This is a genomic window from Acholeplasma sp. ORD1043 (genome assembly GCF_057808485.1).
This window is the reverse complement of record NZ_JAQLOJ010000003.1, coordinates 57,672-109,571: the sequence shown is the minus strand read 5'-3', so window position 1 is coordinate 109,571 and position 51,900 is coordinate 57,672. Positions and strand designations below refer to the sequence as shown.

General features: G+C 32.1%; 42 protein-coding genes and 2 pseudogenes (1 of these 44 cut by a window edge). 6 read left to right on the top strand and 38 right to left on the bottom strand.

All coding sequences use genetic code 11. From position 1 onward, the window contains the following. Positions 1-53 precede the first annotated feature (53 nt). The 15 genes from PG914_RS02150 to PG914_RS02080 form a co-directional block, all read right to left on the bottom strand. A complete protein-coding gene (locus PG914_RS02150) occupies positions 54-1,475 on the bottom strand; it encodes a CotH kinase family protein (RefSeq protein WP_488822036.1) in 1,422 nt (473 codons plus the stop codon). A 666-nt stretch (positions 1,476-2,141) separates the two neighbouring features. Continuing rightward, complete coding sequence (pgmB, locus tag PG914_RS02145) at positions 2,142-2,783, bottom strand: beta-phosphoglucomutase (RefSeq protein ID WP_488822035.1); 642 nt, start codon at positions 2,781-2,783, stop codon at positions 2,142-2,144. Next, positions 2,783-3,757, bottom strand: a complete 975-nt coding sequence (locus tag PG914_RS02140) for a hypothetical protein (RefSeq protein ID WP_488822034.1) — start codon at positions 3,755-3,757, stop codon at positions 2,783-2,785. Before PG914_RS02140 ends, pgmB begins: the two co-directional genes overlap by 1 nt. A gap of 9 nt (positions 3,758-3,766) precedes the next feature. Further along, positions 3,767-4,615: a carbohydrate ABC transporter permease gene (locus tag PG914_RS02135; protein WP_488822033.1), complete on the bottom strand. Its 849-nt coding sequence runs from the start codon at positions 4,613-4,615 to the stop codon at positions 3,767-3,769. Then, the gene (locus PG914_RS02130) at positions 4,615-5,514 is read right to left on the bottom strand and encodes a carbohydrate ABC transporter permease (RefSeq protein ID WP_488822032.1); all 900 of its coding nucleotides are present in this window, start codon (positions 5,512-5,514) and stop codon (positions 4,615-4,617) included. The genes PG914_RS02135 and PG914_RS02130 overlap by 1 nt, the downstream gene beginning before the upstream one ends. A gap of 1 nt (position 5,515) precedes the next feature. Beyond that, positions 5,516-7,006: an ABC transporter substrate-binding protein gene (locus PG914_RS02125; RefSeq protein WP_488822031.1), complete on the bottom strand. Its 1,491-nt coding sequence runs from the start codon at positions 7,004-7,006 to the stop codon at positions 5,516-5,518. Positions 7,007-7,022: 16 nt separating this feature from the next. Further along, the gene (locus PG914_RS02120; RefSeq protein WP_488822030.1) at positions 7,023-9,284 is read right to left on the bottom strand and encodes a glycoside hydrolase family 65 protein; all 2,262 of its coding nucleotides are present in this window, start codon (positions 9,282-9,284) and stop codon (positions 7,023-7,025) included. Beyond that, positions 9,285-10,319 (bottom strand): SGNH/GDSL hydrolase family protein, encoded by a 1,035-nt coding sequence (locus PG914_RS02115; RefSeq protein ID WP_488822029.1) that lies wholly within the window; start codon positions 10,317-10,319, stop codon positions 9,285-9,287. Positions 10,320-10,427: 108 nt separating this feature from the next. Then, a complete protein-coding gene (locus tag PG914_RS02110; RefSeq protein WP_488822028.1) occupies positions 10,428-12,830 on the bottom strand; it encodes a hypothetical protein in 2,403 nt (800 codons plus the stop codon). A 9-nt stretch (positions 12,831-12,839) separates the two neighbouring features. Continuing rightward, the gene (locus PG914_RS02105; protein ID WP_488822027.1) at positions 12,840-13,754 is read right to left on the bottom strand and encodes a hypothetical protein; all 915 of its coding nucleotides are present in this window, start codon (positions 13,752-13,754) and stop codon (positions 12,840-12,842) included. 12 nt (positions 13,755-13,766) lie between these two features. Then, a complete protein-coding gene (locus PG914_RS02100; protein ID WP_488822026.1) occupies positions 13,767-14,765 on the bottom strand; it encodes a hypothetical protein in 999 nt (332 codons plus the stop codon). Beyond that, complete coding sequence (gene rhaD, locus PG914_RS02095; RefSeq protein WP_488822025.1) at positions 14,752-15,567, bottom strand: rhamnulose-1-phosphate aldolase; 816 nt, start codon at positions 15,565-15,567, stop codon at positions 14,752-14,754. Before rhaD ends, PG914_RS02100 begins: the two co-directional genes overlap by 14 nt. A 2-nt stretch (positions 15,568-15,569) precedes the next feature. Further along, the gene (locus PG914_RS02090; protein ID WP_488822024.1) at positions 15,570-16,820 is read right to left on the bottom strand and encodes an L-rhamnose isomerase; all 1,251 of its coding nucleotides are present in this window, start codon (positions 16,818-16,820) and stop codon (positions 15,570-15,572) included. Beyond that, a complete protein-coding gene (locus PG914_RS02085; protein WP_488822023.1) occupies positions 16,804-18,261 on the bottom strand; it encodes a rhamnulokinase in 1,458 nt (485 codons plus the stop codon). The genes PG914_RS02090 and PG914_RS02085 overlap by 17 nt, the downstream gene beginning before the upstream one ends. Beyond that, positions 18,251-19,468 carry a Gfo/Idh/MocA family protein gene (locus PG914_RS02080; RefSeq protein ID WP_488822022.1) on the bottom strand — a complete coding sequence of 406 codons (1,218 nt, stop codon included), beginning with the start codon at positions 19,466-19,468 and terminating at the stop codon, positions 18,251-18,253. Before PG914_RS02080 ends, PG914_RS02085 begins: the two co-directional genes overlap by 11 nt. A 153-nt stretch (positions 19,469-19,621) precedes the next feature. On the opposite strand from PG914_RS02080, the gene PG914_RS02075 reads away from it, so the two are divergent. After that, positions 19,622-20,383, top strand: a complete 762-nt coding sequence (locus PG914_RS02075; RefSeq protein WP_488822021.1) for a DeoR/GlpR family DNA-binding transcription regulator — start codon at positions 19,622-19,624, stop codon at positions 20,381-20,383. An 84-nt stretch (positions 20,384-20,467) separates the two neighbouring features. On the opposite strand, the gene PG914_RS02070 is transcribed toward PG914_RS02075, so the two are convergent. The 6 genes from PG914_RS02070 to PG914_RS02045 all read right to left on the bottom strand — a co-directional run bounded on the left by PG914_RS02070 (position 20,468) and on the right by PG914_RS02045 (position 24,430). Next, positions 20,468-21,037, bottom strand: a complete 570-nt coding sequence (locus PG914_RS02070) for a hypothetical protein (RefSeq protein WP_488822020.1) — start codon at positions 21,035-21,037, stop codon at positions 20,468-20,470. A 119-nt stretch (positions 21,038-21,156) separates the two neighbouring features. Continuing rightward, positions 21,157-21,921: a triose-phosphate isomerase gene (tpiA, locus tag PG914_RS02065; protein WP_488822019.1), complete on the bottom strand. Its 765-nt coding sequence runs from the start codon at positions 21,919-21,921 to the stop codon at positions 21,157-21,159. A 2-nt stretch (positions 21,922-21,923) separates the two neighbouring features. Next, positions 21,924-22,169 carry an HPr family phosphocarrier protein gene (locus PG914_RS02060; RefSeq protein WP_205735507.1) on the bottom strand — a complete coding sequence of 82 codons (246 nt, stop codon included), beginning with the start codon at positions 22,167-22,169 and terminating at the stop codon, positions 21,924-21,926. Between the two features lie 15 nt (positions 22,170-22,184). Continuing rightward, positions 22,185-22,733, bottom strand: coding sequence for a helix-turn-helix domain-containing protein (locus PG914_RS02055; RefSeq protein ID WP_488822038.1), 549 nt, complete (start codon positions 22,731-22,733; stop codon positions 22,185-22,187). A gap of 5 nt (positions 22,734-22,738) precedes the next feature. After that, positions 22,739-23,938 (bottom strand): phosphoglycerate kinase, encoded by a 1,200-nt coding sequence (locus PG914_RS02050; RefSeq protein ID WP_488822018.1) that lies wholly within the window; start codon positions 23,936-23,938, stop codon positions 22,739-22,741. A 93-nt stretch (positions 23,939-24,031) separates the two neighbouring features. Beyond that, positions 24,032-24,430 carry a competence protein ComK gene (locus tag PG914_RS02045; RefSeq protein ID WP_488822017.1) on the bottom strand — a complete coding sequence of 133 codons (399 nt, stop codon included), beginning with the start codon at positions 24,428-24,430 and terminating at the stop codon, positions 24,032-24,034. Between the two features lie 75 nt (positions 24,431-24,505). On the opposite strand from PG914_RS02045, the gene PG914_RS02040 reads away from it, so the two are divergent. Continuing rightward, positions 24,506-25,210, top strand: coding sequence for a hypothetical protein (locus tag PG914_RS02040; RefSeq protein WP_488822016.1), 705 nt, complete (start codon positions 24,506-24,508; stop codon positions 25,208-25,210). An 18-nt stretch (positions 25,211-25,228) separates the two neighbouring features. On the opposite strand, the gene thpR is transcribed toward PG914_RS02040, so the two are convergent. The 6 genes from thpR to sufC all read right to left on the bottom strand — a co-directional run bounded on the left by thpR (position 25,229) and on the right by sufC (position 30,510). Then, positions 25,229-25,753, bottom strand: coding sequence for an RNA 2',3'-cyclic phosphodiesterase (gene thpR, locus PG914_RS02035; protein WP_488822014.1), 525 nt, complete (start codon positions 25,751-25,753; stop codon positions 25,229-25,231). Positions 25,754-25,814: 61 nt separating this feature from the next. After that, positions 25,815-27,224, bottom strand: coding sequence for a Fe-S cluster assembly protein SufB (sufB, locus tag PG914_RS02030; protein ID WP_488822013.1), 1,410 nt, complete (start codon positions 27,222-27,224; stop codon positions 25,815-25,817). Between the two features lie 3 nt (positions 27,225-27,227). After that, the gene (gene sufU / locus PG914_RS02025) at positions 27,228-27,662 is read right to left on the bottom strand and encodes a Fe-S cluster assembly sulfur transfer protein SufU (protein ID WP_488822012.1); all 435 of its coding nucleotides are present in this window, start codon (positions 27,660-27,662) and stop codon (positions 27,228-27,230) included. A gap of 10 nt (positions 27,663-27,672) precedes the next feature. Further along, positions 27,673-28,875: an aminotransferase class V-fold PLP-dependent enzyme gene (locus PG914_RS02020; protein WP_488822011.1), complete on the bottom strand. Its 1,203-nt coding sequence runs from the start codon at positions 28,873-28,875 to the stop codon at positions 27,673-27,675. Continuing rightward, a complete protein-coding gene (locus tag PG914_RS02015; RefSeq protein WP_488822010.1) occupies positions 28,875-29,741 on the bottom strand; it encodes a SufD family Fe-S cluster assembly protein in 867 nt (288 codons plus the stop codon). The genes PG914_RS02020 and PG914_RS02015 overlap by 1 nt, the downstream gene beginning before the upstream one ends. A gap of 1 nt (position 29,742) precedes the next feature. Beyond that, positions 29,743-30,510, bottom strand: a complete 768-nt coding sequence (sufC, locus tag PG914_RS02010) for a Fe-S cluster assembly ATPase SufC (protein ID WP_488822009.1) — start codon at positions 30,508-30,510, stop codon at positions 29,743-29,745. Positions 30,511-30,729: 219 nt separating this feature from the next. Between sufC and PG914_RS02005 the strand changes: the two genes are divergently transcribed. Then, positions 30,730-31,659: a hypothetical protein gene (locus PG914_RS02005; RefSeq protein WP_488822008.1), complete on the top strand. Its 930-nt coding sequence runs from the start codon at positions 30,730-30,732 to the stop codon at positions 31,657-31,659. Positions 31,660-31,690: 31 nt separating this feature from the next. On the opposite strand, the gene PG914_RS02000 is transcribed toward PG914_RS02005, so the two are convergent. The 9 genes and pseudogenes from PG914_RS02000 to PG914_RS01960 all read right to left on the bottom strand — a co-directional run bounded on the left by PG914_RS02000 (position 31,691) and on the right by PG914_RS01960 (position 44,639). Next, a complete protein-coding gene (locus tag PG914_RS02000) occupies positions 31,691-32,422 on the bottom strand; it encodes a hypothetical protein (RefSeq protein WP_488822007.1) in 732 nt (243 codons plus the stop codon). Next, the gene (locus tag PG914_RS01995) at positions 32,419-32,802 is read right to left on the bottom strand and encodes a hypothetical protein (protein ID WP_488822006.1); all 384 of its coding nucleotides are present in this window, start codon (positions 32,800-32,802) and stop codon (positions 32,419-32,421) included. Before PG914_RS01995 ends, PG914_RS02000 begins: the two co-directional genes overlap by 4 nt. Further along, positions 32,802-33,533, bottom strand: a pseudogene (locus tag PG914_RS01990) (ATP-binding cassette domain-containing protein); the annotation flags it as partial. The pseudogene PG914_RS01990 and the gene PG914_RS01995, both read right to left, overlap by 1 nt. A gap of 408 nt (positions 33,534-33,941) precedes the next feature. After that, positions 33,942-34,229: pseudogene (locus tag PG914_RS01985) on the bottom strand (ATP-binding cassette domain-containing protein); the annotation flags it as partial. 5 nt (positions 34,230-34,234) lie between these two features. Then, a complete protein-coding gene (locus PG914_RS01980) occupies positions 34,235-35,719 on the bottom strand; it encodes an oligopeptide/dipeptide ABC transporter ATP-binding protein (RefSeq protein WP_488822005.1) in 1,485 nt (494 codons plus the stop codon). After that, entirely contained in the window at positions 35,719-37,620 is a 1,902-nt protein-coding gene (locus PG914_RS01975; RefSeq protein WP_488822004.1) for an ABC transporter permease, read from the bottom strand. The genes PG914_RS01980 and PG914_RS01975 overlap by 1 nt, the downstream gene beginning before the upstream one ends. Continuing rightward, positions 37,620-38,717, bottom strand: coding sequence for an ABC transporter permease (locus PG914_RS01970; protein WP_488822003.1), 1,098 nt, complete (start codon positions 38,715-38,717; stop codon positions 37,620-37,622). Before PG914_RS01970 ends, PG914_RS01975 begins: the two co-directional genes overlap by 1 nt. A gap of 256 nt (positions 38,718-38,973) precedes the next feature. Further along, entirely contained in the window at positions 38,974-41,814 is a 2,841-nt protein-coding gene (locus PG914_RS01965) for an ABC transporter substrate-binding protein (protein ID WP_488822002.1), read from the bottom strand. A gap of 212 nt (positions 41,815-42,026) precedes the next feature. Continuing rightward, complete coding sequence (locus tag PG914_RS01960) at positions 42,027-44,639, bottom strand: InlB B-repeat-containing protein (protein ID WP_488822001.1); 2,613 nt, start codon at positions 44,637-44,639, stop codon at positions 42,027-42,029. A gap of 239 nt (positions 44,640-44,878) precedes the next feature. Here PG914_RS01960 and PG914_RS01955 point away from each other — a divergent pair, with 239 nt between their 5' ends. Continuing rightward, on the top strand, positions 44,879-45,469 hold the full coding sequence (locus PG914_RS01955) for a TetR/AcrR family transcriptional regulator (protein ID WP_488822000.1): 591 nt from the start codon (positions 44,879-44,881) through the stop codon (positions 45,467-45,469). A gap of 30 nt (positions 45,470-45,499) precedes the next feature. On the opposite strand, the gene PG914_RS01950 is transcribed toward PG914_RS01955, so the two are convergent. Together PG914_RS01950 and PG914_RS01945 are read right to left on the bottom strand one after the other, a co-directional pair. After that, the gene (locus tag PG914_RS01950; protein WP_488821999.1) at positions 45,500-46,348 is read right to left on the bottom strand and encodes a Gfo/Idh/MocA family oxidoreductase; all 849 of its coding nucleotides are present in this window, start codon (positions 46,346-46,348) and stop codon (positions 45,500-45,502) included. A 45-nt stretch (positions 46,349-46,393) separates the two neighbouring features. After that, positions 46,394-47,581, bottom strand: a complete 1,188-nt coding sequence (locus PG914_RS01945; protein WP_488821998.1) for a hypothetical protein — start codon at positions 47,579-47,581, stop codon at positions 46,394-46,396. 94 nt (positions 47,582-47,675) lie between these two features. Between PG914_RS01945 and PG914_RS01940 the strand changes: the two genes are divergently transcribed. Both PG914_RS01940 and PG914_RS01935 read left to right on the top strand, forming a co-directional pair. Beyond that, entirely contained in the window at positions 47,676-49,886 is a 2,211-nt protein-coding gene (locus PG914_RS01940) for an ABC transporter ATP-binding protein/permease (protein ID WP_488821997.1), read from the top strand. Positions 49,887-50,011: 125 nt separating this feature from the next. After that, positions 50,012-51,900: the 5' portion of an InlB B-repeat-containing protein gene (locus PG914_RS01935; protein ID WP_488821996.1), read on the top strand. Its footprint extends 469 nt past the window's final position; only the first 1,889 of its 2,358 coding nucleotides appear in the window; its start codon is at positions 50,012-50,014; its stop codon lies off the right edge, out of view.

Here is a 51,900-nt window from a genome sequence, read left to right as displayed (position 1 = left end):
CCTCGGAGGTTAATACCTCCATCTATTTTAAAGGGCCTTTTTTATGCTTTCTACTAAATTGTATCAATGTTTTCTTCTAACCAAGTTAGTCTTTGATCAAACCAAGTAAATAAATAGGTATATTGTTTGAGATGTGTATTCGCTTGAACCATCTCTGGTGGGTTTGGCCAATCATAATTGCCTAAACTTTGCCATCTAATAAAATTCTCATTTGCAGCATCACTAATTAAGAAATACATCTTAGTTAAGTTTTCTTTGAAAGTTTCACCATAGTTTGAAATAACCTCTTTCATCCTTTGGATATATCTTGTTCTAAAAGCTTCCGAATCTAACAACTTATTTAAGAATATATTCTCAGTTGCTTTATATCCGTATGATTGATATGGATAGTAATCACCATTACCCATTGATATATCAAAATCCCACAGTGGACCCATTTTAAGCTTTCCACCATCTGCTTTATACATATAAACAGAACTATAGTTTATATCAACATTTTTAGTAATTTCTTGAATGATGAAGTAATCAATGAAGTTATCAACATCGATATATTCATCGTAGTTTGGTTTATTCATTGATTGATAAGCTGAATTAATATAGGTTCTAATTTCTGCTATTTTTGTTTGTCTAGTATAGTAATCAAACTCCACAAGGTTTGGTTCTTTAATGCTAAATGGGCGACTAAACATCGTGATGTAATCAAAGAGTAATTGATCATCTTCATCTAAACGTTCAAAACTATCCATTTCAAGTAACCATGCATTCTTACCTTTAGATGTATCAATGTTTAATCTATTATCATCAAACTCTACTTGTTCAGTTAATAAATATACCCCATCATATCTTCCATTTAAATAAAGGTTTACAAAACGATACTCTAGTTTGTAGTCAATATTCAAATACTCAGACATCATATGTGCAACATAATTTCTTAATAAACTCTTATCACCATACTCAGCAAGTAACACATAGTCTCTAGCTTTTCTCATTCCAAGTAGGGAAGTTTTTTCATCAAACTTTATACGATATGGTTTTTTAGGATATACCCACCAAGATGAATTCCCACGTCCTTTGATTTGCATAGATCTTGAATTAATGTCAAAGTTGGTGGAATTTTCGATTGAGACAATTCCCTTTTTATACTCATCTTTTGAATAAATATCATTACCATCCAGCGTAGCAATGTATAAATCATTTACAGCCTTAGATTTCTTAAAAGTGACTTCTTTTAAGAAGGTCTTCGATGTGAAATTTGAATGTACACCTAATTTAATCGTATATTTAGTATCCTCTAATAAATATGGAAAATCTATTTTATAGTCTGTTATTTCAACATCATTTAAATAGTATCTTAAGTTATAATCTAAATGTTTTTCTTCTAAAACAAAATCACTATCAATTTCATCTGGAATAATTTCATCAACAAAATCCGGAATATCTGAAAAGAAACTACAAGATGCTAAAAAAATTATCATTATGAAATTGAGAAGAAAATATATTTTTTTCATTGTAGCTTATCCCCTTACAATCTGAATTCTTGTTTACTTACTAATAGTATCTTATCATCAAGGGTATTATTTTTTCCTCTATATATATATTTTATACTAATGTAAGTTATTATACCTCATCGTATCATAAATAGATTTAAACTTTGAAATTTTCATGTATATATCCTTATCATTAATACATCATCACATTAGGAAAAATAATCTAAAAAATATATATACTAATAACGGTGGTATAAACCCAATGAAATCATAAACAAACATTGTGATAAAAGTAAAGTTAAAAAAATCCAACAAGGTCAGATTAAACTGCCCCTTGTCAAGTAGACGCCGTAAATAAAATACTCAATTTCAACAAGTAACCAAAATGCAAGGATGATTAGAATAAAATATGTGGTTCAAAAATATTTTATATCCATTTGTTCACCACTTTTTAGTTCTTAAATTACATCAATTTTAATCTACTTATATTCAATTTTATGCAAATATACATTCAAACAAAAAATAAAACCTTGAAAATTTTTCAAGGTTTAAATGTTTTATTTGATGTATTTAACAAAGGTGGAAGTACCTTCTTTATTGTGAATGCTCTCAGAGATTATTATTTCCATCTATTTCAATGGGCATTTATTTTAATTAATTATTTAGAATTGTAATAAGTTCTTTTAAACGAGTAATTTTGAATTGTGATTTCTCGTATTGATTTGCAGGACCAATCCCAACTGTAATCATACCAGCATTATTTCCTGCATCAATACCCGCATCAGCATCTTCAATGACCATTGCATATTTTGGGTCAACACCTAAATTTGTACAAGCATTTAAGAAGACTTCTGGATTAGGTTTTCCATGTTTTATTTGATTACCATCAGAGATGAAGTCGAACATGTCGATAATTTCTAGTTTCTCTAAAATCTTTTTAGCGTTTTTACTCGCAGATCCAATGGCTATTAAATAATAGTTTTCTTTTAAGTATGTGAGAGTTTCAAAAACATCCATTAATAAATCTTGACGTGAGATGTGTTCAAGGAGCAATAAATAATCTCTATTTTTAGTTTCTAAGAGATGTTTTTTTTGACTCTCACTATACTCTTTAATTGAGCGTTCTAGAATAATTTCAAGGGAATCAGTTCTAGAAACGCCTCTCAATCTATGGTTAATTTGCTCATTGAAAAAAATACCTTCTTCATCAGCCATTTTTTTCCATGCTAAATAATGATAGTGGTCGGTTGATACAATGACACCATCAAGGTCAAATATAATTAGTTTAATGTTCATTATTTTAATACTGCCTCTACTGAAAAATTCTCTATAGTAACAGCAATATCAAATGTACCTGGAAGTTCAAACCCAATATTCATATTTGTTAAATATAGATCTTCAACACTTGAACTCATCATTTTTTGGAAAGTATGTGCAAGATTAATTGCTCGTTCAAAATATGGAATTAGGTTTATATTAATTGATTGTTTTTCACCCACAGGTAAGCCATTTGGAAGTAAATGTGAACCTTCCATTTGATAGATGAATTTGCCGGTATTTCCAGCAGTTCCAGCATCAATCATACCTGCTTCTGGTAAAGTTAAATATCTTGAATCAAGGAATGGAATACCAAACCACATAAATTCTCCAGCATCTTCTGCTTTATTTGATCTAACAACAATATACATTAAGAATTGTGCGGCATGTAAATCCTTATTGTATTCTTGATCTGTCATCATTCGATCTAACTTATCAAGTGTTAAATCCATTTTTAAAGTAATTGATTCAGTTTCACTCACTGATACAGTTCTAGAAAATCCTTGTTGTAAGAGTAAGTGTGGCCAAGCTTCTTTTGGCGCTCTTGGACTTAGATACTCTTTACTTGCATTCAGTTCCAATTTAATAATTGATTCATCAGGATTGACTTTAATGCTCTTAGATTCATCTTCAATGATATAGAAGTTATTTATATATTCGACTTCATCACCAAAAGCGTATCTATCAGCTAAACCAAAACGGTCACCAGCTTGTCCAACTAACCATGAAATATTACCAGTTGGCGTTCCGTATCTTAAGTTATACTCTAGTGGGAAACGGTTATCTGGTTGTGGTTCATTATCAGCAGGTGAAATTAAAAATCCATTTCTAAATGTTCTATCTTGTAGTAACTCGATAATTTTTGGTTCATCTTCTATCGTTTGTTTTTCTTCACAAGCGATTAAAAAGAATGCTAAACAAGCAAATATTAATAATAAAAATTTCTTTTTCATATCTCTCTCCTACATCTTAATTGATCCACTAGTTAACCCTTGAATAAACTGCTTACTTGCCACTAAGAATAGAATAACAAGCGGTAAACTTGAAATAATATAAGCTGCAAATGGGGCACCATATCCACCAGTTAAGTCGTAGTAACTATTGGTAAAGTTAACAAGCGCTAGTGGTAAAGTTTTCTTATCATCTTCAAGTAAGACTAAAGACGGCCATAGATAATCATTCCAACTGTTCATAAATGATGTAATAACTAAAGTCCATACAATCGGCTTAGAAAGTGGCATCATAATATGTCTAAATACTTGGAAATCAGATGCACCATCAATTTCGGCTGCATCCATCAAATCTTTTGAAACATTTTTAAACGACATATTTAATAAGAATAACGCAAACGGTATTGAACCAGCAATTGAAGGTAAGATAACACCCCAGATACTATTTACTAGTTTTATATTGTTAATGAGTTCATATTGGCTAGTTAAAGTAACAAGACCAGGAATCATCATTAATGAAATAATGCCGTAAAATATAACATTTTTATACGGGAAGTTATATCTTGTAAAAGGAAACGCTGTAATCGAACCTAATACAACAATACCAATGGTTTGAAATGCAGTAATCAAAATACTATTAATAAAATACGGTTTTATCACTAACCATGCATATTCATAGTTAACAAAACTCCATACTTTTGGTATACCAAATGGGTTTTGTTGATCATCTGAAATCTCTTTAAAACTTTTAAAGAATAACATGACTAATGGGTAGAATGACATGACTAAAAGAATAGAAAGGAAGATTAAGATTATGATTTCGACATAGTATTTTTTAATGAAAGTAAGTACTTTTTTCATCACTGTTCTCCTCCTTTAATCTTTTTCATGTTCAATATGGTTAACCCTAGAGTCATAGCAAAAATCACAATACCAATCGCACTGGCAAAGCCATAACGATCATAAGTAAAGGCAGCTTCATAAAGCATAAACGCAGGAACGTTTGTTGCATTGGTAGTTCCTGGTCCACTACCTGTAATTAAGACTTGCAAGTTGATATTTTGCAGTCCTCCAATAATCCCCATGACAACAAAGTACTTTAATTGACCACCAATTAATGGTAGGTCAACTTTGAAAATTCTTTGCATCATGTTGGCACCATCTAATCTTGATGCTTCAATTACATCATATGAAATATTTTGTAGTCCAGCTAAGTAGATTAAGAATGATGTACCTGCAACCCATGGGAATCCCGTAAGAATAATTGACATAGAAGCCATTGATGGATCAAAGTACCAATTGCTACTTTCAAGTCCTAAGAAACCTAGAATCATATTCGCAATCCCGTTATCACCACCGGCAAAAACGATAAAACGCCAAATTAGAATAACAACAACGCCAGGTACTAATATAGGAAGAATAAATAAGTATCTAAAGATACCTCTTAATCTTTCGGATTTTAAATTGAATAATAATTCTGCCAATAGAATTGTCATGAAGTTACCAACAATCATTCCGACGATAATGAACATGACAACATTCCTCATACTAATCCAAAAAACTTCACTCGTGAAGATTTCAATATAATTTTGGAAAGCGATAAACTCACCAACGCCCGTACCACGGGCATTGGTGAATGATAGCATGAGTGCTCTGATTGGAGGGTAATATGAGAACACTAATAAAAGAGTTAGTGCAGGAGCAAGCCAGATAAATGCTTTATATTGAGTTTTGTTTTTTGTTGCACCTTTTTGAGCCATTTTAATCCCACTTAGATTCGTCGTAATCGTATTCGATCTTTAATGCTTGTACAGTACTTCTTATGGTTTGAGCTAATGATAATGCGACTTGTTCAATTGTTTTAGTGCCATTATCAATATCTTGTAAACTCTTAATGAAGGCAGTATTATAAGCATAACCTAACATTCCCCAAGAGTTAACAGCAGCCCAGTAAACACGAGAATCTTCATTTATTGCTTTTTCTTTATCTTCATTGTATATATCTAATAATGGTTGTAGATAATCAGCAATTTCTGTTGATTCATCCGGATTTAAAGGAATACCACCTTTTAAATCTCCAATTAAACGGTTGTTATTTTGTGGTGCAGTTAAGAACATTAAGAAGTCAACTGCGCCTTCAACAGTACCTTTTTCCATAGCTGAGTTTGTAATAAACCATGGTGTAGCAAGACCAGCAACACCTCTAACTGAATTTCTTGATGCATATTGAGTAGTTTCAGTAGTTAAATCAGGGAAAGGCATAATGCCCCATTCGAAATTAATGTTTTTATTAATAGATAATTTTCTAATTTCAGCACCTGTAACTTCAACCATTGCAATATTTCCATTAACGAAGTTTGTATGTCCATCATAACTTTGCCAGTTGTTTGGATAATATTGAGTCTTCATCTTAGTTACCTTTAGGTATTCATAATAACGATTACCTTCAAGTGAAGTATTAGACCCAAGTGCATTTAAAGTTGGATCCCAAAGTTTTTTATCAAACGCTCTTACAAATTCCTCAGTATCAACTTTACCATTCACAGTTAAAACGTCTGCTAAAGGTAATAAATCTGAGAACATTGCAGTTTCTAAAGTAATATCATACCAAGTATAAGTTGTTGTATATGCTTCTTTACCAGATTGTTTAATTTTATCAAGAGCGACTAAAAATTCTGCATAAGTTTCTGGAATATCATTTACACCAGCTGCAGTTAGAATGTTCTTGTTGTACATAATTCCTACTGGAATTTTTTCTAAAGTGATTGCATATTGTTCGCCATCTGAAGCCATATTTTGTTCAAGTTCTTCTTTAACGTAAATATCACGCCATTGAAGATTGCCTTCAACATATGGATTAGGTTTATCTAAGTATTCATTTAATGCAACGTAGTAACCCTTACCTAAGTCCATATTAACAACTGTACCATTTTGATAAACAATATCTGGAGCAGTTTTATTGTTTAATTGAGGTACTAAAATTGAACGGTCTCCGCTTGCAGTTGTTTTATTAATTTGAATTTTATAACCTTTATTTAAAGCTTCCCATTCACGTGCTAATGTCTCAAGTGTATTATATGGGAATGGATTAGCATCCGATGGGGTCATCGTTGGCGTTGAAATAAAGTTACCAATATCTCCACCTGCATCGATAACGATGGTTTTAACATCACCATTAGTTTCATCACCACCACAAGCAACTAAGAATAAAGTTACCAGTAATAGCGTTACGATACTATATATTTTTTTCATCTATGATTGTCTCCTTTCAAAAATTGACAATTGTTAAATTTTCATGCTTTATGATTGATCCATTAAATTCTAAATTAAATGTTCCATTAGAATGAATTTCCAACGTACCTTTTTTTAGAATGGCTTTAACTTTGAAATCTTGATAGAAAAAGTTAATTTCAGTTTGTCCAAAGCGTTCGAAGTATTTTGGATCTAAACTTAAATACTCAAGTTTAGCTTTGAATCCAAATAAACCTCGGTAAATTGAATACCATGCTCCAGCCATACAAGCAGCATGCAAACCAGCATATGCTTCATTGTGTAGATCAATAATATCGATTGATGCACTCTTATACCAATATTGGTAGAACTTATCATATTCTTTATTATCAATTGCAGCAATCGCGTGGGCTGGATACGTTAGCGAAGATGATGCTTCACATTTTGCTTCATAGTATGCCCAATTCTTTTGATAATTCGCTTCTTTTGGTAAATCTAAATTGATATACGTAAATAGCATCATAACATCCGGTTGTTTAATTACCTGTGATTCATGATATAAACCCGATTCTTTCATTTGGAAGTTTTTAGCAGCACCATGTCCTGTAACTTCTAGTTCAGGGTTTAGATTGAAGTAACCATCAAATTGCGCTATATAGCCATCTTTAGTTACTTCAAATTTTAATTTATTGCTGATCTCTAAGAATTTTTCAAACAGTGATGCTTCATTCTTGGCATCACCTAGTAGTTTCCTAAATGAAACAGTTTCTTTTAATAATTCTTTAACCATAAGGTTGGTGTATGAATTATTGTTTATATATGGATGATGTTCATCCGTTCCAGTTACATTTAACAATTCATAAATATCTTCTTTTTGGTTATATGTAACTCTTGATACAAAATACTTAGATATTTCAACTAACATTTCATAACCATAGTCTCTAATGAAATCAAAGTCTTTGGTTGTGTGATAGTAATTTAAGATTGCATATGCAATATCTGAATTAATATGTATTTGAAGGAAAGGATGTCTTGCATAAGACCAAACTTTTTCATCCCCTTTAACTGATGAACAGAATGCAAATTTTGCACCTTCTAATCCTTCAAGTCTTGCATTCTTCTTTGACTCTTCTAATCTATCGTAACGATAAAGTAAAATGTTTTTAGCAGCTTTAGGGTTAGTCATTAAGTATATTGGGAATTGATAGATTTCTGCATCCCACCAAATAAACTGGTTGTATTTTTCTCCAGTTAAGTTTTTGGCAGTTACGCTATGTACTCTGTCGTAACGATCGAGCGAAATCAATGTTTGATAATTTGCATATCGTAATAGGGCATCATCTGATTCATTTTCAAGTTTAATTGCCATATTATCAATTTCAGCTTGGTAAACTTCTAAATGTTCATTGTAGTAAAAATCATAAGTTTTATTATTTTGTAGATGTTTTCTATTTTCAATTAAAAGATCAGTTGTTACTTTATAATCCATTGTGGCATTAGAGTAAACTATTTTCTCAACACCAACAACTTTTGAATTCGGTTTTCCTATAACCTCTTCAAAGTACATACCTTCTTTATGACTGAACTCAATTTGTTTTGTTTGACAGTTAATAAATGTATTTTTAATACCAACTGCGACTTCAAATTTATACTTTTTACCTACATTGAATAGATATTGTTGAATACCATTCTCATAATTTTGTTTAACCAGTTTAGATTTCTTTTGACCATTTGTTTTAATAAATGTATCGATACCTGATAAAACTTTAACATCTAAATCATGATTAATCTTTTCAACTTGAGCTTTTATAACAAAGACATGATTATCTTTGAATGAAGCAAATCTTTTAAAAGTAATTTTTGAGATATGATTATTTCCATCATCCCAAAGCACTTCACGTACTAACGAACCATCTTTAGTGTCTATATATCTTAACCAACTTAAGACTTTTCCATCCCATGGATAGAATGTTTTTCCACCAATTTCGAAACGAATTGTTAAGAAATCAGCAAAATTGATACAAGAATCTTGGTATTCAAATTTTTTAGCTTCGAGTTCATTAATGTAATACTTACGCATGTAAATATTATCAACAAAGATTTTAGGTACTTCGATGATTTCATCAATTAACCCTCGAATAAATGCACCTTGTACATTTATAGATCCAAACTCTTCAAATGAACCTCGAACACCATAATAACCATTACCGGTTGTATATAGTGCGGCATGTTGAGCTTCTTTTGCTATTTCATATTTATTTTCTACGAGTTCTAATATACTGCCATCATATGTAAGCATTTAATCACCTGTTATAACTGTCACTAATCCTTGTGCATATATTCTTACTAAGAAATCACTTGGATGGTTAATATTATTTGCTAGAACATCAACACCACGTTTTGTTTCAAACAACGTTTCACTGATTGATGTCATATCAAGTACTGCAACACCATAAGTTTCTTGTAAGTCTAAGATTGGATCAAGATAATCTTTCTGAATTTGATTTTGAATTGAAATTGGATTAGCTACCATTGTAGCAATCACTAAAATATCGGCGTTTGGGTTTCTCGCTTGAATTGACTTAATCATAAATTCAATATTGTTTTTATATTCTTGAGGAGAAACTCTAAATGTACCATCATTCATACCGTAACCGATGATCACTAAGTCAGGGTTATAAGCATTAACATTAGCATCAACACCTGTTTTCCCTTGAGCACTTGTTGTACCACCGACTGAGGTATTAATTAAATTAACTGTTGCTTGATATTTGTTTTGTAAATAATTTTGTAGTATGGTCGGGAAATCGTCTTGGAATGGCTTAATGCCTAATACACCAGATGAGTTTGCACCAGTTGAAATACTATCACCATTAACAACAATAGTTACTTCTTCTTTATTTTGAAGTTTAGCTAAAGTGTTTTCTAAATATTGTGGTTGATGGGCAGGAGTGATTCCTGCCCATTTCCCATTATGTTTATAAGTTACTGCTATTTGATGCATCACAATACCAATACCTTCAGTAAAAACAATTTCTGTCCCTACTTCTTTAGCTTGATATGTAGATAGACCATATCCATCAGGAAGATTTTTACCTGCTAATTGTTCAGTCGTAAAATAAGGCATTTTTGAATTCGCAGTTCTTACAATCTTATTACCTTTAACTTCATATTCTGTTTGATCATATGATTTCTCTAACGTATAATCTTTAACTGAAATGACTTCGGTTGGCTCAAAAAGTAACTTACCACTTATTTCAGTACCATCATCAACTAAGACTACTGTCTCATTATAGATTGTATTTCCATCCCATACTTTAGCTAAATTATTCATATTAAACGGGCTTTCCTCTTCTTTATTGTCACAAGCTATAAGTATCGCTGACATGAAAAATGTGATTAATGTTATGACAAATATTCGGATATGGTTTTTATTCATAAATTAAGCTCTTTTCTTTTTAATGATTAATACAGTAGCAACTGCGCCACCAACTAATACAAGACCACCAACAACAGCAGCAATGATAATACCTAAGTTGCCACCTTGTGCTGCATCGTCAATTGCAGGAGCGTCAGCAGCATTGACTTTTAGATTTAATGTTGAAGAACCAAATGCTGTTTCTAATTTAATTTCATGATCCCCAGCTTCAAGTGAGTTTAAGAAAGCACTCTTGAATGAAATTGAGTTGTTTGCATAAGTATAGTTAGCTTCATCAACTAGTGTGTCACCAACTTTAACTGTAAATGCTGCACCACGGTTGTAGAATTCAACTGCAAGTGCTGATGTTGAACCTAACTTATATTCTTTACTATCAACTGGTAAGAATGGAGCTGGTTCGTAAGGAATTGCTAATGATTCAGAAGTTGGATTTTTACCATTGATACTCTTAATAACAACGCTTGATGGAGATAATGAAGTTGCACTATCTGCAGCAATGTTTAAGTAACCTTGGTAATCATCTAATGCTGTACGCATTGAACGTACATTAATTTGGTCTGTTACAAATTTGTGACCACCGATGACAATCTTCATATATTCATCAGTTACATCTTGAGTTGTAATAAATTCAGTTCCAATTTCAATTTCAACTGTCTTAGTAATATCAATTTGGAATGTGCCAGTTCTTTGTGCATCAAAGAATCTGTTTGCATAAAGTGTCATTAAATAAGTTTCAACTCTAGCTTTGCCTTGACCTTCATTAACGATTAAGAAGAATAAACCTTTATTTTCTTGAACACTTGAATCTGTAGCATTAATAAATAATTCAGTTTTTTCCATAATACCGAATGTTAACCATGAACCTGTTACATTTGATAATGAAACGATATCTAATGACATCTTGAAATCTCTAACGTCTACTTTTTCTTCTGCAAAGAACATACCTTGGCGATTACCAACGAATGTTGCACTGATTGAATCAGCACCAGTGATGATATATGATTTAATTGTTGAATCCCAATGTTCTAAGCCTTCTGTTAATGCGTTAATCTTGTCAGATGCTACTTCAACTCTTGCTTCAAATGCAACTTTATCATCTTCTGCTAGCATGTTCATTAATTCTTGGCTTACGCTATCTTTCGCAACTAAAGCTTGGTTTAGTTTTTGAATAGTAGATAAGTCATTTGCAGCATTTTCTAAAGTTTCAACTGATGTTTGAACTAAATCAAATACTTTTTGATCAATGTCATCTTTTGCAGCATCACGTCTAGCTATTAATGAATCTAAACGTTCAAGATGATCTTCAGTGAAATCTTCAGTATTCATATTTGTGATTGTTGTATTTACTTCTGTTAAACGATCGAATGCTTGTTGAGCAGTTGTATGGTTCGTAATTAATAATACTCTAGCTTCAAGTGCTTCAACTTTACTTTCTAAATCATTTAAAAGTAAATCGCCACCAATTCTAGTTACAGCTTCATCTAAAGTAGCTTTAGCTGCTTGATATCTTGCATTAAAGAAGTTTTTATCATGAGTGTATAAAGTATCAATGTCTAACTTGTTATAGAAAACAAGTGCTCCACTTACTACATCAATATCTTCTAAATCACCTTCTAAAGCACTTTCTAATGAGATAAGGTTTTGTTTGAATGTTTCAAATACACCTTCTTCAGCATAGTATGCACGTCTTGCACCATCAAGTACATAGTTAGCAGTTACTGTTTGGATAGTTCCTTCTTTATTGATTGTACCAACTAAGAAATGAGCAGCTTTCTTATCATTAAAATCTTGATAGAATTTGCTTGATGCAACAACGAAATCACGACCATTAATCGTAACTGTTACATTATCACCTGATTCTAAAATCTTAACTGTAACAATATTATTTTCTGCTTCTAAAATATAACCTACCCATGCAGCATCATCATCCCATGCAGGTTGTCCTTCAGGAACAAATTCAGGCATAGATACGTTATGAGCTCCACCTGATGTAGTTTGAACTGCAACTAAATATTTATTAGGTACAGTTGAGTGTCTTAAGAATTCGATAGAAACATAAGACCCATTACCACTAATGTAAGATCCTTGTCCACCAAAGAATGTAGTGAGTACAACAGTTGGATCTAAATATGTTAAATCAAGTTGCATTTCGAAGTCTGTTGCATCGAATGCAGTTCTGAATCCAGCTCTTGCACCAAAGCCAGATGTCAATGCCATAATTACACCTTTGTCATTAAATCTCTTAGCCCCGAAAATATCTGGTTGCCAGTGGGAATAAAAGTCCGTATCGGTACTAACTTGACCAATGACCGGTGCATCTGTTGGATGTACTGCTGCATAAGCTTCATTCATATGCATGAATAGTACGCCAACAAATAATGTTAAAACTAGAAATATTTTTTTCATACTTTTCTCCTAGAAAATTTTTTTATTTTTTAAATACCCTTTAATACTCATATCTTTTATGTATGATTCCACATCATACATCCCTGGAATTTCCCATCCAAAGTTCATATAGCCAATTTGATAGTGTGCATGATCATGTTTTAATAAATAACCATTTTGTAACGCATAATCTTTTGCTTTTATGACATAAGGTAGAATGTCCACTTTTATTTTGTATTCTTTACCAAACTCTATCTTCTCTTTAAGATAGACATTATTTGGCATTGAATATATTAATCGACCTGTGGTCCCTATACCACCTTGGTCTACATGCATCGTTTCACTAATGAAATCATGTCTTGAATCAAACAACGGTACTCCAAACCAGAAAAATTCTTTAAAATTACCATAACCAATATATTTGTTGTTATCTTGACTAATATCTGTGATTACGAAATGCCATAAGAATTGAGCTGCGTGGAAATTTGGATTAAAGTCTCCATTGTGTTTATCAATAACTTTTTCAATATTGAAAGTTAATTCAACTTCTAATTTTTCTAAATCTAGTAAATTAACGCTTTGTTTAAAATCTTGTTCAATTAATAAGTGTGACCAAGGATCAGAAACTTTGCTTCTCGCACCATTAGGATATTCTTTACTTCCTGATAAGTGCATAATAAGTTTCTTTTCTTTTGGATTAACACCAATTAATCTTGAAGGTGTTTGATATAAAAAATTGTTGTTTTCTTCTTTATAACTCGCATTTACAACATTATATGGTGTCCACCACTGAGCCATTTGCCAGATAATTCGATCACTTTTTAATGCTTTATTGCCGTAATCTAAATGTCTATAAAATGTTCTTTTATCGACCTCAGGATTAATACCTAAGAGATGAAACCCAGTTTCAAAGGATGAATCATCTAAAAGTTCTATAATCTTCAACGTTCAATCCTCCTATTTCATGTACGCTTTAATACTTAAGTTTTGAATCGTTGAAGAAACATCAAATGTTCCTGGTAATTCCCATCCTAGATTCATATAATTTACAACTAGATTTTCTAGTTTTGCATTTACTAATGCGTTATTAGATGCTGCATAAATAAATGCTTCTCTTAAGTATGGTAAGATATCAATTTCAATGTGATATATTTTACCAAATTGAATTTTTTCATTAATATAGTTTCTTGATGATATTGAATAAATTAGTTTATTTGTAGTCCCAGGTGCGCCTTGATCGATGTGTTTAGATTCATTAATAAAATCAAATCTAGAATCATAAATTGGAATACCAAACCAGAAGAAATCTCCAGGTTTACCTACTTCATCAGGATTTGAATCTTGAGGCACTGCATTATTTACTGTGACATACCATAAGAATTGTGCTGCATGCATATCAGGGTTGTATGCATCACCCATCATATTCACAACACTATTTATTGAGACATCAAGTGTTAATACAAGTCTACTGATTTCACCAATCTTAACTGACTGAGTGAAATTTTGTTCAATTAAGTTGTGTGGCCAAGGTTCACCACCTTGTCTTGGATGGTCATATTCTTTACTACCTAATAAATCAACTCGGTAGTAACCATTATTGCTAGGATTCACCTCAATTTTTCTTGACGGTGTTTCATATATATAATTGCCATCTTTTTCTTCGTATGTTGCATTTTTAACATCATATGGTGTCCACCATTGACCTAAATACCAAACTTCACGGTCAGATGGTATAGCTTTACCATCATAATCTAAATGTCTATAGACTGTTCTACCATCAATAACTGGTGAAACCCCTAATAAATTAAAGCCTGTTGCGAAAGTAGGATCATCTAATAATTCAACTTCGGTTATATCTGGATTCGGGTCAATAATTGGCTCGTCCTTTTCTTTTTCGCAACCCCATAACATAACAGAGCATAATACTGCCAGTAATAGAAGGTTAATTTTCTTCATCTAAAAACTCCTTATTTGGTTTTATGTTAAATGCATCGCTTAATTCCTCTAATTCATGTTTGCTGATGACGCGTTTATTTTCAAATTTATTAGATAAAATGAATACTTTAGCAGCTTTTTCTACTGTTTCAATTAATCCAAATGCAACATCTAATGATTCACCACTCCCTACAACACCATGTAGTGGCCATAAGACAATGCGATACTTTTTGAATTTTTCAGCTGTTTGAACTCCAATATTACTATTTCCAGGTACTAACCACGGAATTATACCTAAACCTTCAGGGAAGATTACAATATTTTCAGTATTGATTCCCCATAATGTTCTTGAAACAAACTTTTCATCAAGTGGATCAATAACACGACTCATAACATTTATATATGTTGCATGCGTATGAATAATTACTCTATTTTTCGGATCAACGCTTAATCTTGCTTGATGTGAATAAAGGTGTGTACTAATTTCTGAGGTAGGTTTTGAATTATTCAAACCCCAAACAATTTGATATTGATTGCCAGAAGGCAAGATTTTAACAATTCCAATATTATCTTCAACATTATCTTCAATATTTCTAAAGAATTTACCTGTACCAGTTATTAAGAAATGTTTACCAATCAAGTCTTTATAAACAACATCTAAATCATGAATTGCACCTTCTTTCAAATCATCGAATTGTTTGATCTCTTCTTCAGTTAAATAATGAGATACATTGCCTGCATTTCTCTCAGCCCAGCCGAGGTCATACATCAATTTAATGATTTTTGTAAATTTGCTTACTGTTTTATATTCAATAACTTTCATGTTTAAACTCTTTCTTTTAGATTTTTTTCATACGCTTTGATAACATCCATAAATTCGATACCGACTTTCTTATCTTCTTTTTCACAGATGTAATCATAGATAATGCCATAAGGTAATGATTTTAATTCTTCCATGAGTGCTAAGCGCATAGTGTAATCGTTTTGTGATTCAATTTGTTTTAGTAATTCTTTTGGTTCTAAGAGTGCTCTTAGTAATGCTTTTTGAGTATTTCTAATACCAATCACCCAAGCGGCAATACGGTTAATTGAGGCATCAAAGAAATCTAATCCAATGTGTACTTTATCTAACAGGTCATCTCTAACGATTGCTGCCATGATATTATTTAGTTCATCATCATTTGAAACAACATGATCTGAGTCCCATCTTACTGGTCTTGAAACATGGAGTAATAGATTATCAACAAATAATGACATGGCAGAGATTTTATCTGCAATAGATTCAGTTGGATGGAAATGACCGCTATCTAGACATACTGCAATATCTTTTTTAGCTGCATATCCTAAATAAAACTCATGTGAACCAGTTGTGTAACTTTCAGCACCGATTCCAAATAACTTACTTTCAACAGCATCTAGCATGTAGGCTTTTGGATAAGATGTTTCTAATACTTCATCAAGTGCCTCTTTTAAGATTTTTCTTGGGCTTAATCTTGAATACGGATTATCTTTATAACCGTCTGGTATCCAAATGTTACATACACTCTTAATCCCTAGGTTTTCACCAAAATAAGCTGAAATCTTTCTTGAACGTTTAACGTGTTCTATCCAAAAGTTTCTAATTTTGTCATCTTTATTTGAAAGTGTGAAACCATCTTTTGAATTAGGATGGGCAAATAATGTTGGATTAAAGTCTAGTCCTAAATCATTTTTCTTTGCCCAATTCAACCAAGATTCAAAATGCTTTGGTTCAATTTGATCAAGATCAATCTTTTCATCACTTTCGGCATAGATTGCATGCAAATTAATCTTATGTTTATAAGGAATCAGTGATAAAACTTTTTCTAAATCACTTCTTAATTCGTTCGCAGTTCTTGCGCGATATGGATAATTTCCAGTAACTTGGATGCCACCTGATAATTCCTCATTGAATAAGAAACCACCGACATCATCGCCTTGCCAGCAATGAATTGAAATTCTTACTTTACTTAATTTATTGATAGCTTCATCAACATCTACACCATATTTTTTATAGATTTGTTTAGCTACTTGATATGCATCATTCATGATTTTCATTCCTTATGAGTTCAATATATTTTTGATAAATATGAGATAAATCTCTTTTTGGATAATAAATTTTTTCTGTTCGTTTAAAGTATGCTTGTTTAACTTCTTTTTCTGTTTTTTTATTCATTGCCATGTATTGAACAATAGCATTTCCAATAGAACTGGCTTCTTTAAACTTAACTTTAACTGGTATTTGTAGGATATCTGATGTTAACTGATTCATCAGTTCACTTTGAGTACCGCCACCAATGATGGTTAAACTTTCAATATGTTTTTTAGTAATTATTTCTAAGATGTCTAAGTTATAGCGATACTTACAAGCTAAACTATAAGCAAAACTTGTTAAGTAATCTTCTAAACTGATTGCTTCTTTTTGATTTGTTTTTCTAAAATAGTTCTGGAAGTTTTGCATCATGTTTTTATTGTGGATAAATGATTCATCATCTAAATCAACAATTGAATCAAATGATAAATTCTCTTGTACGAGTTTGTCACAATTAGATAAGTTTTCTTGAGTAAGAGTGACATTAAATTGTTGAAGTAATAGATTCTTTGCCCAAAATCCAGTAATGTTTTTTAAGAATCTTGTTTTTTCTTCATATCCTATTTCATTTGTAAAATTGTATTTAAATGATTCATCATTAATTACTGGATCATCATTTAGAACCCCTAATAAACTCCAGGTTCCAGATGATAAGTACGCTTCATTTTCCTCTAAATCAAGTGCGAATATTGCAGATGCTGTATCATGTGAACAAACTGCTAACACAGGTACTTTAGGAATTTTCAACTCTTTTTGAATGTCTTCTTTGATGTCCCCATAACTTTCACCCGGTTTAATGATTTCAGATAACAATTTATCTATTCCTAAACTATATACTTCTTCTATATATGATTTAGTAAGTGGGTTATATAAGCTTGTAGTTGAAAGATTTGTGAGTTCGATGCGCTTATTTCCGGTTAGAAAATATGCAACCAAATCAGGAATCATTAAAATCTGATCTACTTCATTCATTTCTTCATAATAATTTAAGTCATGTACAATTTGATTGATTGTATTGAAACTTAAATGCTGAATCCCGGTTTTTTTATATAGCGCTTCATTTGAAATAATGTTTGATCTTAATTTCGAACCAATTAATGTTCTTTCATCTCTATAAGCTATTGGATTTCTTAAAAGTTTCCCACTTTTTGAGATTAATCCATAATCACATCCCCATGTATCTATCCCAATCGATTGGATATTCGGTTCTTTTTGAAATGCAATTTTGATACCTTTTTTTACTTCTTTGATAATTGAATTGAAATCCCACATCAGATAGTTTTGACTTTCAATCATCTTTGTTTCAAAACGATGAACTTCTACTTGATTAAATTCTTGAGCAAAATAATTAATATACACTCTGCCAGATGATGCACCTAAGTCAATTGTTATATGTTTACTTTCCATCATATAAATCCCAATTAGCTTGTGATTCAACCACTTGTCCATCTTTTAATCTAGATTCTTCCGCATCAAGTGCTACAAAGTGTGATTCGATTGAATAATTGATATTTGTTAAAAAGTCAGTATCATTTTTAATTGCCCGAATAAACTCAATTAATAATTGATTATCGCCACCTGAATGATGAGATAAATCATCTGTTAAAGTACTAATATCAATCTTATAATCCTCATCTCCAAATGGTAGAACCTCAATGATGTTTGAGTCTAAGTCACCTAAGATTTCACCTTTGGTTCCTTTAATCTCAATTCTTCTATGCGTCTTTTTAGAAAATGCTGTCATAATGAAGGTTGCTGAAGTGCCATCTTCAAACTGAATTAATAATGATTGATTATCTACAACGTTGTTATCCATTTCAAATACTGATTTACCGTAACTTAATTCATTATTTTTAAATACTTCGTGAACATCTGGGTTTTCTGTAAAGACTTTCATCCAAGATGGATTTTCTTTATAGAATTTAATTGGATCGTAAATCTTTTCATCCATCGGATTTGTTGGTTTATTTTCTTTTTTGAAATAATATAGACTACCAAAAGATGAAACACGTTTAATTCTTTTACCCTTTAAAAATAAAAGAATATCCACATCATGACATGATTTAGCAAGAATCATCGGTGATGATGTCTCACTATTACGCCAATTACCTCTCACATATGAGTGCGCATAATGAAGGTAACCAACATTTTCTGTTTGGTGGATATTCACAATATCTCCGATTTTTCCATCGTCGATAATAGATTTTATTGTTTGATAAAATTTGGTATATCTAAGTACGTGAGCAACAGCAACTTTTCTACCTAGTTTATTAGCAAGATCTCTAATTTTAATAATCTCATCCTTATTAGGTGAGATTGGCTTTTCAAGTAAAATATCATAGCCTAAGTTTAAAGCTCTAATTGTCTGTTCATAGTGCGCTCTATCCATAGTAGAGATCACTAAAACATCAGAGATTTTCCCCTGACTAAAAAAGGCTTCTTCATTATGAAATAGTTTATCTTTTGAAATGCCATATTCATTTTCAATCATATGATATTTCTCTTGATTTATCTCACATGCAGCTACCAAACTTACTTCATTTGAATATTTTTTTATAGCGTCAGCAAAAACACGACCGCGTTGGCCAAAGCCTAAAATAGATACAGTAATCATGCTGTAATTCTCCCCCGTGATGTAAAGCGTTTTCATCTTATACACATATTATAACAAAACGACTGAATAAGGTCAATTATTGACTGAATTATTGACAATACGCCAAATATAGTTTATAATTCAGTCATATTCGCTCATTATAGGAGGATAGTTATGTTAAATGAACGGCAAAACCAAATCCTAGACATCATAAAAGAGCACAAATCTATTTCAACAAAAAAATTGATGGCTATTCTTTATGTAAGTGATTCAACCTTGCGTCGAGATCTTGGATTTATGGAGAAACAAGGGCTTATTATTAGGGGGCATGGTTATGCTACCTTAGTTGAGTCAACATCTACAGAATCACCAATTGCAATCCGTGTGAATACTCAAGTTAAAGAGAAAATGAAGATTGCTCAAGCTTGTGTACAATTTTTAAAGGATAATGAAACATACTTCTTTGATTCAAGTACTACAGTTGGTTATCTATTACCTTATCTTAGAAATTTCAACAATGTGAACGTGATTACCAATGGATTAAATAACGCATCCATTCTTACAAACATTCCAAACAGTAGAATGTATTTAACCGGCGGTGTCATTTATGCTAAAACTAATTCAGTTTTAGGGCCAGATACAATAAACTACATTAGAAACTTTCATGCCAATATGTTTATCTTCTCTTGTGGAGGTATTGACCTTACAACAGGTATTACTGAAGCCTCATATGAACAGTCATTAGTCAAAAGAGAAATGTTAGAACGTTCTAAAATCCATATATTATTAGTTGACCATACTAAATTCAATAATATTCTAATGTGTCAAACAACCACTTTCGAAAATATTCACTATGTTATTACAGATAAAGAACCACCGGAAGAATTTATTCAATTATTCAGACAATCTGGTACAAAACTGATTATTGCATCATAAATCTTTTGAAACCAAATGATTATCCAGTAACTTAAAATATAAAAATCCCCTAGGACACCTAAGGGATTTTTATATTTGTACGATTTAGTAGTGTTTTAGTTTTCTAATCAACTTATATAATAAGTATATTAACAAGAACGGCATCATCATTAATAGTAAATTAAAGGAGAATAATACTGTTACAAATGAGAAACCATTCATAAGTGTGGAAAGTATAAGGATAAAAACTATAGAGATAACATATATAAAACTAAAGAATGTATCAATTTTATCGTACTGACCAACAATTTCTTTAGATTTTAAATCAATTAAGTATCTTGTGATATAAATGATCGAAGTAACAACCATATATCCTTGAACCATAAATACTAAATAAAACAGATAAACTTCAATTGAAAATAGTCTAAACTCTCGATAAACCTGCTGACCATATAAGATCAAATATAAATTACCAAGTAATAGACCAGCTAAATCTCCTAAAGTATGAAACGGTTCGTCATCTTTAGACTTGAAAAATTTAAAATATACTAAATAAAGGATGCCATAAAGGAGAGGAAAGATAAATATAAGTTCTATTTGAGTAAAGTAAAAGTACCATAAGAAGTTTAAAACCGCGATAACCAGATAACTTATTTTAAAGAGACCTAATTTCATTCAATCACCTTCTAAGTTTTTAGATTTACTTTATTTCATATGTATTATTTTATTTTTATCGATGATTTGCTTAAAAAGGCATAATAAAAACCCTGAAATCAATCAGGGTTTTATCGTTTTTACTTGTTTAAAGCAGCATCTGTGAAGACTAAGAAGTTATTTGGATCAAGTGCAGCACCACCGATTAATGCACCATCGATATCACTTTCAGCAAGTAATACTTTGATGTTATCTGGTTTAACTGAACCACCATAAAGGATTCTTACACCTTCTGCAACTTCATTACCGTAAAGTTCTGCAACTTTAGCACGTACATCTTTAATTGTGTCGTTTGCCATTGCAGGGGTCGCAGTTTTACCTGTACCAATAGCCCATACTGGTTCATAAGCGATAATAGTCTTTAAAGCTTCTTCAGCAGAAACACCTTTGAAGGCAATTTCTAATTGTGAATCTAATACATTCTTAGTTGTACCATTTTCACGTTCTGCTAATTGTTCACCAACACATAAGATTGGTGTCAATTCATGCTTGAATGCAGCATGCATTTTTAAGTTTACAGTTTCATCTGTTTCATTGAAGTAACTTCTTCTTTCTGAGTGACCAATTAAGATATACTCAGCACCAGAAGTTTGAACTTGTGCAGGTGAGTTTTCACCAGTGAATGCACCTTCTTCAGCATAGTGCATATTTTGAGCACCAATTCTTAAGTTATCGCCTTCACGCTTAACTAATAAGTTTAAAAGGATAGCTGGTGCACAGACAACAGATTCTACTTTGTCTCTTGTTGGAACTTTTTCATTGACTGCGAATATAAAAGCTAAAGCCTCATCTTTAGTCTTATACATTTTCCAGTTAGCAGCAATTACAGGGATTCTTTTAGCCATGATTAACCTAAGATCGCTGCAATATCTTTGATAGCATCTTCAGCATGAGGTCCTGATGCAACAATTTTTACGTTTTCGCCTTTAGGAACAGCTAAGCTCATTAATCCTAAAATTGATTTTAAGTCGACAGTTTTGTCTTTGTAGTATAATTTGATGTCTACTGCATATTTAGAAGCTGTTTGCACAACTTTAGCGGCTAATGTAGCATGTAAGCCGGCTGTTGATCCAATAATAATTTCTTTTTCCATAGTATCTCTCCTTATTTAAAACATAGGTGGTGTAGATATCCAAAGTACCTTAGCGATACTGTTACCTGTATTTATTATATAATGTTCTTTGTTTGCCATGTAGTAAAAGGTTTCACCTTTTTTTACAATAAAGCGTTTTTTATTAAGAACGAGTGTAACCTGTCCTTCTAAAACATAACCGAATTCTTCGCCTGGGTGACTATCGTCAATCGTAGATTGACCACCTGGTTTAATTTCGATAATGATTGGTTCCATTTCATATTTAAGAGCGTTTGGAACAATCCAGGAAATTACTGAACCTAATTCAGCTGACTCTTTCTCATAATAATCTTCTTTTGTAAATACAATCTTTGCGTCTTCATCTTCCGGCTTTGAGAAAAACTCGTAAGGTTCGACACCCAAGACTTCTAGTATTGCAAATAATGTTTGAATCGAAGGGGAAGTTAGGTTGTTTTCTAGTTGAGAGATATACCCTTTAGTTAATTCTAGTCTATTCGCTAATTCTTCTTGGGTTAAATTATTTCCTAATCTTAAAGCTCTAATCTTTTTCCCAATGTCTAACATCATTATTATTTTTCGTGAACGGCAGCAATACCTGGTAATACTTTACCTTCTAGGTATTCAAGTGATGCACCGCCACCTGTTGAAATATGAGAGAACTTATCTTCTAAGTTGAACTTAGCAACCGCTGCAGCAGAGTCACCACCACCAACGATTGTTGTAGCATTTGGATAAATATCAGCTAATGCTAATGCGACTTGTTTTGTACCATTAGCAAATGCTTCCATTTCAAATACGCCTTGAGGTCCGTTCCATACAACAGTTTGTGCAGATTTAATGATTTCAACAAATCTTGCTACTGTCTTAGGTCCGATGTCTAAGCCCATTTCATCAGCTGGAATTGCATCGAAGTCTCTAACATTTGTTTCAGTGTTTGCATCAAACGCTTTACCTGTAATAACGTCAAAGCCTAATTCAATCTTGCCATTAGCTTGTTCTAATAATTCTTTAGCTAAATCAACTTTATCTAATTCAACTAATGATTTACCAACTTCAAAGCCTTGAGCCTTTAAGAATGTAAATGCCATACCACCACCGATTAATACTTTATCAGCGATCTTTAATAGGTTTGTAATAACTTCAATTTTATCTGAAACTTTAGCACCACCTAAGATAGCGACAAAAGGTCTCTTAGGGTTTTCTAGTGCACCACCGATGAAGTTGATTTCTTTTTCTAATAAGAAACCAGCAACTGCTTCAGTAATGTTTGCTGAAATACCAACGTTTGAAGCGTGTGCTCTGTGTGCTGTACCGAATGCATCGTTAACAAACACGTCACCTAATGAAGCCCAGTATTTACCTAATTCTTCATTGTTCTTAGATTCTTTGTTGCCATCTAAGTCTTCAAAACGAGTGTTTTCAAACATTAATACATCGCCAGATTTCATTTCTGCGATTGCATCTTCTAATTCTTTACCACGTGTAACTGGTACAAACTTAACAGGCTTGTTGATTAATTGACTTAATCTTTCAGCAACTGGTTTCATTGAGTTTGTAGCTTTGTCATCAGCAGTTTTAATTCTACCTAAGTGTGAGAATAGAATTGCTTTACCACCTTGTGCAATTACATACTCAACAGTAGGTAATGCTGCAACAATACGTGTATCATCAGTAATTGAACCATCTTTTGCAAGAGGCACGTTAAAGTCGACACGTACTAGCACTTTTTTATCTTTTAATACAAGATCTTTTACAGTTTTCTTTGCCATAATATAGACTCCTTTAGTTTTTATCGTTTAACCATTTGTTATTATACCATGAAGAACATTATGATTTCATCATATAAGTGAATGAAAGTGTATTCATACTAAACTTTCACGATATTTAAGAATCTTAAATATATGCTTGGAAATTCGAATAAACTCATTGTATTTTAAATCTAAATCTAAAACCTCATCTTCGAATGTGAGTCTGGTATATTCATCTACCTTTTCTGATTTATCGATAGCAACAAAATTAATGAAAATATTGTCATAACTTTTTAAACTTTTAGTATAGAAAAACACCTTAAAATCAGAGATTACAATCGGTGTCTTATATTTAATTCCTAAAATTTCTCTTGTGGTCTTTAAATAGCCCTCAAGTGTAAAAAGATTTTCTTTACAAAGTAAGTTTATTGCACCTAATGCACTTCTAGCCATGACTTTCTTTTCAGGATACGAAACGCCACCATTGATTTCATTTTTAATGTAGTAAATCATTTTAGACCTCACTTATAAAACCTATTATAGTGTTATAACATTAAAAGAAAAGAACTAAATGAAAGGTTTCCAAATATGCATAAAATTTCGTATTTAAAACCACTTCTAGACAAGAATTTAAGATTTTTATATGAAACCATTTCTAAACATTTACACAATTTAGAAAGTTTAGTTGATACTAAACAAATTGATAGTTATCAAACCGATCTTAAAGCCTACTTAAATGGTTATACCAAGAAGGATAGTTTGTTTAAAGATTTAAGAAAAGCTGAGAGTTTTTCATATCCTATTCATACACCAATACTGCTAGAATATGCTAAATTTAAAAATCAATATATTATCAACAATAAACTTAAAACATTAGATGATTTATATTATTATTGTAAACATACATCAACTCTATCATTTCTTCTATTAATTTGTGGTGAGGATTTCTTAAAACCACTCGAACTAATCAATGATGTTGCACAAGTTGATGTACTTACAGATATCTTAACTAATTTCCAAGTACTACAAAAAAAGGGCGATATTAACTTTCCTTTAGCGTTAATTAATGATTATGACATAGACTTCACATTAGAAGGTAACTACCTCTTAAATGCTAAGTTTATTGCTATGTGGGATATGCTTGCTTATAAAGTCTTTATGCTTATTCAAAACTTATCTGGTAAAATGCATTTATTTGAAGATGTTCATCAAATCATTTTACGAGAGTTTTTAAAAGATATTAAACAAACCTTAATGAATTTTGAAAAAACTGTCATTAAAGTCAACCGATAAAAAAGGGCAAACGCCCTTTTATTTTAACTTTATTGTAGTTAATGGTTCATAGATTACTTTATTGTTTGATTTAATACTTTCATATAAATGTATTCTATCAATTTTTACTGTCAGTGGTTTAACATCAATTTTTTTATATTCAAAATCTTCTTCAAACTTAACATCTTTTGCTAGAGCAATATGTGCAGATAAAGATTCTTTATATTTAAATCCTAGGCTATTGACTGCATTTTTAATCTTTGTAAAGAGTAATTCTAATTGTTTCATATCACCTTTTAAGCCGACACCAAATAAATCTTTTTGAAAGTAATTTAACTTAGATAAGGTTAATTCAAACTTTTGTTCTTTCTTCAAAAACTCTAAAGCTCGATTTAGTAGATAAACATCCGTAATTAACATTTCACCTAAAAAGAAAAGATATAAGTGATAATTTTCCTTACTTTGTTCTTGGAATGTGACCGCATGGTTTAAAGTTTCCTTAGATAATGTTGATAAATAGTCTTTCACCTCATCATCTAGAGGAATACCTATAAAAAGTCTCATTGTTATACTCCTTTACATATATTATATAAAAAAAGAAAGGAATATATCCTTCCAATATTTATTAACCGATTGAGCCTTCCATTTCAAGTTTAATTAATTGATTTAATTCAACTGCATATTCCATTGGAAGTTCTTTAGAAAATGGTTCAATGAATCCCATAACGATCATTTCAGTTGCTTCTTCTTCAGTTAAGCCACGGCTCATTAGATAGAATAATTGTTCTTCTGAAATCTTAGAGACTGTTGCTTCATGTTGTAAGAAGACATCACTGTTTTTAATCACGTTTACTGGAATTGTATCTGATGTTGACTCACCATCTAGAATGATTGTGTCACATTCAATATTTGATTTTGAACCTTTAGCTTTCTTACTAAACATAACCTTACCACGATAGTTAACTTTACCACCACCACGTGAGATTGATTTAGATACGATTGAAGATGTTGTATTAGGTGCTAAATGAATCATTCTAGCCCCTGCATCTTGCCATTGGTTTTTACCAGCAAAAGCAATAGAAATTGTTGTACCTTTTGCATGTTCTCCCATTAAGATACATGATGGGTATTTCATAGTAATTTGTGAACCGATGTTACCATCAATCCATTCCATATGTCCATTTTCATAAACATGTGCACGTTTTGTTACTAAGTTTAAGACATTAGATGACCAGTTTTGGATCGTTGTGTAACGACAAGTAGCATCTTTCTTAACAATAATTTCAACAACAGCACAGTGTAATGATTCTTTAGAATATGTTGGTGCTGTACAGCCTTCAACATAGTTTACATAAGCGCCTTCATCAACAATGATTAAGGTTCTTTCAAATTGTCCCATTTGATCTGAGTTAATTCTAAAATATGATTGTAGCGGTTTAGTTACTTTTACACCTTTTGGTACGTAAATAAATGAACCACCTGACCAAACTGTTGAGTTTAAGGCAGCATATTTATTATCATTTGGTGGAACAACTTTACCAAAATATTCCTTGAATAATTCTGGGTACTCTCTTAAAGCAGTGTCTGTATCCACATAAATAACACCTAAGTCTTCTAATTCTTTCTTAGTTGCATGATAAACAACCTCAGATTCGAATTGAGTAGAAACCCCTGCTAGATAGTTTCTTTCTGCTTGTGGAATACCTAAACGTTCAAAAGTATTTTTAATTTCTTCTGGTACATCATCCCATGAATTCTCTGCACGATCTGATGGTTTAATGTAATAAGTGAATGAATTAAAGTCGATAAAGGATAAATCAGGACCCCAATCAGGATTCTTTAGCGTTTGGAATTGTTTATAAGCTTTTAATCTAAAGTTAGTCATCCATTCTGCTTCATTTTTAATTGTACTAATTTGTTTAACGATATCTTCGTTAATACCTTTACCTGTATCCATAACAGGTTTTGAGTCTGTTACGAAACCGTATTGATATTCACCAACGATATTGTCAATTTTCTTTTTGGTATCATCCATAGGTCAATCTCCTTTGTAAGATTCTAGTCCTTTTTCATATGCTTTCCATGCGAGTGTTGCACATTTAACACGCGCAGGTAGCTGATGGACTGTTTGATAAGCAATGGCATCGCCATTTAGTATTGTCTCATCATAAGGTTTTCCAGTAATGAGTTTGGAAAACTCGCCAATGACATTTAATGCATCTTTAACTTTCATACCTTTTAGTGTCATTGATGCGACACTTGCTGATGAACAACAAATTGAACATCCTGTGCCTGCCTGACGAAGGTCTATGATTGTATCGCCTTCAACTTTTAATTGAACAACAATATCATCACCACAGGTTGGGTTATTTAAATGTACCGTGAGATAAGTCTCATCATTAAGAAGTCCTTTATTATGTGGTCTTTTATAATGATCCATAATGACTTCACGATAAATGTTTTTTAAGTCCATATAAGTCCTTTCAAAGTGCTTTGAAAAAGTCTCTTGTTTCTTTAACTGCTTGAATAAAAATATCACAGTCTTCAATTGTGTTATATACACCAATTGATAGTCTAACGGTTGCTAATTGATTTAAATACTTCATTGTTAATTGGTTACAATGATGTCCAGCACGTACTGCCACGTTATATTGATCTAAGAAAGACGCTGTATCATGAGGATGAAGATCTTTAATATTGAAGGTGATGATGCCTGATTTAGCATCTTTATTATAAATTTCAATATCTGCTTCATCTTTAAGTTTTTCAATAATATATGATTTAAGTTCTAATTCGTGTTGGTGAATATTCTTAAGACCCACTTTTTTCAAGAATCTAATTGCACCAGTTAAGCCAATAGCCTCTGCAATTGCAGGTGTTCCTGCTTCAAAATTATAAGGCAATGCTTTAAATGAAGAACCAGAAAGGTTTACTTTATCAACCATTTCTCCGCCAAATTCAGTTGGACGAAGTTGTGTAATTGATGCTTTCTTCCCATATAAAATACCAATTCCGTTTGGTCCGTACATCTTATGTCCAGAAAAGACTAAGAAATCAACATCCATTTTCTTCACATCAACTTTTAAATGCGCAATACTTTGAGCAGCATCAATGACAGTTAATGCGCCAACTTTTCTTGCTAATTTAATCATTTTTTCAACTGGAGCGATATCACCCATAACGTTTGAAATATGATGGGTTATAACTAATTTTGTTTTCTTAGTTAAAACTGATTTGAAATTCTCAACAGTAATCTTTCCATCTTCTAGTGGAATAAACTTTACAACAAGATCTTTTCTATATGCTAATTCTAACCAAGGAAGTAAGTTTGAGTGGTGTTCTAATTCGCTTAAGATAATTTCATCTTTAGCCTCTAGAAGCTCATCAAATGAACGAGCTAACATATTTAAGCCATGCGTGGTTGATTTAGTGAAGATCACTTCATCTTCTTCGGCATGAATAAATGATGCGACTTCAACTCTTGCTTCTTCGTAAAGCGTTGTCGCTTCACTTGCTAAGCGATAAACCCCTCGATGGACATTAGTTCCATTAAAACTTAAGTAGTCATTCATTCTAGATATGACATCTTTTTGTTTTAAGGAAGATGCAGCCGAATCAAAAAAACGTAAGTCCGGATATTTTTTATATATAGGGAATTGTTTTCTTAATTTAAGGGCATTTAACATTATATTCTCTCGTTTACAATTTCAATTACTTGATTTTTAATTTGTTCGTCATCAATTTCTTCGATGACTGGATGTAAGTATCCATTAATGATTAATTTTTGAGCATCAGCTAGTGATAAGCCTCTACTACGAAGATAGTATAATACTTCTTCTTCTAATTTACCAACAGTTGCAGCATGTCCAGCTTTAACATCAAATTCATCAATAATTAAAATTGGGTTAACATCAATTTGTGCTGCATCGTTTGTAATAATACCTTTTAGTGTTTGGAAATCTGATGAATTTTTCATACCATTTTCGATTTGTCCAACACCATTGATTCTTACAATACCATTTTCGCCAGCGATACCAATGTTTAACATTTCAGCAACAGTTTGCGGTGCATAATGCACCATTCTAACATCTAAGTTTTGTTCATGATTTAAACTTGATACTGCAATTGTTCTAAGTTTTAAATTAGCACCTTTACCATTTAAATCTAAGTGTAATTTAACATCCACTAAATCTGAGACAAAACCACCAATGAATTCTAAATTAGAATCTTCATAACTTTTTGAATTGAAATAAAGATCTGATTTATGGTTATGGATATTAGCAATAAATAAGAATTTAACATTTGTATTTGGTTTTGCTTCTAAATTGATTGTATAGTTTGATGGTTCAGTATTGAGATCTTCAATATCTAAAATAAATTTAATTTGGGTTGATTCTTCAATTTTGATTAATAAATCACTAATGACTCTGTTAACTAATTTGATAGTGACTGTATCTTCGAAAACTTGGCGTTTAGCTACAGTTAAGGTTTTCCCATCAAAAGTTATGCCATTAGGAAGACTTGCGTTATTTCCTAATAAGATTTGACTCATATTATTCTTTACCAATCTCGAAATCAATACCTAATTCTTCTTTAACCCATTCATAACCATTTGCATCAATCTTAGAAATTAATTCTGCACCACCTGTTAAAACGATTTTACCGTTGATCATAATGTGAACGTGAGTCGGTTTAACATAGTCTAAGATACGTTGGTAGTGAGTAATTAAGATACAACCGAATTTATCTGAAACCATACCATTGATGTTTTCACCAACAATTCTTAATGCATCGATGTCTAAACCTGAGTCGATTTCATCAAGGATTGCAAATTTTGGTTTTAATGTTTTTAATTGTAATATTTCATTACGTTTTCTTTCACCACCAGAGAAACCTTCGTTTAGGTAACGGTGTGGTAAATCTTCACGCATTTTTAATTCTTGGGCATTCTTTTCATATTCCATGATGAACTTAATTAAAGGCATTTCTTCGCCGTTTACCGCTTTAACCGCACTTCTCATGAAGTCAGCGTTTGTCACACCTGAAACTTCTTGTGGGTATTGCATTGCTAAGAATAAACCAGTTCTCGCACGTTCATCAACTTCCATCTCTAGTAAGTTGTTATCATCTAAGAAAGCTTCACCTTCTGTGATTTCATATTTAGGATGACCCATTAATGCTGATGCAAGTGTACTTTTACCAGTTCCATTAGGACCCATAATTGCGTGCACTTCGCCAGAATTAACAACAAGGTCTACACCTTTAAGAATTTCTTTTCCTTCGATTTGTACATGTAAATTTTTTACAGTTAATGTCGCCATATACTTCTCCTTCTAGTTATTATTCAACTAATTATAACACTTTAAGTGTTAATCATTCTTGCTAATACTTATGGATATTACAAATTCAAACTATTTTCAAGATTTTATGTGATTGCTGCTAATTTTCTTGAAAATATGCCATATCATCAACATTATGTTAAGGAATTGGCTAAAATATGGTATATTATTTATACGTTTGTAAAGGAATGAATATAACATATGATTACACAAAATAACCGTTCTAGGTTTTTAGAACTTATCTTAATTTTCTCATTCATTTTATTAGCTGATATTATCACGATCATTATGCTAATATATGTTGCACCACACTTTGATTTTATTGGTATACCAGACCTTTTTATTTACCCTAAAACTTTAGTGGATTTAACGGTATTACTCGTAAGTATATTATACTTGAAAAAGAAAATACCTAATGTTAGAAAATCACACTTAAGAACTTTAGTTCTTATCGCATTTGCTTTCATCTTAGTTTATGCAATGACGCTATATACTTATAAATACTTCTTAATTACCTTTGTTATGGATTCTATTAGAACGATGATTCAAGGGCCATCTTCACTTTATTTATATAAGACTTTAATCCATTATCCTTGGTTAAATTATGTTTCAGTAATCTTTGGAAGTGCAAACTCAGAATTCTTTATGATGATTACATCACTTGCAGTATTTTGGTGGTTAATGAGAATGGATAAAATTGAGGTTGTGGCTGAAGAAAAGAAACCATTTGATGAATTTGTCTTATCAAGAAGTTTGTTCCCAATAACCCTTTTATTAACCGTTATGACATTCTTATCAATTAACCTTTTTAAACTCTCATATACTTGGCTTGAAGGTATTGAGGTCATTATTGGTTTAACTGCTTTCATGTTAATTATTCCAGGATTTATTTCAGCACTAAAGATAAGAAATACTTCAAATTATCAATATCCTGATTACATTAAGAGTAATTATCAAAAACTTAAAGTTACAACGCTAATTAATTTTATCTTAATGCTTGGTTTAGTCGGTTTCAATGTTTATTTAAATATCCTGGGCATGGGTACTTATAGATCATTAACTACAGTCGTTAGCTTAGTACTATCCTTATACTTATTCATAAAAACACATCGTGTTGACTCGCTTATATAAAATAAAAGGTATCCCTGATGGATACCTTTTTTTATAAAATATTTTGAATTGTTTCAATATGTTCTTTGTAGTAAAGACTTGGTCTGTAGTCTTTTGAATAAAGCATAACTGCTTTACCAGACTTTTCATGTATTGCAACATTAATCGTTGAAATAATACCACGCTTTGTACGGATGAAGACAATTTCACTAATTGCTTCTTTAATCTTATCTGCTAGTTCTTCTTCTTTTCTAATTTGAGTAATATATAATTGTCTAATTCTTTGTTTGTTTTTATATGCCTCATCTACTAATTGGTTCACATCATCATCAACTTGATCTAAGAAGTATGAGTATTCCTTATTTGTTAACTTAACAATGATGCTCATTGTGTGTTGAGGTCTTGTCTTACTAATTGTATCTTTATGTGTCTTATAGTAAAGATTATAGTTACTTGTTTTTCTATGTAGTTTATAACCTTGATTTAGTAAAACCTCATCAATTCGATCAAATGGTTTTAATTTAACAACCGAAATAGGATCACCAGCATTATTTCTTATTCTAATGAAATAAGACATATTGGTTGTTCTATCAAGGGCATTTTTAAACCATGTTGATGAAACTAGTAGAATGATGATTGGTATAACGATAACAAAGAACCTAGTATTTTCATCTTCTATATATATCCAAGCTAAAACAACGCCTGCAATCGATAGCAAGGCTATTAATGCAAACGTTGTGATTAGTGTTATGAATTTGCGGTTTATTTTTTTTATATCGCTCATTTTATCCAAATTAATAAGATTAAGCCCGCTATGATGATTAATAGAGAACTTAGGAATATCTCTAAGAAGATCGTAGTTTTAATTTCAGTATTTTTTGTAGAGATATAATCTCTATACTGAGGATAACGTGATTTAAACTTAGATGACACTAAGACACCTAATGCGTATCTTAATGCAAAGAAACTCGCATAAGCACCTGTAATTGCTACAAGCGATGGTAAGAAAATTAATATCCCCATGACAAATAGCGAATCAGATACTGTTTGAAGTGAAATGTATGTACTAAATCCTTCTGGTTGAACATTAATCCAGAATAAATGTAGTAATGCTACAAGCACTAACTCAATAAGTAGAACTATGATAAATCTAATTGGTTTCATTATTTAGCTAATTTCGCTTGATATGCTTTGAATTCAGCATCATTACAATAAACGAAGTGATTTGGTTCTACTTCTTTTAATGAAGGTAAATCAGTGCTGTAATCATGCATAGCAGGGTTATACTTCTTGATTGCACCTCTTGCTTGCTCAAATTGAGGGTCAGGTAGAGGAATTGAATCAAGTAGAGCTAATGTGTAAGGGTGTAGTGGGTTGTTAAAGATTTTGTCTTTATCGCCCATTTCAACAATCTTACCATAATACATTACCGCAAGACGATCTGAGAAGTATTTAACAACTGATAAGTCATGGGCAATGAAAAGAATCGTGATACCTTGTTTTTCTCTTAATTCATTTAATAGGTTAATAACTTGAGCACGAATAGAAACGTCAAGAGCAGAGATTGGTTCATCAGCGATGATAAATGATGGATTAACAACAAGTGCACGTGCGATACCAATACGTTGACGTTGACCACCTGAGAATTCATGTGGGTAACGTGAAGCATGTTCTGGTACAAGACCAACTGTTTTTAATGCTTCTTTAACGCGTTCATCAATTTCTTTTTCATTTCTTACACCATTAATGCGTAAACCTTCAGCAATGATTTCTTTAACTGTCATACGAGGATTTAAAGATGCAATTGGATCTTGGAAGATCATTTGCATTTTACGCATTAATAAGCGGTTTTTACGTAATAAGCTATAACGTAAGTTAGCAATGTCTTGGTTTTGACGGATGCCATTTAATTTTAATTCTTTTTTATATTGAGTAAGTTCAGTATTTAATTCATTGAACTTTTCTTTTTCTTCCTTATTACCCTTTAATTTAGCAACCTTAGGTTCTAAGTCTGAAATTAAGTCTTTTAATCTGTTATTATCATCAGCATATTTAGCAAGAATTTCTTGATATTCAGGAAGATTTTCTAAATCTTTAACTTTTTCTAAGCCTTGAGCATCTACATGACGTTCAAAGTTTTTATCTAGTTTAGCTTGACGTAAGAATTCAAATTGAGTTCTTTCAAATGCTTTGAAATCTTCATCAATTGCTTTCTTTTCTGCAGCATAAGTTTCTTCTGAAATTGCTTGTTTAGATAGTTTTTCATCTAAATTTGCAATCTTAGCATCAACTTCAGCCTTTTTAACAGAAATTGCTTCTTGATAATTGTTTTTAGCTTTCTTAACATCCGAGATGATTCTTGTACCGTGGAAATAAACTTCTCCACCAGTTGATTCATAAAGTTTAATAATTGTACGGCCAGTTGTTGTTTTACCACAACCAGATTCTCCAACTAATGAGAAAACCTCACCTTTATAAACTTCAAATGAAATGTCATCTACTGCTTTAACCCAAGATTTTTGTGATCCAGAGCCGATTCTAAACCATTGTTTAAGTCCATCGACTTTTAATATTGTTTCTCTTTCAGCCATGTCACTCAATCCTTTCTTACTTTTTCTCTATCTTTGAAAGCTTCTTGATATTTCTTATTACGTTCACTAATGATTTCAGGCATTTCTACCTTTGGTGCATCTGGGTGTAATAACCAAGTTGCAGCATAGTGTGTATCTGAAACTTTAAAGAATGGTGGTTGTTCTTCGTAATCAATCTTTAATGCAAATTGGTTACGATCAGCAAATGCATCACCTTTAGGTGGGAATAGCATGTCTGGAGGTGTTCCTGGAATTGATAAGAGTTTACCTTTAGTTTCTAAGTCAGGAACTGATGATAATAATGCCCATGTATATGGGTGTTTTGGATTGTAGAAGATTTCTTCTGCAGTACCATATTCAACGATCTTACCAGCATACATTACAGCTACACGGTCAGCCATGTTAGCAACAACACCTAAATCGTGGGTAATGAAGATTACTGATAAATCACGTTCTTTTTTAATATTCTTAATTAAGTTTAAGATTTGTCCTTGAATTGTAACGTCTAACGCAGTTGTTGGTTCGTCACAAATTAAGATTTCTGGGTCAGCTGTTAATGCAATCGCAATAACGATTCTTTGTCTCATACCACCAGAGAATTGAAATGGATATTGTTTAAAGCGTTTAACTGGATCAGGGATACCAACTTCTTCCATGATCTTAATTGCTTTTTCATATGCTTCCTTCTTAGTGACTTTGAAACGACGGCGGAATTGTTCATTAATATCTGCACGTTCTGCAATCATTAATTTAACTGAATCTAATCCTGAAACACGTTCGTTTTTAATCTTTTCATCGATTAAAGCTAATTTTTCTGCACGTTCTGCTTTTACTGCTGCAATTTCTTTTTTGATTTGTGCTTTAGCACGTGATTTTGATTCTAAGTATGCAGTTTTAAAGTCAACTAAAGTTGCTTTAATACCTGCAATCTTAGTTTGTGCTTCTTGCTTAATATCTGCAATCTTTGCTTTCTTTTCTGCTTTAGATAAATCATTATTGATATTTACTTCAAAAATTTCAGCTGTAGTTTTTTCTTTGATTAAACGAATAGCAGTTAATTGATTTAAATAATCATGATATTCTTTGTGGTATAAATCTCTAAAGCGATTTTTAACTCTATTACCGTTAACTAACATTGCTTCAGTAATTTGCTTACCAATACGCATAATTGGGTTTAAAGCTGATAATGGATCTTGGAAGATCATACCAATCTTATTACCACGGATCGTATGGAAGTTTGCCTCTGATAACTTAGTTAAGTCTTGGTTAGCGTAGTTAATTTCACCTTGGTCAATGATTGAGTTACGAGCTAAAATGCCCATAATCGCACGGTTTGTTTGAGATTTACCAGAACCTGATTCACCAACGATTGCTAGTGTTTCACCTTTGTGAAGGTCAAATGAGATGTCACGTACAGCACGAACTAAACCATTTGGTGTTCTGAATGAAATACTTAAGTTTTTAACTTCTAATACTTTTTCTTTTTTCATTATGAGTTACCTCTCAATTGTGGATTTAAGGCATCTCTTAACGCGTTACCAAACATGTTAAATGTGATCATTAACAATGCAACAATTAATGTTGGGAAAATAATCAGCCAGTAGTTACCAGCAAACATTTGTGCTTGACCGTCACTTAAGATAACCCCAATTGATGTACCTGTAAGGTCAATTGGCCCAATTTTTAAGGATTGTCCATTACCAATACCAAATCCTAAGAATGATAGGTTAACTTCTAAGAAGATAACTGATGGAATAGATAGAATTGTTCTTGTAACAATTGTACCTAAAGCATTTGGTAAGATGTGTTTGAAGATGATTCTTGCATCAGACGCACCTAAAGTACGAGCTGCAAGAACATATTCTCTACCTTTATAACGATAGAATTGTAAACGAGTGATTGCCGCAGCACCAATCCAACCATCATAGATGATAAAGACGAATAATGCGAAGAATCCAGGTCCCATTAAGACCGAGATAATACCAATCATTGTAATTTGAGGGAATGAACCCCAAATATCAACGAATCTTTCCATTAATAAGTCAACTTGACCACCGTAGTAAGCTGAGATAGCACCCCAGATTACGCCGACGATAATGTTAACTAATGAACCAAGTAAACCTAAGATTAATGAAGTTCTAAGACCTAACCATAACATAACAAATAAGTCATGACCAAATGAGTCAGTTCCGAAAATAAAGTACGGTGCTTCTTCAAATCCTAATGCATATAAACCATCCATTTGAACAGTATATGTAGTATACGGAATACCACCGATGACTTGAGTTGTTACGTTAGTTACTGATTTAATTGGCCAATCGCCATCAAATGTCCATTTATTTGGGAATAATGGGTCATTCACCTTAGCATCTAACATGCCAGGATTCTCTTGAAGAATTTTGTTATATTCAGTATCACCAATACGTTTTTCTCTAGGTGATTTTAACGCACTATAAGCATCATATCTAAAGTCTGCAACGATCATATAACCATTTTCACGTGCATAACGACCTGAGTCATTAAGTTCATCAACAACAAATCCACCAAATTGTGATAGTGAATAAGCTGTATAAGTAGCCACTGGGTTATCAAGACTGTTCTTAATGACGACTTGTTCAAGTGTAATTCTTTCTTGACCAGTTGTTGAAACTTCATCTAATTGGAAACTTAATAATAAATATCCTGATGTACCTTCCGCTATTTGAGTAAACGGATCAATTGTTAGAACACCAGCATCTCTTGTTTCACCAAGTAAAGTTACATTGTCCCAAGAACCAATACCAGCACCACTTGATTGAGTTGTAAAGTAAACCGCTAATCTAGCATTTTCAGCAATTTCTTTAATTTCAACTTCAATATATTGGCCTGTGTTAAATGTTCTTTGAGGAGATGCGACTGTATAGTTTTTGTAACCAAAGTCAATATAAATATTGTTTGTTCCACCAATAACATTTGCGTTATTTGTGTTGGTATAAACGATATGATTTGTTAAAGTGTTAAAGTCAATGTATTCTTTGTAAGTTGTTGCATTGACTGGATAACCAAGACCAGTTTCTGGATCGATAGTTGAATAGTCAATTACACGGTTTCTTCTCATTGTATAACCGTCTAAAATACCAAAGTTTTCTAAAATTGGTACTCTTGGAGGTAATAACATTAAGTCACCATTAGTTTCTTCATAGTATCTTGATGGTGTAAATGTTGGCACGAAGATACTAAATAAAATCATGATTAAAAGAATAATTGTAGATGCAACGTTGTATTTATTTTTACCAAATCGAATTAATGCGTCTTGGAAATAAGAAAGTTGTTTAGTTTTTAATGGTTTATCGACTAAACGCTCATTTTCTTGGACGAGAGTGAAATACTCTTTAGAATATTGCTTTTCCATTATTTCTTCGCCCCCATTCTAATTTGTGGATCAATGATACCATATGATAAGTCCACGATTAAGGCAGTTGTTAAACCAATAACGCTATAGAATGCATTTGAAGTCATAATAACGTTATAGTCATAGTTACCTTGTGTTAATGCTTGAAGGGTAACAGTACCAACCCCTGGGATGGCATAAACTCTTTCTAGAATGAATGAACCACCTAGTAAGCCGGCAAATGAACCAATAACTGTTGGAACCATCGGAACCATTGAGTTACGGATTGCATGGCGCATAACTGCTTGTTGGTGAGATAAACCTTTAGTTTTAGCAAGTAAAACAAATTCAGATGTTAAAACTTCTGATAACTCTGCTCTAAATAAACGAGTTAAACCAGCGATAGCAGGTAACCCTGCAGCGATAACTGGAATTACGAAACCAGATGCAATAACTTGAGCTGATTCCTTTTCTAACAGTGGGAATAATGTTGGCAACCATTTTAATTCATAACCAAAAATAATGACTAATAAAAGAATAAATACTAAGCCTGGTAATGAAATAAATAGCATGATTAAGATCTGCATTAAGTTATCAACAAATGTATCTTTTTTAAGCGCAGCTATAATACCAAAACCAAAACCAAATGGTAGGTAGAATAGTAAAGTAAGTACGTTCAATGCTAATGTAAGTGGCATAAACTCTGCGACAACACCAAACGCTGGCTGGTTGATCTTAATCTTAGTTGATAGACCCCAATTCCATTCGGTTACGATGTTTTCCACCCATTTGAAATATTGTGTTGCAATTGGAACACGGGTAAATACCTTAATTACTTGAGAATTACCGATTGGGTTAACAACGAAAACTGTAGAGTTAATTCTAGGATCTGTTTGTTGTAAGTTTGTGACATAAGCGCGATCTTCTGCGTTATTATAGTCAAAATACTCAACGGTGTAGTATCCATCATTAACTTGTTGAGTTAACCATCTGTCCTTATCTGTATTTTTAGTTGGTGGATATTCTGGCGCAAGTTTCAGTAACACGAATGTAATTGTAAGTGTTACGACCAATATGATGAATATCCAAATGACTCTCTGTATAATGTATTTTGTCATTTCTATCATCCTTCGCTTCTAGTTTTTTTTATATACTATAAATAAAATATATTTGATTATATCATATTTTATAGAATATTGAACTATCATTTAAAGATTTTAGTTCTGTGGGAATTTATGTATCACACTACTCAATATTCTATAGAATATGATTTTTATTAGGGTATATACATACAATAAGAGGGAGTGTATGTTTACGGCAGTACACCCCTCTATTTGTATGTTAGTTAAGCCTGTTTTATTTTAAATTAAATGATTATAACCATTCAACCATGATGTAGTAATCACCAACGTGTAATAAGATTACAGCATCACTACCTGAACCACCTGAATATGACCATGAAACTGACCATACTTCAGCGAATGGTGAATCAATATCAGCGTCTGCTAATACATCAGCTACTGATTCATAAGCACCTTCAAAGTATTCTAAAGCAGCAACACCAGCATCATCAAGTTTAGCATAATCATTAACTGTGAATGAAGCACCGTATGAGTCTAGACCAGCTTTGATAGCAGCTTTTGGATCAGTGATTAAAGCTGATTGGCTGATTAATTCATAGTAAGCACCGTTTTTACCTAATACGAATAAGAAGTCAGCACCGTCAGTTGTTACAACCGCAAATGCTTCTGCTGATTCATAACCGTTTTCTTCAGCAACATCTGCTAATGTACCACCTAAGATAGCTTCAGCTAATTCTAGGTCAGCTTCACCAATTGATTCAACAGTAGCACCAGCGATGTCTAAGTAAGCAGCGATTAAATCTTCAGCATCATCCCAAGCAGTTTGGATAACACCATCTTTAACGTAAGTCTTGCGGTTTAATGCATTGATTAACGCATTTGCAGACCATCTTTCAGTTACTTCTACGCCGTTAATACCAACGTATGTAACATCGATGTTAGCAGTTGAAGTATCAATACCCCAGTCAAGTGTGAATCCACCGTAGTTGTCATCACGGAATACGTCTAAGAAGTCAGGAGCATCTAATAATGAACCTGAGATACCACCAATACCTAAGTCAGTATTAGCAAGCATCATGTAGCTGTAATAGTTATCTGGGAATGCAACGTCAACAACGTCGATTTCAACTCTTACGAAGTTTACATCATCAACTAATAAAGCTTCATATTGACGTTTTAATTCAGCAACCATTGTTTGAGCATTAATGTTACCAGAAGATGCCCAAGTTAATCTTAATGAAATTGTTGTGTAGTTTGCAGATGTACCTTTTTGGTAATGACCATCAGCGATAGCTTGAGCTACAGCAGACTTGAATAAAGCAACAGCAGCATCTGGAACATAACCTGCAGTTTCACCACCGAATTGGTCTAATACAGCTTGACCTTCAGCAGATCCACGTACACCAATACCACCTTCAGCATCTAAGAAATAAGTTTCTGAGAATAAAGTTGTAGCAGGACGATATGTTGGAACTAATTCAGTTGCAGAAATTCTATCGAAACCGAAGAATAATGCTTGACGGAATTCTTTGTACATTAAGATTGGTTCTGGAACAAAAGTTTCAGATAAACCTAATTCTGGATGTTTAGCAATGTAAGCATCACGATTAGCAGTTGTACCGAATTGGTTAGTTACAAGTCTCCAAGTTGTAGCATCTGGAGCAACTCTAACGCGTGGGTCATCTAAGTAGTCTTGAACTTCAGCAGCAGGAATTGAACCTGATTCTAAACGACCAGCTTTGAATTCAGCCCAAGCTGATGCAGAGTTTGGAACATATCTGTATTGATATCCAGTGTAATGATACATATCAGCATCTGGATGTTTTTCATTCTTAACATAAGTAATTAATTGACCAGCTGAGTAAGTGTCTAAGATATAAATACCTGATGAAGCAACTGTAGTTGGTCCTAAACCATAACCTTCTTTACCTAATGCAGTGTAAAGTTCTGGTTGTAATGCAGGTTTTGAGTTACCAGCTAATGCGTATTTAACGTCGAATTGTGAAGTATCTGAGATAAATTCTAATTCAAATGTTAAATCATCAATCTTTCTGATACCAACTTTAGCCCAGTTTTCTTCAGTTGGAGCAGCAGCATATTCTGCAGCACCTTTGATACCCATAGAGATGAAGTCACCACCACCTGAGATCGCACGGAACCAGCTTTCTTGTAAAGCTTTCTTCCAAGTCCATAGGTAGTCGTTAGCATCTAGAACTTCATAACCAGCAGCAAATCCTGAAGTATCAGTATCTGGGTGGAATGACCATTCTAAACCATCTTTAAGAGAAACTCTCCAAACTTTAGCATATGTTCTACCATTTAATTCATAACCACCAGTTGGAACTGGATCTGATGCTGCTAAAGCAGGGTTAATTTCATAACTTGTCTTAGTGTCATCAAAGTAGAATTCATATAAGCCACCAGTGAACATTGAGATGAAGTCATCTGAGTTAGAGTCATCTGCAGTCCAAGGGTTGAATGTTGATGGGTTTGTTGTAAATGCAGAACGCCAAGTATATTCACCAGCATTACCATATGTATCACCAAACATTAATACTGTTGAGTCATCAGCACTAAATTGTGAGTACGCAGTACCATAACCCATAACACCATTGTAAGTGTCAGTGAATAATTGTACACGGTCTGAGTAGATTACGCGGCTTGCACCAGTGTATAGAGGAATACCTGCATATACATTATCTAATAAATAAGTTTCAACAGCAGCGAATAATTTAGCTTTTTCTTCTGCTGGAAGTTGACCTAAGTCAACACCACTTAAATATTGCGCTAATGGTGGAACTTCGCTCCAAGTTACAGTAACAGCTCTATTTGCGGTTGTTGTGTTACCATCACTGTCAGTTACTGAATAAGATACGGAGTATACACCTAAGAAGTCGACATTTACTGTGTTGGCAGTAATTACGATGTCGTCAGTTAAGTCACCATCTTCTTCGTCAGATGCAGTAACGCCTGCTAACGGATCAAATGGAGTATTAACTTGGTGAGTCACAGGACCTACGCCAGCAAAAACTGGTTTGTTAACTACAGGTGCAGCGCCGAAGTCACAAGCGACTAAGACTAATGCAGCAACGATAGCAACGAATCCTGTTAAAAGTTTTTTCGTTAATTTCATTTTTTCTCTCTCCTTTTTCAAAAATGTTATTAAGAATTATACCAAAGATTTTGTAAAAATAAACATATTTAGCACTTTTTCAATTTGAAAACGTTTTCTAGCATGAAACTATTATATTTTTATATAATATTTGAAAGAAAAAGAGCAATCGGATTTTAAATAAATTATCGATTGCTCTTATTTTTTATGCTTTTTTGGGGTTAAATCAGCTTTTAAGCACCATAATAATCTTCTAAAATACCTAACAATAGTGCGTTATCGAAGATTTGTCCAATTGGAAGTGGATGTGTTGGTGTGATACCAAATTCATTATGGTGGTAAACATATGGATCTTCTTCTGTTCCAGCACCTGTACGGTATGCTGAAAGATTGGTTGAACTCATAGTAAATGCTGTGCCACTTGGTAATAGAATTGGTGTAATTGAAGCTGCACCACCACCTGAAACTTTACCAATAACTGGACCTAAATTGTTTTCAACAAAGATAGTTGCCATTGAGTTTGCTGCTGAGAATGTCGTTGGTGTAATAATGATACCCCATTTCAATTGTGGGTAATATGGTACGCCATCAATTCTTACGTAGCTTGATGATTTAGATCCTGTATCTGCATCAATAGATGTCGTTCTAAATGGTTGATCAGTAATAAACCCAATCACGCGGTATAATGCACCAACATTACCACCAGTATTCCATGAAAGGTCAACTAATACATATTCAACATCTGGTGACTCTTTGAAGATTTGGTCTAAAACAACTTCAAAGTAAATTGCAGAGTCTCCATCAACTAAACTGATAACATTTGGTGTTACTGACCAGCCAACTGTGTATGATGTTGGTACTTTAGATGAAATAGAAACATAGAATAAATCATATGCTGCTTCAAATCTAATTTGAACCATATAGTTCTTGCCATCATATGACTTAGTGTAATAGCCAGGTTTCTTATTGTCATCATTAGTATCTTGTTTCACAAGTGAATAACCTGCAGTTTCTAAAGCTGTTGCATATGTTTCTAAGAATGATGCATCTTGCCCCTTAACTAATACTTCTAAGATTCTATCTGATGTTGTTGATGAGTTAATAAAGAAGAATTTATCACCTTCAACATTTGGAAGTAGACCTGTTGCAATATCTAATTTCATTACATTGGCAATGATTTGTTCATCAAAGTTATCTGCTTCATAAAGGTCTTGTGTACTAAATCCATCAAATGTGATAACAACCGAAGTCTTTTCATCATCTAAGAACCAATAAGCTGGTCTTCTTGATGCATTCCATGCGTTACCACTTGCTTGACCCCATTTAGCTCCAATCACATTATCTGTATCAATCATGCCATCATAGTACCATTTTTGGAATCTAGAACCATATGATGCTAAGTTATTTAAACCTGAAACTTCAAAGGTTGATTTATTAAAGTATGATGGATAACCGTATGATGTATGTGGTTCATCAATTTCTTTTAATAGAATTCTAGCAACTTCAGCATCAAAGCCTTCAGCGTTTGGATTTAATAATTGATTTGTTCTTGTATAAAGTAGGTCATAATATGTATCAACATTCATGATGTCTTTTAATCCATAGAAGTTATCCATTGAGAATGCAAAGAAATGGAATGTATGAACTAAAAGGTCAGCAGGAATCTCGGTGTTATTTAATGAACCACGTTTGATTGCACGATATTCAGCAGTACCTTCTGCAGGTAATGCATAGATACCAAATAAACCATCGTAGTTGTAATAAACGTTATAGTATGAAGAACCTGCAAATAATTGATTCGTGATGTAGTAAGGTAAAACAATTTCACCATCTATAACTACAATATCCATACCATAATCATCTAGGTCATAAACTAAATCGCCACCTTCAACATAACTTGCATCTTCATGATCTCTTTCGTATTCGATATGACGACCGTAGTTAGTTTCGGTTGAATATACATATGCCCAGAAGAAACCAGGGTCATTTGTTGTGATTGTATTATCTTCTGCATCAATTGTAACGATTAAGTCATAAGTATGATCTTCTTCTTCATCATAATATTGATAAAAAATTTCTAAAGTGTTTTCTTCAGTCGTCCAAGTAAATTCAACTTCTGGGTCAATAAAACCTGTCACCATATCAAAGAAATCTCTTACTTTAATATATGGAACAAAACCACCTTGTTCAAAGAATAATGTTACATTTGATTCTGGAACTGTATACTCAGTTGTCATGTTCTTAAATGCAACTTCTCTTGATTCAACTAGTTCAAGTGGTTCTTGATCATGTAACGGAACAGTAAATGTATGTTTAACTGTTGTTTGGCCAAGTTTAAATGAACCTTCAATCGTCACAGACTCTGTATTGTCACCTGCTTTACGAGGTAAAACAATACCATAATCAGACACATAGAAAGATGCACTCTTCCAAGTAATAACTGAATTATGAAGTGGACCACGTTTAGGTGTATTCACTTGATATTTGCTTAAAATAAAGTCATTTTCTAATGCTGCGATATCTTGAGCTACTTTTTGTTCATCTGTTAGGACTGTTGGGGTCCATTTAGCTGTTAAAGTTAAGTCTGCATTAATCGCCGTGTTAAAACTAAATTCAACTGCTGCATCTGATTCATACCAATACTCAAAGGTGAAACCATCTTTGGTTGGTGTATCAGGTTGAGTTGCTTTTTTGCCTGCTTCTACACTTTGTGGGTCAATTTGATTACCACCGTCACTATTAAATGTGACTGTATATGTGATAGGGTCAACTGTGCCTTCATTACCACATGCCACTAACACGAGTGTAGAAAGTAAGGCTAATATTAATAAGGTTACTTTCTTCATATTTCTCTTCTCTCCTAAAAAATTAAATTAATGATATCATTTTAATATTGTTTTGTAAAATGAAATCAATTACGATTTGAAATCGATTATATCTTATATATATGATACATACGCGTAAATGCTTATTATTTGATTATTAGAAAAAATTATATATCATTATTACTATTATGTTAGGTTGACAAACTTACTAACAGTGATTAGAATGAATGTGTAACAATGTTCGTAAAGGGGGATATTTTATGTCAACAAAGGAATTAATCTATCAAAATGCAATCGAGTTATTTGGTACTTATGGCTATAACAACCTAGGTATGAGAGACTTAGCTAAAAGCGTTGGCATTAAAGCTTCTTCAATTTATAATCACTATAAATCAAAAGAAGATATCTTAATGGATATTGCTAAAGAGTTAATAACAGAGATGAGTCTACATGTATACCCTTTATTTAAGAAGACAGGTCTTACTCCAAGAGCATTCTTTACCCAAGTATCGATTGAAACAAATAGCTTCTTCGAACAACCACATATCCAAAAATTAACCAATCTATTAATGCCACTTCAATTTGAAATTGAAAGATTAAGAGATTTAATTCATGTAGAGTTTGTTCAAAAGCCAAGAACTGCTTACTCATATTATTTTAAGAGCTTAATGGATAAGGGTTTAATGAGAAAAGACGATCCAATGTTAGCTGCTAAGATGTATCACTCATTCTTCGTTTATCACTTCTATGAAAAGTTCTTAAGTCAAGAACCAAATGGATTCTTAACTAAGTTTGAACCACTATTTAGAAATCACATTACATTATTTATGGATTACTTCCAAATTCAATAATAAGAGCGACTAGTGATAGTCGCTCTTTTTTTAAGTTTCTTTTAAAACCTCAGATAGTTTGTTGTGTATTTCCACCATCATATTTGATTGAAACATCTCAAAGATATTTTCTGATATATCTAAGTAGAGTTCTTTTATTCTATCTTTATATGGATACTGATAGATTGACCCATCCACATTAACTAACTGTCTATTGTGGATAACTTTAATTGATGTATCATCTTTTAAGTTGAATTTACTTATCTTATGGGATGAATGTTTAGTTATTTCAAGTTCGATTTCAATCAAAATACCTTTATATTGATAGTTTAAGTCTAAATAAATAATGTTTCCTTTTTCATCTTTAAGATGGAATACCGATTCAAGTTCCAAATCTTTAAGATACATAAATCTATATAAATAACTAAAGATATCAATTAATTGATCAAAAAGGTTGGTTACTTTTTTATCTTTAAAACTTATGGTTATATGATTTACTTGATTTAATTCCAAGTGATCTTCTAATTCAACAATCTCTTTGGCATATAAATATGGATAAACTGTTTTTAGTTTTAAGTTGTTTTGATTTGCTAAAGTCAAAAGTTTATTAAACTCACTTTTATCAAAAGTAACCAATTTATCAAACAATACGTTATATCCTAATTCTAGTACTTCTTTTGCTAGCATAAAAGTTATGCAGTCACTTTTAGTTATAAAAACGTAGTCAATACGTACTTTAATTTCTTTTAAATTACTGTATACCTTAACACCTCGAAAAGACTTAAGAAAGCCGGGTTCATTGATATCAATTACGCCAACAATCTCAATTAAGTCATTTTTAAATAATGCTAGATAATTAGATTGAGGCTTTCCTGCCGTAACTAAAACAACCTTATACAATTGGGTTTATCTCTTTTCTTTATATGAATCTTTTGAAAATATAAATTAATATAAATCGATTGAATTCACAAATTTAACAAATGCTAATTGATCAACCTGAGCAAATCCATTAAAGTTTGTCGGCATAGATGGTGCAACAGGATCTAAATCGATGATGAAGCCAAATTTTTCTAATTTAATCATACCTTTATAGATTCCATAATTATCCTCTTCTAAATCTGGAATACTATATTCAGTTGGTCCAATTTGACCTGTTAATGAGCCTAAAATTCTTTTTACTTTATTATTTCTAACTTCAAATCTGAAATCAAATTCAAATGCTTGTAACGCTGCTTTAAGGATTGTCTTTGCTTCTTCTATTTGTTGTTTTTCTTCTTCAGAGTATTCAATTTGATAGCCTAAGATTATGGAATCAAATTGTTGATCAATAAGTTCATCTACCATTGCTTTATCAATCAAGACTCTAACTGTATATAAATCTCCTTGTTGATAAACTTTAATCATTTGATCAAATTCAGATAAAAGTTCATCATAACTACTATCAGTAGGTAATTCTTCTGGCAAAGTAAAATCATAGGCCATGAATGAATCAAATAAGTCTTTTAATATTTGGTATTCATTTTGGGTAAAGACATTTTCTGTTGTCGGTTTTTCTTTAACCATGTCAAATACTTTTTCAGTAGTATTTATTTCACCTTGTAAATCAACAACTAGTTTAAAGAAACCATTGGTTTGTGCATAGATGTTTTGATTCTTCATTAGAAGATATGTATCACTAAAATCAATGTCTAAGTCGATTGCTTGATGGTTTTTAATCGTCGTATCTATTGTTGTTTCACTATCAGTTAAGTAATTTGCTTTAACTTCTAATTTATCTAACAATAAATAAATAATCGTTTCACTGACATTATCACCTAACTTAATATAACTCTTAGCATCGTAATCGAAATAAATGTTAGTTTCCAAATGACTTTTGTTTTTATATGGTGGATATTCAACATTAGTATCTAGTTCATAGTTTAGTTCAAACTTAGCAAATTGTTCTAAGAGAATTTCATCATAGTTTACGCCATTAAAATCAACATATTTTAAGAAGTCGTACTTTTGAGTTAAAGTAAGTTCTAACTCATCACTATTGTCTAACTCCGGGAGAGGGTTGACAAAGTCTTGTTGTTCACACGCAACTAAAAGTAACGTGAAAACCATGGTAAGGACTAAAATAATTTTTTTCATAATATCCTCCTATGTTACATCTTTATTTTACCTTATATGAGAAAAATCAAGTGATTATTCGTTATAATAATCTTGAAGATAGGGGATATGCTTCATGTTAAAAATAGTAAACCTTTCAAAATCTTATCAAGACAAAGTCATTTATAAAGATCTAAATGTTTCTTTTTCCTCAACTGGGTTAATAGGTATTATGGGTAAATCAGGTAGTGGTAAAACTACACTTTTAAATCTGCTTGGTCTAATTGATAAACCTACTTCTGGTGAAATTCATTATGGTGACTTAAACTTAACAAACTTAAATGAATTAGATAAATCTCATTTCAGAAGAGAGCATATTGGATTTATCTTTCAAGACCATCAATTAATTCCTAGTTTAAATGTTTATGAAAATATTAAAATGGGATTAACTTTCGCAGGACTCCCTACAAACGATGTAGATAATAAAATTAATACGATATCAGAAAACTTAAATATTTATGATTTGTTAAAACAAAACATTGAAACATTATCTGGCGGAGAAAAACAAAGAGTATCCATAGCAAGAACTTTGATTAAAGATCCAAGTGTAATTCTTGCTGATGAACCAACAGGATCACTTGATTATGAACAAGCTCAAGAGGTCTTGAAAATCTTAAAAGAAATTTCAAAGAATAGATTAGTCATTATTGTTTCACATGATCAAGTGTTACTTGAAACTTATGGTAATGAAAATTATACCTTAAAAGACAGAACACTTCATGTAGATCAACCAAAAGAAACCACTTCTACTAAAGCAATAAAAATTAATAAAACTAAACTGAAAAACAGATTCTTATTTGGTTATGCATTAAATAACTTATCCATTCATAAACTAAGAACTTTTATATTAAGTTTGATTTTAGTAATTTCAATGATAGGTATTATTTTAAGTTATCATTTTAATCAAAGTTTAAACAACTATATTGAAGAAAATGAACAAAAGTTAGTGGATATCTTCCCAGTTGAAGTTGATCAAATCTCAGTTACTGTTAAGGATTTAAATCCTAGCGAAGATTTTCCAAAGTATCCTAATTTCCAATATGCATTACCTTCAAACATTCAAAATGAGTATTTACATTTAAACACCCTTGATTATGGATTCTATACGTATATGCAAAATATGCCAGACAGTCTTTATGAACAGTTAACTTACTTTTATGATATTGATTTAAATTTTATAAAGCATACGAATCAATACAGTTTCTTTGGATATAACATAAATCCATTATTTAAATCGGAAAATCAAATTGATAAAGAATTTGACACCCTATATGAAAACAATGATTCAGTAGCTGATTACAATCTAACCTTAGTTCTTGATGACTATAATCGAATTCCGTTAACCTTAATTAATCCACTAGGACTTCCAGTGAATGAACCTTTGTCATTTGAATCGATTAGTGAATTAACTTTATACTATATTTCAAATGATGATTTATATGAGGAAACAAACCCTAATCTATATACTCAGAAGGATTTAAATAATTTAGATGAGAATTTATATAGAAGCGTTAAAATTTCAAGAATTATCAGACAAAAGGACAGTTATGAATTCTTCAATTTAAACCCTGGAATCTACTTAAATAAAGATGATTATGAATCCCTTTATTATGAAAATAAGAATTCAGATATTGTTATTCGTCAACAAGAAATAAATACACATATTCTATCAGGCCTTTCTTTCCAAGAAAACAATCCTAAAGTACGCGCTTTAAAAACATTAGGTTATGCAGAGTTCCCTACAAGTTATAGAATAATGGCTAAAGATAGAACATCTAAACTTAATATCATTGCTTATATAGAATCATATAGTGGAAATACAATAATACCGCTTGATAAAGCAGAATTAGGGTTAGATGTAGCAAGAAGTGCTTTCGAATTCTTCAGATTAATTGGTTATTTATTTATAACAATTTCTTTAATTACTTCTACTGCCATGATTGGCTTAACAACTTACACTTCAATTGTAGAAAGAGCAACTGAAATTGGTATTTTAAAAACACTTGGTGCAGCCAATAATGATATAACAAAATCATTCGGATTTGAACTTCTATTTATAGGGTTTGTAGCAAGTCTTTTAGGTATTGTTGTATCACTTATTTCTATCCCTTTATTAAACATTGTTTTATATGATTTATTATCCATTAGAAACGTACTAAGATACGACTTATTGTTCCTTATTTTATTTGGTATAATATCGATCGTATATGTTCTTGTAACTGGGTTAATTCCAGTAGTTATTCATAATAAAAAACAAGCAATTGAAAATATTAAATATAAGCTCTAATAATAGAGCTTATATTTAATATCATTTATTGTATAATGAAAATGACGACTACAAAATTCAAGCTAATCACTTGATACACATACAACAAGATACGATTAATCTAAAATAACACAAAGGGGTAAGTTATGCTACGAAATATTAGATTAGTTTTTACACTAGGGATAGTGTTTTTATTGTCTTTAGTGCTTTTTGCATGTAATACATCCGAGGAACCACCAATCGATGGCGGCGATCAAAAATTCACGGTCATCTGGAAAAACTCAGATGGAACTACACTAAAAACAGATACTGATGTTATTGCTGGTAGTATGCCTACATATAATGGGCAAACACCAACCAAAGCATCAACTGAACAATACACTTATACATTTACAGGGTGGAATCCACAGGTAAGTACTGTAAGTGGTAATCAAACCTATACTGCAGTTTTTAGTGAAACTATAAGAACGTATGTAATCACTTGGAAAGATCATGATGGTACTACACTAGGTACAACTAGTGTTGCCTATGGTTTGATGCCAGCATATCAATTACCTAGTAATACTACTGATAAAGTATATATTGGTTGGACACCACAATTAGACTCAGTAACAGGTGATAAAACCTACACTGCTGTTTTAGCAGAACCTGGTCAAACCTATACTGCTATATTTGAAAATCATGATGGTACTAATCTACTTACATTAGAAGATTTAGATGCTGGCGTCACACCAAACTATACAGGTGAAACACCAACCAAACCCTCTACTGCTCAATACGAATATGTATTTAAGGGTTGGAGTCCTGCGCTAGGCTCAATTATTGCAGATACAACCTATACTGCACAATTTGATGAAATAGAAAGAAGTTATCAAATCACATTTAAAGATGCCGATGGTACAACACTTGAAACCCTTACTTTAACATTTGGTACAACGCCTTCATTTAACTTACCAGCTGACACTGCTGAATGGGATTATACCGGATGGGATAAAGCAATATCTGTAGTTGATGGTGAAACAACTTATACCGCTTTACGAACTAAAAAATCTTATACCATTTCATTTAACACAAATGGTGGTTCTAATATTCAAGCAATCACATTAGAATATGGGGCAAGTTTATCTAAACCTGCTAATCCATCTAAAGAAGGCAATGTTGCTTTTGGATGGTTCTTTGATAGTGAACTTTCAGATGAAGTTGAGTTCCCATTAGTTGTTACAGAGTCATTAACACTTCATATAAGATGGTTTAATTATGATGTTTACTTAGATCAATTAAGAAACTTATTTGGAATTTTAGAAGCTGATCCACTTGAGTATATTCCAGAAGCGATGCAACCAGGTGGTATCCTTACTGATTCTGCTAATTTATCCTTAGACTTCACATCGTTTGTTAATACATCCTCTATTCCTACTGGCTATGGTGAACAATGGCATATGGTTCAAGAAAACTTGAGTGAGGCTAAACTATTCACCAATATCTTTAATACACTCGATTTAATTACACCAACTGTTATTACACTGTTTGATGCATATTTAGTTAACAACCTTGAAGATGAAGTTAACTTTGTTACAACAACAAATAATTATCAAATTGTCATTGTAACTGAAGGTGACTTAATGTTCTTTACTGCATCATACACAGCAAACCTTCCAGTATTTGGTTCTCAAACTGTTTCAATTACTTTATTCTTAAATAGCGTAGAATCATTACGATCAAGTAGAATTCAAATCGGTTCAGCTGCTAAAGCAAGATTTGATGTTGGTGAAGATTTTATGAGAATTGTGACTGATTTTGGTACAGTAAGAAAGTTCTTCTTTGAAATTGAAAACAATGATAATACGGTTGAAGGTAGACTTTATGAAACACTTCAAATTGAAGGTTTAGGTGGTACTTCTGCTGTTGCTGAGTTTGTGATTGAGAATAATTTAGTGATTGTTTCTGGTAATAAAGCAAGCGGTATTATCGGATTTACAAATTATATTACAGAAGTTTATACAACCTCTGGTGAATTCTTAGGATATGAAATCAG

Bases quoted from the DNA above. Each gene is read 5' to 3' on its own strand.
- PG914_RS02135 (WP_488822033.1), bottom strand. From the start codon at position 4,615: ATGAAAAAAGTACTTACTTTCATTAAAAAATACTATGTCGAAATCATA.
- pgmB (WP_488822035.1), bottom strand. From the start codon at position 2,783: ATGAACATTAAACTAATTATATTTGACCTTGATGGTGTCATTGTATCA.
- PG914_RS01940 (WP_488821997.1), top strand. From the start codon at position 47,676: ATGTTAAAAATAGTAAACCTTTCAAAATCTTATCAAGACAAAGTCATT.
- PG914_RS02020 (WP_488822011.1), bottom strand. From the start codon at position 28,875: ATGTTAAATGCCCTTAAATTAAGAAAACAATTCCCTATATATAAAAAA.
- PG914_RS02140 (WP_488822034.1), bottom strand. From the start codon at position 3,757: ATGAAAAAGAAATTTTTATTATTAATATTTGCTTGTTTAGCATTCTTT.
- PG914_RS02050 (WP_488822018.1), bottom strand. From the start codon at position 23,938: ATGGCAAAGAAAACTGTAAAAGATCTTGTATTAAAAGATAAAAAAGTG.
- PG914_RS02080 (WP_488822022.1), bottom strand. From the start codon at position 19,468: ATGATTACTGTATCTATTTTAGGCTTTGGCCAACGCGGTCGTGTTTTT.
- PG914_RS02075 (WP_488822021.1), top strand. From the start codon at position 19,622: ATGTTAAATGAACGGCAAAACCAAATCCTAGACATCATAAAAGAGCAC.
- PG914_RS02110 (WP_488822028.1), bottom strand. From the start codon at position 12,830: ATGAAAAAAATATTTCTAGTTTTAACATTATTTGTTGGCGTACTATTC.
- sufB (WP_488822013.1), bottom strand. From the start codon at position 27,224: ATGGATGATACCAAAAAGAAAATTGACAATATCGTTGGTGAATATCAA.
- PG914_RS01965 (WP_488822002.1), bottom strand. From the start codon at position 41,814: ATGAAATTAACGAAAAAACTTTTAACAGGATTCGTTGCTATCGTTGCT.
- PG914_RS01975 (WP_488822004.1), bottom strand. From the start codon at position 37,620: ATGGAAAAGCAATATTCTAAAGAGTATTTCACTCTCGTCCAAGAAAAT.
- PG914_RS02150 (WP_488822036.1), bottom strand. From the start codon at position 1,475: ATGATAATTTTTTTAGCATCTTGTAGTTTCTTTTCAGATATTCCGGAT.
- PG914_RS02100 (WP_488822026.1), bottom strand. From the start codon at position 14,765: ATGAAGAAAATTAACCTTCTATTACTGGCAGTATTATGCTCTGTTATG.
- PG914_RS02005 (WP_488822008.1), top strand. From the start codon at position 30,730: ATGATTACACAAAATAACCGTTCTAGGTTTTTAGAACTTATCTTAATT.
- PG914_RS02040 (WP_488822016.1), top strand. From the start codon at position 24,506: ATGCATAAAATTTCGTATTTAAAACCACTTCTAGACAAGAATTTAAGA.
- PG914_RS02015 (WP_488822010.1), bottom strand. From the start codon at position 29,741: ATGAGTCAAATCTTATTAGGAAATAACGCAAGTCTTCCTAATGGCATA.
- PG914_RS02045 (WP_488822017.1), bottom strand. From the start codon at position 24,430: ATGATTTACTACATTAAAAATGAAATCAATGGTGGCGTTTCGTATCCT.
- sufC (WP_488822009.1), bottom strand. From the start codon at position 30,510: ATGGCGACATTAACTGTAAAAAATTTACATGTACAAATCGAAGGAAAA.
- thpR (WP_488822014.1), bottom strand. From the start codon at position 25,753: ATGAGACTTTTTATAGGTATTCCTCTAGATGATGAGGTGAAAGACTAT.
- PG914_RS01945 (WP_488821998.1), bottom strand. From the start codon at position 47,581: ATGAAAAAAATTATTTTAGTCCTTACCATGGTTTTCACGTTACTTTTA.
- rhaD (WP_488822025.1), bottom strand. From the start codon at position 15,567: ATGAAAGTTATTGAATATAAAACAGTAAGCAAATTTACAAAAATCATT.
- PG914_RS01955 (WP_488822000.1), top strand. From the start codon at position 44,879: ATGTCAACAAAGGAATTAATCTATCAAAATGCAATCGAGTTATTTGGT.
- PG914_RS01980 (WP_488822005.1), bottom strand. From the start codon at position 35,719: ATGAAAAAAGAAAAAGTATTAGAAGTTAAAAACTTAAGTATTTCATTC.
- PG914_RS02115 (WP_488822029.1), bottom strand. From the start codon at position 10,319: ATGAATAATTTAGCTAAAGTATGGGATGGAAATACAATCTATAATGAG.
- PG914_RS02090 (WP_488822024.1), bottom strand. From the start codon at position 16,820: ATGAAAATCATGAATGATGCATATCAAGTAGCTAAACAAATCTATAAA.
- PG914_RS02070 (WP_488822020.1), bottom strand. From the start codon at position 21,037: ATGAAATTAGGTCTCTTTAAAATAAGTTATCTGGTTATCGCGGTTTTA.
- PG914_RS02120 (WP_488822030.1), bottom strand. From the start codon at position 9,284: ATGCTTACATATGATGGCAGTATATTAGAACTCGTAGAAAATAAATAT.
- PG914_RS02055 (WP_488822038.1), bottom strand. From the start codon at position 22,733: ATGTTAGACATTGGGAAAAAGATTAGAGCTTTAAGATTAGGAAATAAT.
- PG914_RS02000 (WP_488822007.1), bottom strand. From the start codon at position 32,422: ATGAGCGATATAAAAAAAATAAACCGCAAATTCATAACACTAATCACA.
- PG914_RS02060 (WP_205735507.1), bottom strand. From the start codon at position 22,169: ATGGAAAAAGAAATTATTATTGGATCAACAGCCGGCTTACATGCTACA.
- PG914_RS02085 (WP_488822023.1), bottom strand. From the start codon at position 18,261: ATGGAAAGTAAACATATAACAATTGACTTAGGTGCATCATCTGGCAGA.
- tpiA (WP_488822019.1), bottom strand. From the start codon at position 21,921: ATGGCTAAAAGAATCCCTGTAATTGCTGCTAACTGGAAAATGTATAAG.
- PG914_RS01960 (WP_488822001.1), bottom strand. From the start codon at position 44,639: ATGAAGAAAGTAACCTTATTAATATTAGCCTTACTTTCTACACTCGTG.
- PG914_RS02125 (WP_488822031.1), bottom strand. From the start codon at position 7,006: ATGAAAAAAATATATAGTATCGTAACGCTATTACTGGTAACTTTATTC.
- PG914_RS02130 (WP_488822032.1), bottom strand. From the start codon at position 5,514: ATGGCTCAAAAAGGTGCAACAAAAAACAAAACTCAATATAAAGCATTT.
- sufU (WP_488822012.1), bottom strand. From the start codon at position 27,662: ATGGACTTAAAAAACATTTATCGTGAAGTCATTATGGATCATTATAAA.
- PG914_RS01995 (WP_488822006.1), bottom strand. From the start codon at position 32,802: ATGAAACCAATTAGATTTATCATAGTTCTACTTATTGAGTTAGTGCTT.
- PG914_RS01970 (WP_488822003.1), bottom strand. From the start codon at position 38,717: ATGACAAAATACATTATACAGAGAGTCATTTGGATATTCATCATATTG.